Source organism: Legionella sp. PATHC039, assembly GCF_026191275.1.
In the GTDB taxonomy this organism is placed as follows: Bacteria; Pseudomonadota; Gammaproteobacteria; order Legionellales; family Legionellaceae; genus Legionella; species Legionella pneumophila.
The window spans coordinates 344725-402395 of record NZ_JAPHOP010000001.1; the positions used below are offsets into that span (position 1 = coordinate 344725).

A 57671-nucleotide genomic window follows, 5' to 3' on the forward strand; every position below is an offset into this window, starting at 1 on the left:
ATAGGCTACACGGCCGGCCAGCGCATTTAAAACATTCCCCGTCGCAAAATAAATATTCAAATCTTCTAAGGTAACGCCTTGATAAGCTAAAACTCGGGGATATTCATTAGTCCCTACTCCGACAAAAACTCCTGTATTAGTGTCTTTGACTGCATCAAGAGAAAGATTAGCATCTTCAAGTGCGTGATAACTGGTTTCCATAAAAACACGCAATTGAGGTGACATGAGCTTAGCCTCACGCGGGCTGATATTGAAAAACTCCGCGTCAAAATGGTTGACATGATCAATGAAGCCCAGTTGCTTGATGTACAGTTTTCCTAATGCATCAACATCCGAGTCATAGAATTTTTCGTTATCCCAGCGCTCTAAGGGGATATCGATCATGCCGCTTTCGCCTTTTTCCAGCAAAGACAGGAATTCATCCACATTGGCTGCTTTGGGGAAACGACAACTCATACCGATAATGGCGATAGGTTCAACATTGAGTACATTAATAGATGGTTGTCGGTAAACGACAGGCGGCATGATCATTTTTTGTAAATGTCTTGCCAGCTTATCTACGGTTAGGTAGCGTAAAGACAAGAGAGAAGGCACTTGATATTGAGGGGAAAGCATATCCTGAAGAATTTGATCCAGGGATTCCAATAAGGGTGTAGTTAGACCAAGGGTTTCCAAATCCTGATGTGGATCTATATTGTCTTTCTTTAAAAGATCTTTGATTTGAGAGGTGAGCTCTGCTTTGATGGTTTCAACTTGTTGTTCTATTGGTTGTTGATATAAAGAATCCAACCAATGATAATTCTTGACCTGTTTTCTGACTTCATGCCAGTAGGGTTTTCTGTCAAAACAGTAGAGCGGTAAATCCACTTTATTATAAACGGTATTTTTGTTATCAGTGCTGATATTAATGCCGGATAAATAAGCTTCGTAAATGGCTTTGGCATCATTCAATACCGTTCTAGGGTTGTTTTGTAGAACTACCTTTCTTATTTCATAGTCTTTCGATTCCATTTTTTTAATGAGTTCTTTTTTATCGTTTACAATGATGGCGCAGCGAAATTTGTAATGGTCTCGACAATTGATCAAGGTATGGCATATGTCGCTCAAGTTGGAAGAGGAGTTTTTCAAATAATGCTCGTAACGTGACATCAATCGTTTCAATGAGAGTTCACTATTGGCAGAAGCAACAAAACATTTTGGTTCATTGTCGTCTTGTTTTGACTCGCGTGATTCCAGCTCAGGCGCTTCTTCCAAAATGACACTTACATTCGTGCCTGTAAAGCTGAAATTAGATACCTGGATATATCTTTTTTTATTTTTGAGTTTGGGAAAAGGAATTGCTTCAACGGGTAGAAGCGCAGGGATACTTTCAGGATCAATCAAGTTGTTCGGGTTTGAATAATGTAAATTGGGGGGAATCGCTTCATTTTGCAAAGAGCAAAGTACTTTAATTAAAGAAGCAAGGCCTGATGATGAAATAGTATGGCCTATATTACTTTTCAGTGCTCCTACTATCAGGGGTTTTTCAAGTGAGTGGTAACCCTGGTGAATGCTTTGGATCGCATTAAATTCGACGGGATCACCTACTGTTGTGCCTGTTCCGTGGGTTTCAATGTAATCAATGTCACCTGCAGTTAAATGGGCATGTTCCAAAGCAGCTTGGTGCATGGCAATTTGGGCATTAGTACTAGGGGCTGCGAGGCCTGTTCCATCGCCATTTTGATTAATAACCATGCTTTTGATGAGTGCATAGATTTTGTTATTGTCTCGTATGGCGTCACTTAAGCGTTTAACAATAACTGCTGCGCAACCTTCGCTACGGACAAAGCCGTCTGCTTTACTGTCAAAGCTGCTGCATTGACCTGTTGCTGACAGCATGTTGGCTTTGGTTAATCCAATAAAACTTTCAGGGCAGAGACTCAAATGGACGCCTCCGACAATTGCTATATCGCATTGCTGGTTTCTCAATGCAGTGGCCGCTAGATAGAGTGCAGTGAAGGAAGAAGAGCATGCTGTATCAACAGCCATGCTCGGTCCTTTTAAATTCAAAAAATGGCAGAGCCTGCCAGCGGCAGCACTGTTCGCTATTCCAATGGGCGTATAGGCATTAAATTTGATATGGTCTTTATAGTTCAGTTGGCTGTATTCGTGTGTGGAAATGCCACAATAAACTCCTGTGTTAGAGTCTTTTAAAGAGTCTAGTGGGATATTGGCATCGTTCAAAGCTCGAATAGCCACTTCGAGAAAAAGGCGTTGTTGAGGATCTATTTGCTTTGCTTCGGCTGAAGATATTTTAAAATAAGCAGCATCAAATAAATGGGTATTGTCTAAAAAACCGCCTTTTTTGCTAATAATTTTATCTGCTTTTTTTCTATCAGCACTATAGTATTCTTCAATATTCCAGCGATTTTCAGGCACATCTTTGATGGGAGTTTGACCTTTAATCAGCATGTCATAAAAGACAGCAACATCTTCTATATCAGAATCAATCCCAGGAAATTGACAGTTCATCCCAATGATGGCTATGGGTTCATTCAAAAGGTCTTTGGATGTGTTTTTCATAGTTACGTTTACCACTTACAATGCTCCTGAAAGTGCCTGGCTACGCACAAAAATTATTTGTCTGGCAAAGAGTTATAATAAAAACAACCATAACAGAGAGAGAATTTGAGTATAAACAAATTAACCTGGAAGGTCTATTTACCTTAAGTATAGCCAGATTTCGCCAAGATTTTGTATGGGGATACCATATCCTCTCCCTGAAAGTCGCGGCTCGAATTATGGTTCAAACACTGAACAGCGACTGTCAGGGAGCGGATAAAAATAATCCAGCATTAATAAGCCGTCATGCATGAATACAATAATCTCTCTCCAACATGAGCTTGTTTGCCATGCATGAAAGTAAAATTATCCACAATCATGAAATCTCCTTTTTGCCAATGAAAAACACGAGTATGACGCTGAATAACCTGGTTAATTTCAGATATTTCTTTTGCAGAAAACGCCTGGCCATTACCATAATGACAGATCATGGGAAGCATATCTTTCAGGATAAGATACCGGCTTGCCCAATATTTGAATGAACGCAGTTTTTTTAATTCACCATAATTCAAATTGGAATAATAATTCAAATAAGCTGATGAATTGAACCAGGCTATTTTATCAGTTAGAGGATGCTTTAATGCTCCGGGCAAATAATTTAGTATTATCAAATCATTCCCATGATTTATCCAATCCCATACTACCTGCTTTTGAGTTAAATTTTGTTCTATTTGAGTTTTGTCTTCTGTGCCAAAATAATCAACCCAACTTCGAGCACAATGGTTTCCCAGGATTTTTCTTAATACACCATATTTTACAGATTGCCCATGAAAAAATTGCTTGTATTGGACACCGTATTCAAGAATCTTGTTCTGAATGTCTTGGGGCATATCTATCCATATTTCTTCAGCATTGGCAAAGATTGTTCCACCGCCTTCCTGAGGCGCAATGATGCAGCAAAAATAGATGTGATTAGGTGGCTTTGGTGATCGGGGTTTTTCGTGATGCAGCGGTAATGGAATATGAGCCGGCAGGTCACTTGATGTGTAAATTTCATTTGCCAGTACAGTTCTTGGCAAGTCATAATCGCTTGTCGAACATCTCGTGCCTAAGGCACATAATTTGATTGCTTTCGAAAAGCAGTTCTCTTCTTGACAGGAAAATCCTCTTAATACTATTGCTCCATACTGATTGAGCTTTTGGATTATCTCATCATGATACTCAGAAATAAAATGTAACAAAGGGGTAGGGCTTGCTTTCAAATTATCCTGGCTTGCAATGACCATAGGTATGTTCATGCCGGGAGCCATATTAAATTTTAAACGCACAGTCTTGCCTCCTGACGCTTTGGGTTATTTGATAGCCTCTAAAAATATGGGGCGAGTTTCATAATATAATTGACCATCGTATTTCCTGTCACAGATAGTTTGAAATGCTTTTAACATGTCCTCAACCAGTGTATCTGTTATTTCAGAAGGAACTCTTTTTATGAAAGGCATGGTTAGAAGTAAATTCTTATAATAATCAATGTGCGGCAAATGCACACGGCAAGTTTTTAAATCAAGTTTAATTCGTTTAAAAGGCAATCTGTTGAGAAGATTAATCACACCATAAAAATACTGTTCATTGATTGGAGAGATATATAGTTTTGTTAAATCCCTATAAAGGTTTTGTTTGGCCAATTCTTTCCAAGTTTGCAAAATGCTGTGGTCGGAAAAAGAAGACATGACAGCATACAATTTGCCTTCTCTTTTTAGAAGATGAAAAATATTTGGAAAAGAAATATGGATATTAGTCCAATGTAAACACCAAAATGAGAGCGCCAAATCAAAAGATTGCGGTTGGTGAAATTCCTCAATGTTATGAACTTCAAATGAAAGTCCTTTTCGTTCCCATTGTTGATTGGCATGTCTTATCATTTGCGCAGAGCTGTCAATTCCCAGAATTTGTCCATGTTTTATCTTGCTTGCCAACAAGCTGGTATAGTGCCCATCTCCACAACCAATATCTAAAATATTTCCAGACAGATCGATGTGAATTGTTTTTAGAAATTCTTCGTTGATTTCATTTTGAATATAGTTTCCAAGCACATAACGTTCAGGATCCCATATCACTTTATTCTCCAGTATCAATAATCATTGTAAGGGAAGATATACCCAAGAAACCAGCGATTACAAATATCTTTGGCGTGGCTGAAATCTATTCTCACATATTATGCGGGATGTGTCTTGTTTTTATGAGGATACAGCCCTCGCTGACGAGGTTGTACTTTAATCCTGCAGTGCACCGGTGTGCCAATTTAACACTTTGTCTATTTACCAGGCGTTGGCAATGTTTCATTTTGTTTCATGCGAACAAACTAAAAATCAGATATTGTCAGCTAAGCAAGTTGATCTTAATTTTCTCTTGCTGATTTTAAGCCTGAAACCATAATGTCTTCTTTATGAATAAAGTGTTTGATTAGCTGGTCTGCTTGTTCGCTTGTTAAAGGTTTAGTTAACACTCCATCCATAAAATAATCCTCAACATCGTATTTCACCACATCGGCCTGGTATGAAGTTAAGGCAATAATTGGTACATGATAATTGGTGTTTTGTTCCTTTTGGCGAATTTTTTTTGCTACTAAATAACCAGAAGTGCCTTCAAGTCCAATATCCATAAAGACCATATCGTATTTCCCTGGGTCGAAAAGGTTTAACGCCTTATCTCCTGTGTCTGCGATATCAACCTGGCATCGCAGTTCCTTAAGCAATGCCTCTTCAACTTTTTGAGCAACGAAATTGTCTTCCACCATTAATATTTTGGGTTCAGTCACTCGTTTCTTTTGAGTGCGTTTGGTATTCCTTGGGGAATGAACTTGTTGTAAATGCGCCTCTAATTTTTTTAGTCTGGTGATATCAGTTAACACAACTACTAAACCACATACTTTATTTTCCTTGTCAAATAATGGTACTCTGCGGGACTTATAGTAAATGGCTTCCTTATCTTTATTGTATACGGGTTCTTCTTCTATATCGTACTGAGATTCACCTGAAAAGAGCACTTTCATATCATCCAGTTTAAACGTTTCAATCCGTTTTTCTGACCATTTCATATGTTTTGCCATTTGGTCATAGGGAGTTCCTTTTAAATCGCCAATTTTTTGTAAGCCCAGTAACTTGATAAAATTTTGATTACAACCTTTCAGGTGACAATCTTTATCTACCCAGTAAACAATATCCGGTAAGCAATTTAGGATATCAAGGTAATGTTGGTGCATGTCCATATCTGCATCAAAAAATTCATTTCCAATTTGTTGTGACATTTACTTCCTCCTGAAGATTATACAGAAACTTCTTTGGAGCTACATTGTAATAATTATAGCAAAAATTAGACCTAAATGTAATTTAATTATCCATGAGCGGTGGTGTAAATTGCAATTGTGATTTGCCTGTTGTCTCTTTAGTTAATGCGTTATTAGAAGGGTTCACCAGGTAGGTTGATTATTATTATATGAATCAAGTTAATTTTAAATTAACCAGGTTTTTATTTTTCTCCTAATACATATTGATTGATTATATTGTGAATTAGCTCTGGAGTCACAGGTTTGGTGAACACATTGTTCATACCAGATTCCAGACATCCTTTTTCAGAGGAATCTTTAGTGTGTCCAGTCAATCCAATAATAGGAAGAAGTTTTTTAGAATGTTTTTTTTCCCATTCACGAATTTTAACAGAAAGTTCGCAACCAGATATTCCAGGCAGGCCGAGATCTGTAATGACAAGATCAAAAGACTCGGATTGAATTAATGCCAATGCTTCTTCTCCATTAGAGGCTGATTTAAAGCGATAACTCTCGTTTGATAAAATAAGCTCCAGTACTTTCAACGCAATGCTGTTGTCTTCCACTAATAATACGTATGGAGAATTTTCTTCAGCTTCTGATGACATCTTAGGAGTTAATCGGGAGTTAGATGAGGTGGAGAGCGAGGAGTCAGTTTTTTTTGAACTGTTCGTTGATTTATTGGTTTTTATTTTTTTCTGAGCGCCTGTTTGACATGGAATATCGAAATAAAAAGTGGTGCCTGTTCCTTCTTCGCTTATTAAAGCAATATGGCCCCCTAATAAGTTGACATACGATTGTGCGATATGCAAGCCAAGCCCATGTCCTTTATAAATCCCTTTATAAGATGGGCTGATTCGGAAAAAACGCTCAAATACTTTTTCTTGAAGATTGGTTGGAATACCTATCCCTGTATCGCTGACTTTAAATTGTAAATGAATGTTTTTTCCGGAAGCTTCAAGGCATGCTACTTGAATCGTAATCTGACCCTTAGGGGTGAATTTAATCGCATTGCCCAATAAATTTAAAAGAACCCTATGAATTTTTTTACGATCACTCTGGATATAACGAGGTACAGATTTGCCAATATGCACAATTAATTCCAAATGCTTCATCACTGTGGTAGGGCGTTCGAGTTTCAACAGATCTTCAATGCATTGATACAAATCAAAAGTCTCTATGCGGATGTCTTCCTTATCCATAAAGCCAGCATGAACATCATCTAGAATGTCGTTTAACATATTTAATAGTTCTTCACCGCTATCGTGAAGCATGTGCGCTTCTTCCTTTTGCTCTGGGTCTTTCACTGTGTTTTCTAACAATTCAGACATTCCAATAACCCCGGTAAGTGGTGTGCGAATATCATGACTCATATTGGCAATAAATGCTGTTTTGGCCTGGTTAGCTGCCTCAGCGGCTTCTTTGGCTTTTGTCAATTCAGTCACATCAACAGTAATTCCAACAAGCCCTACTATGTTTCCCGATAAGTTAGTTATGGGTACTTTGCTGACTAAGGTATTAGTAACCGTTCCATTACGGTCTTTGAGATCGGATGGCATTTTTAAAATAGGTTCACCAGTTGAAAATACTTGCTTATCCTGATCTTGATAATTTTTAGCGAAATCATGATCTTGAAAAAGATCAAAATCATTTTTTCCAATAATGTCTGATGTTGATTTAAAGCCAAAAAACTGTGCTGCCATTTCATTGCAACCTAAGTATTCAAAACGGGTGTTTTTCCAGTAAACATAACAAGGAATTTTATCGATAACGGAGGTGTAATAGTTGGTTATTTCTTGAATATATTCTTTTACAGAAATTTTGTTTTTAGGTGCGTATCCAATTTCACCATAGATAGCCGTCCCGATTTCTTCGAAAAGATGCGAGGTTGTTGCTGCATCTTTGTCCATTAACAAAATGTAATGTTTTTCGTTGACTATTGCGACTGTTTTTTGCCATTGGAAAGAATAATTCCCCACTTGCAACACTTTGTTAGGAATAAGATTGCCTTTTTTATTCAGGATTGGAGTTAGATTGGCTAATTCCCATAATTGGAAAAAAGATTGTCTATCGGTTGAGCTCCAATTAATTTTAAGCTTTTTCTTTGCGGTATCATTGAGATATTCCAATTCCATATTCTCGTTGATTACGAGAAATGAAATGTTAACTAATGAAAATGCTTTTCCAAAAATGGGAAAATCATTTTGAGTCAAACGAATGGTTTGTGATCTCATTCAATATCCCTGTACTCGATTAACTTTTGTGCAATAAATTGATATCCTTCACGAATGATTGTATCGTGATTTGCCTTAATAGTATGGCATATAATTTGCCCTGAGTTATATTGTCCCCATCCATTCATCGGATCATTGATGTCTAAATAGTCTTGGTTTAAATCGGTTGCTTTAAATAGCACCATGTCCTGCTTGATTTTAGTTGGCTTATGATTGAGTAGTAATTCCATTCTTTCCCATGCCAAATTGGCTAAATTCCTGTTAGCTTGCAATTCTTTTGATAGATAGGCCTCGATGAAATGATTTTTGGATTTTTGCTTGCTTGAAAAAGTACACCAGCTTTCAATCATGGCAAGCAATCCGATGTGCTCATTTTGTTGAGTGAGTAGATGAGCTACCTCATGCATTAAGCTTCCTCCAAAGGAATATCCTACTAAATAGTAGGGACCATGTGGTTGTATTTTCTTTATGGCCTGGGTATAAGCCTTTGCCATGGAAGAAATACTTTCAAAAATTAATTTTCCTGAAGAAATGCTTGGATCTTGAAGACCATATAAAGGGATCTGGTAGTCCCATGAGGATGTAAAATGGTCAAAACAATAAATCATGCCACTTGCAGGATGACAGAAGAAAAAAGGGCGTTGCTTTGAACTCGTCTTTTTTAGGGGTATTACAATATCAATTTGATTCTTAGAGTTGTTTGAACTGATTATTTCAGCAAGCTTGGCAATAGTTGGTGTTTGATATAAATGTTGAATAGATAAATTGGCTCCTAGAATAGAATTAATGTTCTCGATGAGATTTAATGCTTTTAGCGAATGACCTCCTAAAGCAAAAAAATCATCGTTTCTACCAATTTCGACAATATGAAGATTGTCTTGCCATAATTTTGCAAGACGCTTTTCAATGCTTCCCTGTGGAGCACAAAATTCGTGATTCATGCTAAACGTGTCGCGAGAGACTTTATGTTCTTCAGTATCAACAGGATTATTATCCAGTATCAATCTGGAATAGTCTTCAATACTATAGTTCGAGACAATGAGATTGGAGCAAGGGTTAGAGAGTGCTTTTAAAAATAATTCTTGTCCTTGTAATGGATTGATAGTATTTCCCCGAGCAAAAAAATCGATATCTTCCGGCCTTTGGGTTTCTACACTCATTCCTATATCACACCAGGTGTTCCAGTTTATACTAAGCAAACATTGTGTATGAAATAGATTGCTGTTTGCAAAAGCATCCAGGCAGGCATTTGCCGCACAATAATCAATTTGTCCTCTCTCTCCTGTAATCGATGCGATTGAGGACATGAAAACAATGAAATCAAGATGGAATTGATGTAATGCTTTTGCCAGGTAATAGGTACCATGAATTTTCGGTAACAAAATATTATCGGCACTTTCTTTTGTTTTCAGTTGTAACAAACCGCCACCGGCAACTCCTGCAGCATGAATGAGACCGTTAATTGTTTTAAATCTGGATTTACAAAATGTAATTAAACGGTCGACATCTTTATCATTTCCAATATTGGCTTGATAACAAACAACAGTTGCTCCATTTTTTTTTAATTTTTGTAGTTGTAATGCCTTATGGTGATAGGGATGAGTAGTATCTGTTGCTATTTTTTCCCAGTCTGATTCATCGATTACAGGCTTTCTGGAGCAAAGAATGAATGTTGGGTGTTTCGTATTTTTCAAGATGCTATGGCACAGTGATAACCCAATCCCCCCCAAGCCTCCTGTAACTAAATAGATACCATTATCTGTTAAACGTTGTAAAACAGTTTTGCTGTGATTTGAGGAATAAGAGAGCTCCCAGCGATAACTATTTCTATAGGCAGTTAATTGGCAGGGGAGATCTTTTACTACTTGTGTCGAAGAATTGATAATGTCGATAACAGCATTGGTAATATTTTGGGTTGTTTCATATAAATGAATGTCGAACAAAGCACATGAAATATTATGATGTTCCAGTGGGATGACGCGCGAAGCCCCAACCAGGCTGGCATTAATTGGAGATATTTTCTCAGCACCAATAACATTTTGTGTGCATGTAGTAATGATTGCCAAGTGAATTGGCATATTGGTTCCCAAATCATTTAAAAATGCCTGAGTCAGATAGAGGAGACTATAAAACCCGAGATTTAACCCATGTTCAATTTGCTGTGCATCAAGAAAGTCTTCCTCAGAACCATCACATGAAAAGCAATGAAAAATAATTGGGTTGCGCAGAGTATTTTTTAGCACTGAAACTAATTGATTGTAATCTGATTTTTCTCCTGGATTGATATTGATATGAGTTTTCGATAATCGCCTGAATTCCTGACTTGGTTCAATAATAATGGGCTCGATGTCATGATTTTTTAGTATATTGATTATATTCTGACCTATTCCTGATTTATCTTTGAAAATGACATAGTCAAAATTTTTAAGATGAGCAGGAATGACAAGAGCTATTTTTTCATGAGACCATACAGGTTTATAAAAAGAGCAGGTTTCATTAACAGCAATGGTTTTTTTATCCGGCTCGATCCAATATCGTTGTCTTTGAAAAGGGTAAGTAGGTAAGGGAATAAGTCTTCGATTGTCCGTTTCTACCAGAGGCTCTAAACGAATGTTTACTCCTTTTGCCCATAGTTCACCGCATGCTGTGAGCAACTGAAACCTGTCAGATGTATTCTTTTGATAACCAGGGAGTGTAAAAAGAGCATTTGCCTTTTTATGCGATATTTCTTTCACAAATCCATATAAGCTTTGTCCAGGGCCTACTTCGACAAATATGGGGTGTTTGTCTTGAAGTATGCGATTGATTCCTTGGCAAAATCGCACAGTTTCACGCAGGTGTTTATACCAATAATCCGGATTAATCGCTTCACTTGCCGAGAGCCAGTCTCCAGTTACATTGGAAATAACCGGTATTTGGGGTGCCGATAGTTTTATGTTAGTAAACATCTCTTTAAAAGGTATTTCAATGGATTCCATAAAACGGCTATGGAAGGCGTGGTTTACTTTCAATTTTTGAAATGGTTTTTTATGAGTAGCCAGATAATTTTCTAATTTCTCAATCTCAGGCTCGCTGCCTGATAAAACAAAATGATTGCTGGCATTATGTAAAGCAATATCAACATCAACCATTTTCAGGTAGCCATCCAGCTGCTCTCGTGTTGCTTCGAGAGACAACATGGCACCTTTTGGTGCCTTTGACATTAATAGCCCTCGTTCACACACCAAAGCGATCCCGTCTTCAAAAGAAAAAACATCAGCAAGGCAGGCTGCAACATATTCCCCAATGCTATGACCGATTAGCATCTCTGGTATTACACCGCACTCTATAAGGACCTTTGCCAAAGCATATTCCACTATAAATAGCGCAGGTTGAGCGTATTGAGTTTCTTTGAGTTTCTTTGAGCTGGATTCAAAGAGAATAGAAAGCAAATCATGATGTAAATAAGTTTGTACAATCTTTGATCCTAAGGTCATGTATTTTGTAAAAAGTGGCATTGTTTCAAATAACTCCATAGCCATTTGAGGATATTGCATTCCCTGTCCACTAAACATAAATGTAATGCTGTGATGAGTCTCTTCATTAAAAAATAAAGGGTTTTTCTTTTTTAATTCGATGCTTATCTCTTCTACTGTTTTACCAACAGCAAATTGACGCCATTGAAAATCTTCTCTGCCTCTTTGCAGCGTATAGGCTATATTCTCAAGATGAGAGTCATCACATTTTTTTAAATAGTTCTTGAGATTGTAAGTACTTTGCTGTAATGCCTTTTCTGTTTTTGCTGAAAGAAGTATTAATTCCTCTTTTAAGGGAGAAACCGAGGTCACTTTTTCCTCATGTTCATGTTCTGATAAAATCATATGAGTGTTGGTGCCACCTATTCCAAAAGAGCTTACTGCGGCATAGCGTTTTGAAGACGTGTTCCAATCCAAGGTTTCCGTATTAACAAAAAAGGGACTTTCGGGCAGTGCCAAATCGGGATTTGGTTTTTTATAATGAATAAGAGGTGGTATTTTCTTATGATAAAGGCAGAGAGCTGTTTTAATAATACCAGCAATACCTGCTGTTACATCAGTATGCCCAATATTTGCTTTAACCGAGCCTAAAGCACAAAACTCGGTTTTATCAGTTTGTTCTCGATAGACAGAGGTTAATGCCTTTATTTCAATCACATCACCCAATGCGGTTGCTGTTCCGTGTGCTTCAAGAAAATTGATTTCCTCTGCACTAATCTGGGCTTGTTGAAGAGCATCCCGAATGCATGAGATCTGGCCGCTCATACTCGGTGCAGTGAAACCCAACTTGTCTATTCCATCGTTATTTACTCCTCTCCCCTTGATGATGGCATAGATTGTATCGTGATTCTTTATCGCATCTTCTAACCGTTTTAGAACAATGACGCCAACGCCATTGGAAAAAACAGTACCGTTTGCTTCAGATGAAAAAGGTCTGCAGTATCCGTCGGATGAGACAATACTGCCATTTTGAAAAAAGTATCCCTGTGTTTCGGGAATGACTATAGAGCTTGCACCAGCCAGTGCAATGTCACTTTGTCCCAGTATTAAGTCTTGACAGGCATGATCTACTGTAGCTAAACCTGTAGAGCAAGCGGTATTAATATTAACACTACGCCCTTTGAAATTGAGCCGATAGGAAGTTTGGGTGCTGAGCATTCCCATACTTGTAGATATTCTTTGCTGAAATTGATCAAACTCATTACAAAACCATTGGCTTTTAAGTAAATTTTCATTGAGGTATGTGCTATCGGTCATCCCCGAGAAGACACTGATGATTTTAGAGTCCAGTTTGCTTGGGGCAATACCGGCATGTTCAAGAGCTTCCCATGCACACTCAAGAAACACCCGATGTTGCGGGTCAGTAATTTTGGCATCAATGGGACTGAAACCAAAAAAATGCGCGTCAAAATGATCGTTATTTTCCAAGACCCCTTTTACAGGTACATAGTCTTCTTGGGCCAAAAGATAGTGGGGGATAGTATTTTCGTTAAAACGAGTCAGGCAGTCTTTCCCCTGACACAAATTATGCCAGAATTCATCTATATTTCGAGCCTTGGGAAAGCGGCAACTCATACCAACAATTGCAATGTTCTGTGAAGGCGTTTTTTTTATTTTTCGCGCGAGATGTTTATCCAAATCACCTTCAAGAAAGCGGCTCAATTTGTGGATAGTCGGGTGGGTCAGCATCTCAACTATCTGTAAATCACACTGTAGCTCCTTGTTAATTTGAGCGCATGCTTCTGTAATGAGTAATGAATTTGCTCCTAATTCGAAGAGATTTTTGTGAGACTCAATACTTGAGCGGTTTAAAAGATGTCGCCAGATATTTTTTATTGTTTCTTCAATAGGGTTCGATGAAGATGTGTCGATATGAAATGATAAATCGGTATGAGCTATTTTATCTAATTTGGCTTTATCAATTTTACCCACCGCAGTTAGAGGTAACTTTTCTACCATGACGTATTTGGCGGGTAACATATAAGGCGGTAGTTTTCGGCTCAGAAAACTTCTAATTTCATCGGCATCAACAATGATGTCCTTTGATTTAAAGACCAGGTATGCAGTAAGAAATTTGTGTGCTCCACCACCGATCTCTACGTTTACAGCAGCAAGGCTTATGGCCTCATGATTCATGAGTTCTTGTTCGACTTCAGTTAAATGGATCCTGAAGCCGCCAATTTTTACCTGATCATCAACGCGACCCAAGTATAATAATTCACCAGAAGGTAGCTGACGGACTTTATCACCGGTTCTATACATTCTTGAATAGAGTTCGTTGCGTGAAAAAGGGTTCTTAACAAATTTTTCTTCTGTTTGTTCTGGGCTATTATGGTAATGCAGAGCCAAGTGTACTCCACTGACCCAAAGTTCTCCTTCCTCTGTGCGACGGCGGTTATTATCAAGAATATAGGTTTTTGTGTTGGCCGTTTTAAATCCTATACTTGCAAGTTGTTCGTCTGTATATTCTTTTTCGCTATGGATAATATTGCAGCTTGAGAAAACGGTAGCCTCTGTTGGGCCATATACGTTAACCAGTTTTATGGGGATATCTGCTTTTTTTCTACAATCAATAAAATTTTTCAATAGGTGAGCATTCACTTGCTCACCGCCAAAGGAAATAGTATGTAAAAGATCTAAGGTTTCTGGAAATGATTTCATCAGCTGATGGAAATAGCCGGTTGGAATCAGTAAGTACTTGATTTGGAATTCTTTAATAATCTTTTTTAATTGATTATGGTTTCTCCTGGCTTCATTAGGGATAATGTGCAATGCTGCGCCGTTTAAAAGGGCAACCCATGTTTCGAATACACTACCATCGAAAGCCAGGTTACAGAATTGACCTGCTTTTTCTCCTTTCTGTATCGAGATAATATTATCAATTACGGCAAGATTTACCACCGCTCTGTTAGGAACAACCACCCCTTTGGGTTTGCCGGTGGATCCTGAAGTATAAATCATATACAAAGGAGATGTTGGTATGACCGTGTTTTTAATATTTTTCTTGGATTGACTTAATGATTCTAAATGGAGTTGTTTGATCAGATAGATTTCAGTATCAACTCCTTCGAGGAGAGGTTGGTATTCATCATGGGTAATCACAACTCCAGGATTGGCGTCTATAACGATTTCATGCAAACGTGTTGATGGTGCAAGGGTGTCGAGTGGTACATAAATGGCACCAAGTTTTATGATAGCAAGGATACAAATAAAAAATTCAACGCCTGGATCTAACAAAATGCCAACAAAATCGCCTTCTTTAACCGATTTTTTTTTCAAACTTCGAGCAAATTGATTTGCTTTTTCATTTAATGCGAGGTAGCTATATGCAGTTGTCTTGTCTTTAAGCGCAAGAAAGTCTGGATTTTTTTTGACTTGTGTTTCAAAAAGGTCAATTACCGTATAATTAAAATCTTGCTTTTTTAATTCCATACTTTCGAGGCCTTAATTAAAATAAAACACATAATTTGGTGAAATTATATAGCAATTTTTCAAAAAAGGTTTCTTTAGTTCAAAAAGTATACAAAATTTAGGTAAACAGAGGAAGGATTGAGTCGTTCAAAAGGAGAGTTACATGCATTCTTTTGTCTCATAAGGATTATTAAAACAATGAGTTTGGATTGATTATTAGGTAATAGATAAGAATGCATAATGTATTATCCTTTATAGAAGAAAATTGAATCATAGTCTTTTTGATTTTAGCCTTCTATTGTGTCGATAGATTTCATTTTATTTTCGATTGTCCAGCCAGTTTTTTATATAATGGACATTTCCTTCAATTGTATTGAGGATTTGTTGATATAATGCTTCTAACAAGTCAGTATCTCCTGATTTCCAATAGCGTTCAAAATATTGACAAGCCATTTTAATTTGTACTGTACCGACATAAACGCATCCGCCTTTAATTTTATGGGCTATGTCTTGGGTTTTTCCCCAATCCCCAAAGTCATGAAACTTTTTCATTTCAGCTACTTCGTCTGGTAATGAGTGATTGAGCATCGTATGAAGCATCTCGGCAAGATTTTCTTCGGTTAATGTAAATTTAATGGCTTCCTCGATATCAAGAACTGGGTAAGATGAAAGATTGAACAAATCTTCACGCCGGGCGGGTGAATCAGAAGAATAAGTTCGTAAAGGATACTTTTGTTGATTATTTTTTCCAGAAGTTGAAGAAGTCATATATCCTCATAAGAATAATTTCTAAAGAATACAGTCTCTATTTTTAAACTATAGTCTATTTATAAAAAACTTATTGATTTTTAAAAGACAGATTTCTAAAAGACTATTTTAGTTTTAAGGCTTGGTCGATTTTCTTTTATACTTGCTCAAGCGACTAATCAAAACATAAAATAATGGTGTAAACACCAAACCAAAAAAAGTGACTCCTAACATCCCGCTGAATACAGCGACACCGAGTGCACGCCGCATTTCAGCACCTGCCCCTGTTGCGATAATCAAGGGAAAAACACCAAGAATAAATGCAAATGAGGTCATCAAAATCGGGCGCAGACGAAGTTTTGCTGCCTGAATGGCGGCTTTCCAGAGATTATAGCCCCGATTTTCAAGTTGTCTTGCAAATTCCACAATGAGGATGGCATTTTTCGATGCAAGTCCAATCAAAACCAGAAAACCAATTTGAGTCATAATATTATTTTCCATCCCGAGAATTTTAACTCCCAGCATGGAAGAAAAGAGACACATCGGTACAATTAATATGACCGCTAAGGGTAAAGACCAGCTTTCATATTGGGCGGCAAGGACAAGGAAAATGAAAATAACACCCAGAGTAAAGGCGATTGTTGCAGTATTACCTACCATTTTCTGTTGATAGGCTATTTCTGTCCACTCATAACCAATACCATCTGGAAGATTGTTCTGAGCCAGTTTTTCCATTGTGACTAATGCTTCATCAGAACTGTATCCTGGGGAAACGTCACCTTGCAAATCAATAGCAGGATACAGATTGAAACGAGGCATACGCGAAGGAGCAACGGTATTTTCTATTTGTGCAACTGAGCCTATAGGCACCATGTCTCCGTTGTTACTTTTGACTTTAATTCGTAAAATATCGTCTTCGGTATGGCGATATTCTGAATCAGCTTGCGCAATAACACGAAAAGTACGTCCCAGATAGTTGAATTCGTTAATAAAAACAGAACCCAGGTAAACCTCCAATGCTTCAACAACATTCGCATAAGGCACGTTAAGCCGCTCCACCTTTTCTCTGTCCAGTTTCAAGTGAAGTCTTGGCGTTGAATTTTCAAAAAAAGTGAATACTGATGTGGTGGCTTTTTCCTGATTGGCCGCATTAACCATTGTTGCCGCTGCTTCCATTAATACATCAAGTCCTCGGCCGCCTCTGTCTTGAAGCATCATTTTAAAACCACCCGCATTTCCAATACCGCGGACTGGTGGAGGAGGAATAACCACGATAAGGGATTCTTTTATTGTACTTAATTCCTGTCTTAAACGCTTAAGAATGTCATTATAATTTATCCCCATGCGTTGTCTCTCTTCAAATGACAGTAGAGGAGTAAAAATTGCTCCGGCATTGGAGGAGTTAGTAAATGTGGCACCAGAAAAGCCTGTAAAACTAACGGTATGAGCAATACCGGGAATCGCCAATATTTTGTTGACCGCTTTGTTGATCACGGCATCAGTCCGGCTCAGAGAGGCTCCGGCTGGCAATTGAACTGCAACGATAAAATAGCCCTGATCTTGTCTTGGGATAAATCCGCGCGGCACGTAGACAAAAAGAAGTAATGTGATGGAAATAAAAATACTGTAAGCAATAATCATTAAGGCGGTTTTACGGGTGAGGGTAGCAACCAATTTCCCATATTGATGGGAAAATCCTTCCATTAGTCGATTAAATCCATGTAAAAACCCATAAATTGGTTTTTTCCACCAGGTTAACCCTTCTTGTTTCAATGTTTCGTGATGAGCGCGAAGCAATAATACCGCCATGGTTGGGGTCAGAGTTAAAGAGACAAAAACAGAAATGGCAGTCGCGACAGCAAGCGTTGTACCGAATTGTTGATAAAAACGTCCGGAAATTCCTTCCAGAAAAATGGTAGGTAAAAATACGGCAATTAATACCAAGCCCATGGCAACCAATGCAGAGCCTACTTCTGTCATCGTTTTTCTGGCTGCATCACGGGGATTCATGCCTGCCTGGAGATTGCGTTCCATATTTTCAACAACGACAATGGCATCATCAACAACAATACCGATGGCAAGAACCAGGCCAAACAAGGTTAGGTAATTCAATGAAAATCCAATAGCCTGTATCACGGCAAAAGTTCCTATCAATGATACAGGAATAGCAACTATTGGAATGACTGATGCTCTCCAGGTTTGTAGAAAAATCAAAATCACGAGCACAACCAGGGCAATCGCTTCATAAATAGTATGAAATACAGCATTAATTGATTGTTGAACAAATAGAGTAGGATTATAGGCAATTTCATAGGTAATCCCAGGTGGGAAATCCTTGGCAATCGTTTTCATGGTTGTAATGATTTCTTGCGCGGTGGCTAATGCATTGGTTCCTGGTCGTTGATAAATAGGTAATGCAACAGCAGGGTATTTGTCTAAATAACCTTTCGTCAGGTAATTTTGTGTACCTAACTCGACGCGGCCAATGTCTTTCAGGCGAACGATACGCCCGCCTTCACCTGATTTGACAATAATATTCTCAAATTCTTCTTTTTTAACCAGGCGTCCTTTGGTTTCAATATGGTACTCGAAACCGTATTGTTTTTTCTGGGGTTGCAAATTAAGCGTACCGCTTGCGACTTGCACGTTTTGAGCTCGAACAGCCGCTAAAACATCATTCGCGGTTAAATTAAAAGTATTCATTAAATCGGGATTCAGCCAAATGCGCATAGCATATTCACTGGCTCCAAATACAAGGACATTGCCCACACCTTCAATTCGTCTGATTTTATCGCGTATATGCAAAATAGCGTAATTGCCAATATAGGTTTGATCATATTGGCCATTAGGGGAGTAGAGATTCACTACCAACATCAAATCAGGTGAATTTTTGTTAGTAGTGATTCCTAAGCGGCGGACTTCTTCAGGTAATTTGGGTTCAACAACTGCCACCCTGTTTTGCACCAGTACCTGCGCCTGATCCAGATCTGTTCCAAGCTTAAAAGTAATAGTCAGACGCATTTGGCCATCATCAGTGGATTGGGAATCCATATACAACATGTTTTCTACGCCGTTAACTTCCTGTTCAATCGGTGTTGCAACAGTTTCAGCTACTGTTTTTGCATTGGCTCCAGGATAAGAAGCTTGTACCTGAATCGTAGGCGGAACTACTTGCGGGTATTGTTCTATTGGTAAATTGAAATAGGACAATACCCCCACCATAACGATGATGATTGAGATTACTGTTGCAAATACTGGTCTATCAATAAAGAAAAGAGCTATTTTCATCCAGCAAATCCTTTTTGCATTGGCTACACTATAAAACCTTGTATGCTTTATGTGGTATTAAAATTCTATCGAATGAACAGGATTCCAATACACAATCGGTTTAATTTTCAGTTACCTCAATCATCACAGGCTTAACTTCCTGGTTTGCGCCATGAATACGTTGAATTCCATGAATGACGACTTTTTCATTCCCTTTCAATCCACTTCGAATAATGTAAAACCCACTTTCGCGCAGTGGTCCTAATTCAACATATACTCGCTTCACTTTATTTTCATTATCAACTACATATACAAATTTGCGAGCTTGATCCGTATTGATTGCTTTATCAGGGAGTAAAATTGCTTCATATTCCCCACTGCCAACTAATTTTACACGTGCAAACAAGCCAGGATAAATGACATTATCAGGATTAGGCACAAGTGCTCTGGCAAGAATAGTTCCCGTGCCTGAGTCGATCACATTATCCAAAAAATCTACTACACCTTGATGAAGATAATCCTTTTCATCAGGTAATTTAATTAAGACGGGAGTGGGTTCTTTCTCAGAACTAAGTCTTTTTCCTGAGTGTTCAAGACGTATGTATTTGAGCAAATCATTTTGACTGGTTTCAAAATAAAAATAAATGGGATCAATAGAAACTACTTTAGTCAAGACCGTGTCGTTCATGCGGATTAAATTACCCACACTCACAAAATCGCGACTTATTTTGCCACTGATGGGAGCTTTGATTTCAGTAAACTCCAGATTCAATTTTGCTTCCTGTACTCTGGTTTCAGCAACTTGTACGTCTTGAAATCGTTGATCTATCACTTCAGCTGAAATAAATTTCTCTTTTTGAAGCTTTATGGCACGTTCATATTGCGCTTTGGCTAATGCGTATTGAGCTTCTGCTCTTGCCAGAGCATATTTGAAGGGGCGTTGATCGATAACGAATAAAACATCTCCTTTTTTTACCGTTTGACCATCCTTGAACTTGATCGCCTCAAGATAACCGGTGACCCGAGCGCGAACATCGACTTCCTCTACTGCTTGAAATCGTCCAGTGTATTCATCCCATTCTACAATTTTCTTTTTGACTGGAAGCGCGACATCAACTTCCGCCAAAATTTGCCCTGCTGGCTTATTGGATTCTGAACTACAGGAAATGAGAGCAGGAATAAGAATAATTGCCAGTAATTGTAGGATCAATGCCAACATTTTGTTCATTGTTATCTATCCCTGATATTCAATATAGTAGTAAGTTATGATCCAGTGGATAAGCTTAGTTTAGCTTATAAAGACGTATTATGCGTAATGCTGGGAATATTATATCTTGCATTAGAGATCATCCGGCCCAAGCAAAATACCAGGGTGTTTTTGTTATATGGACACGTATTGACTGATCTTTATTTTTTTATGCAAAGTGACTATTATCCATCATTTTGCTCGTAAGGATATGTTCAATGTTCGGTTTTGTTTCAGATTTATTAACAGCAGCAGTCAGTTCTTTAGATGAATTATTACAAGATACTCCAGCGCATCAAATCATATTAGGTACAGCTGCTCTTTATTTTCTTTATAATCAATATCATGACCCATGGATTTCCAGATGGTATCGTAGCCGTAATAACGCCAGTATGAAGCAGCGCATTATTGATAGTGTTTACGCCTTGGCAAAAAATTTACCTGGTGTGAACCAGATCATTGAGAAAGAGCTCAATAAAGAACTTGCTTCAACAAGAGAAAAATTGAGAATTCAGCGTTCCGGTATGACTCTCAGAGATGAAATACCGGAGGAAGGGCTTTCTCCCCAAGACATTTTGAGCGCATTTGATGTGGATGTAAAAAAATGTCATTTTGATTTCTTATCCATAACCAATGACGGTCCTGAGAGGGAATTTCTTGTTGGAAGAGGTGATGGTAAAGACTCAGGAGCTTTATACGCTATTCACCCCAAGGAACTTACTGAACTTCTTAAAGAAGTTTATGGGGCAACCGCTCTCACTAATCCTTTGCACGATAAATGGCCTCGAATTAACGCAATGCAAGCAGAGGTGATTCGTTGGTGTCAAAATCTGTTTCATGGCTCAAAAGAAGGTTATGGTTTATTAACTCATGGGGGTACGACCAGCATTATTGAGGCGATGGCCGCTTATGTCATTCGCGCAAGAGCAAAAGGCATTGATTATCCTGAAATTGTCGTACCTGAAACCGCACATGCTGCATTTAAAAAAGCAGCCGAATTAACGGGAGCAATATTAATTACAGTGCCTGTCGATAAAAAAACAGGTGCGGTGAATCCCAAGGTCATGAGCTCCTATATTACCAGAAACACTGCCGTAATGGTTGGATCTGCCCCATCGTTCATGAATGGAATTCATGATCCTGTCTCAGAGCTAGGTCAATTAGCAAAGAAAAAAAATGTTCCTTTTCATGTAGATGCCTGTTTGGGTGGATTTTTAACGGCTTTTTTAGATACCTCATCCGAGCCTATGGATTTTAGAGTGCTTGGAGTGACTTCCATTTCAGCCGACTTGCATAAATATGGCTGTTGTCCTAAAGGTACCTCTGTTTGTCTTTTTAGTGAGGATTCGCCTGCTTTGTCGGTTTATGCCGCATTAAACTGGTCAGGTGGATTGTATGCTACGCCAGGAATTCTCGATGGTTCAACCAGTGGGGCTCGGGTTGCGGAAGTCTACGCTACTTTGTCTTACTATGGGAAAAATAAATATCAGGAAATTGCCAAAAGCATTATCACATTACGCAATGCTATTCAAAAAGAATTGACGGAATTACTGGAGAAAGGTAAGGGATTGACCAGTGAAGACATTTATATTTATGGTAACTCTCAATGGTCCATTCTGGGTTTTAGAAGTAACACTTGCAATGCTCATTTCATTGCCGATGAATTGGAGAAGAGGGGGTGGAAACTTAATTTGCTACAAAATCCGGATGGTTTTCACTTATGCCTGACTCATGTGCATACATTGGTGAAAGGTTTCGAAAAGCAATTTATCAAGGATTTAAGAGAGGCGGTGATTGATGTTAAAAATTATCCTCCTGGAAAGAAACCAAGCGGTAATGTCAAAGTGTATGGTGCTGTTGGTATGATGCCGATTGAGCTTCAGCGAGAAATTTGTAAACAATATCAAAAAGCCCGTCTTGATTACACTTCTGCCAGTCAAGGGAGTTTGAGGATATTTACAAATGTGCCTTCAGAAGAAGATGAAGGACTTAGAAATAGAAAAACAGGGGAATATAAAGTGTAAACCTTACTCTGAATTATTTTTACTGTAAAAATTACACGCGTTCCTGTACAGAATTTTTTCTGTCAGCTCCTCATCAAATAGATCCTGGATTATTTGAATGTCACTATCCAGAAAAGGGCGGGGAGCCCGCGTGGAGGGTAAATCAGTACCAAATAACAAGGCGTCTGGATTAATTTGCGCGATGGTTCGTAATGCGTTTTTAACATCAAAATCGACTCTCCCAAAACCTGAAGCTTTTATTTTGATGCCATGTTTCACCAGATGGAGTAATTCAGAAAACCCTGATTGCGATAATCCTAAATGATCAATACTGACAGCAGGTAATTCCAATAACAGATTAGTCAAATCGCCAAGCTCCTTTGAGTCAACATAAATCTCTATATGCCATCCTGCTATCTCATAAATACGGTGAGCAAAATATTTTAACCGATGGATGTTTTCTGAGCCGCCACGCTTGATATTGAATCGGACTGCACGAATACCTTTTTGATTTAATTGAATAATTTCTTCATCACTTACAGTTGCAGGTAATTGAGTAACTCCTACAAAATCGGGGCCTAAAATAGACAGAGTAGCTAGAAGATAACTTTGGTCAAAGGCTTGGAATGAGCCCGAAACAATGGCTCCTCCGCAAATATTCAGGGGCTTTGCACGGTGGAGATAATCTTCAACAGTAAATTTGGGAGGAAGATAGGATTGATTAGTTATTAGAGGAAAACGATAATCGATAATATGAAAATGAGCATCAAATAGTTTCAACATTTTTGAGTTAACTTATTTTGGGATTAAAATCATACTACCATATAAAGATTCCATTCTGGTATGGATGATTAGTTCATTAAAAAACAGGCAAAAAATATAAAAATGTTCTCTGATAAAGTTTCTGATTGCAAAGACTTGATATCCTGACTTTTGGGCTAGTTGACAGATAGAATACTTGTTGCTATTAAATTGTATGTTTGAGTTGTTTTTTATTATGGGCCGTTAGCTCAGTTGGTAGAGCAGGAGACTCTTAATCTCAGGGTCATAGGTTCGAATCCTATACGGCCCAATCAATTTTTAATCGCCTAATCCTCACAAATTAAAATATGTTTTATTAATTCGTGTTATTGCTAATGAGTTCGATTATAGTAATGTCATTCTTTCTCATATGACGTAAACAATGCACCAAGAGTTATTAAAGTATTTAGAAATGTATCACCCGCAAATTGCGCCATTTATGCATCTTCAGATTAATGAATGGGGCAAAGACAGACCTTTGCAAGGGGTGAAAATACTGCATCATGTGCCTTTGGTTCCCAATACACTGCTAAAAATTGCAGCTCTTGTTGCTGCAAAAGCTGAAGTGACCGTAACCAATCCAGTCTCTTTTTGTAAGGCACACCCTGATGCGATTACTTGTCTTCATAATTCTGGAATTGCTTATGTTGAAAATCTTGACCGTTTAAGAGATGAAACGTTCGATGTTTATATGGATTGTGGCGGGCAGCTTCATCAGCGTCTCGGAAGACCTTTGACGGGAGCTATTGAACTAACGGGCTCAGGGGATCAGTATTATCGTAGTCTGAAAACACTTGATTTTCCGGTTATAAGCATTGATCACACAATGACGAAACAATTGGAGACAGTATTTGGTTGTGCTGAAAGTTCTCACCAAGCGATTCAAAAACTCACTGGCGTCGATCCCATAAATAAGAATTGGTTAATCTTTGGATTTGGTAAAATAGGGCGAGGGCTCGCTTATTTTTGTGTAGAACATCGAGTACCGGTTACTGTAGTGGACAGTTCCGCCCACCAATGTGATTTAGCTTCCAGGCTTGGTATAGACGCTATTCTAACCGAGGATCGCGATAAGCTTGAAAAAGCAGTGGCTAAAGCAGATATTATATTAACTGCAACTGGTGGTAAAAATATTATGAGCAAATATCCCAGAGCCTGGTTTGATGGCAAAATCCTGGGGAATTTAGGGCTTCATGATGAGTTTGGCCCCAATTTCAACGCTCAGGATGTATTATACGATAAAAAACCTATTAATTTTTGCTTATATGATCCTACTTCAATGATTTTTATAGACCCTGAGTTTTATTTGCATAATCTGGGATGTTTATTGCTTTTACAGGGAAATTTTTCTCGGGGCATGCATGATATCCCGGAAGATATAGATTCCTCTATTATTAGAGATTGGTGCCAGTATCATAAATACTCCGAAAAAAATATTCGACGTTGGTTTCTGACTTCTCAGGATTTTTCTCTTAAAACAAACTAATGTAATCAGTTGGAATAAGACGGTTTATAGGCACTTTAATTAGTCAGGACTTATGAAAAGCCCCAATCTCTTTGTTAAAAAATGTTTTTAATTCGGTCATTTAGTTTATCTAAATTCCCTCATTAAAAACATTTTTTGCCTCGACCTTGGGGCTTTTCGTAAGTCCTGTTAGTCTCTTTAATTGAAAATTACTTTTTCAGGACCTCTGAATATCAATAAGATGTGGGGAGTTATTTAGAAGTTCTGTTTTTCAAAATAGTCCTTGTGTTTGATTTTCTTCATCAAAAAATTTCACAAAGAAGGTTTTGGAAAGCTTGGGATTGGCTTGATTGATTCGTGTAAATTCAGCCGTATATCCGCATTTTCTGTAAAATTCCGGTGCTTGAAAGGCGCTGGTACATAAATTGATATTATTAAATCCTTGCCCTTTAAAATGATTCTCAAGAGTTTGCAGTAATTTTTTGCCATATCCTTTACCACGATATGCTTTATCTACCCATAGGTCATCGATGTATATTTCCGCAAAAGCAGTAAAGGCATTAATAACGCCACAAGTTACCCCTTCTTCCGATAGTACTATCGAAAAACGCTTGTAGTTCACATCAATACCATGAGTTCTTTCATAGGCTATCAGATCTTCTGTCATCTTTTTTTCCAGAGATTTGGGGATATTATCCACGAAATCTATTGTAATAGGTTTTTTTGGAATGGAATGACAAGATTTGTTCTGCTGTTGTGTATTAAAACTTAAAATAATGCGTTGGGTTTGGTGGATATCATAATTCACTGTCTTTATCTGTTCTTTGTACCGTTCAAGAGTATAGGTCATTACTGCCTGGCACCAAAACGATAAAGCCGGTATGTTTTCCGGAATGACCGATATTTCCCATTCACCTGGATGAGTGCGCCATAGTTGATGAGCTACTGATTGGCCAATGCCTTTCCCTTGGAATTTAGCCAGGATGAAAAACTCCCCCATACTCCAATCAACAGCCTGGATTCCGAATTTATTTAATAAAGCAAAACCGGCCAGTTCATTGTTGATTTGAATAAGGAAGGCTTTTCGTTCGGGGTCGGTAAAATAAATTTTGAAATCATAACTTTCATAAAGTCCATCTGGTGGGCATGCCCATTCTTCCGAAATAAAACCGCAATAACGTGACATATCATAAACATAAAATCGCGCCATATTTTGAATAACTGGATAGTCACCAAGTGTTGCCTCAATTAACTTGGGCTGTAATAAATTATCAGTGCTCATGAATATTTATTCTCGAGATATTTTCTTAATTATTTGGATAAGGTATCAAAGTGTTCTGTGGTTTTATAGAGTGATTGTTGTTAATCTCATAATTAATCAGCTATTTTGGTAGGCTATCTAGAATAACTAAAAGAGTTTCATGAATGTATGAATTCATGCTCAAGAAATGTTTCATTTCAAAGTGATTAAATTATTCACTCATATCTTGACATTGCTTTTGATAATTATAGGTTTCTCAATGATATTTTTAACGAGGATGTTTCCATTGTCCCTCAGCAATACCCCTATAGATTACATAAGTCGATAGAATTAAAAAGATATGATAGACATCATTATCATAGCGATATTCCACAGGAATTTCATGGCCAGCAATGTAATTTTGAATATGCCTTGTGACTATCCATATCACGTTTGATATAACCACCATGACAAAGCCAATCCTGACTTTTGCTTGCGAATAATAAGCCGCAATCAAATATACAAGGATGACAGGAAAGGCAATGTAGGTGTAATTTCCATCGTGGGTCAGGAAAAGATAAGTAAATACGATGGATAGAAATACTACTATAACTCTGCACATATCGGGCATTTGCATTGATTGGACAAGCAAATAATTAAGCATGATAACAAGCAAACTAATCGCAATCCAGGCCGGCGGTAAATGCGAATGAGAAGGGTAGTAATGGACATAAACTCCCAATACCTTCAGAACAAGGATATTTAAGAAAAAAAACACAATCAAAAGTGAAAAAGTATGATCTTTTTTTAAGTAGTGGATGCAGGCACCAATTAAGTACAATAACAGGAAAAGCGCATGGGCGGCATTAGAGATGGCGTTTGTTGTCGTTGCGTCCCATACCATTCTGTATCTCCTTTTTAAAAAATACAGCTATCAGGGGTCGATGTCTCGATGTTTGTTCATTTGCTAATAGTAATTGTAGCTTGTAGCAGGTTGGGTTGTGTGATATCACTCACTTAAAAGCCATACTACAAGCTATGATTGGTCATTACTCCAATTGCCTACGTTCGTTTTAGACAAAAAACACGAAGACGATGCTCATCGGGATCAACACCAACAAATGTGTATCCAAAATCCATTTGTGTGGGAGGTTGAATAATAGAAATTTCTTTATCAGACCATTGCTTGTGTATCTCATCGACCATTTCATTACTGTTAACCTGAAAGGACAGCTACATACCTCCTCCTGTTTGGTAGGCTTGAGGCTCAATATCTTCTTTAGCCCATAATCCAAGACCAAGCCCTGTTTTCAGGACAAACATAGCGAATGTTGGTGAAGATTCGGCAGGTTGAGTGTCTAACAGATTCTTATAAAATTCTTCACTTTTTGCCGGGTTTTTCACGTAAAATAAAACCAGATTAGGATCACTGAACATATTATTTTCCTTATTTTTTATTAATCATTGCAAGTATAAACAGGGCTTATGACAGATTGTGTCAGTAGTGTTTTAAGTACCCAATATTGACCTTCTTGAGAGTAAAAACACACTAAACCGAGTTTTGGTGTTATTATGAGAACAAAATTTAGTTTATCCGGGCTCAGAAATTTTGATGAGTTTATTTTATGAACAGCCGTATTGAATCTTTCCATAAAATAGAGCGGCATTTTTTTTCACTGATTAGTACGACGCTTTTATCATTGGAGGGCTTGCTAGCTTGTAGCAGTGGAGTGCCAACTTCTGCTTTAAATCCTGTGTTTTATTCAGGTAAATCGCATTTACTTGGGACAGAGATTTATCAATGCAAACGCTTTTATGAGTCTCATTCAGTACCTTGGGCGCTGATGGTTCCTGACTATTTATCTGATACAAAAACAGATAATGTACTCGCTCAATCAGGATTTTTATCTATTGATCAAGGAGTTGCCATGTGCTTGTCAATTCGTGATCTTGGAATGCCCGGGCTTGAATCTGACTTGTTAATAAAGCGCATGGATAATGAGATGCAGACTTGGATTTTACCTACTGTCCCTGCATTTGAATCAACTGAAGAGATTGCACAGATTTACAGAGTAAGACATCAGGAGGCTATTGAGAAGTCTTCTGATATTTATCATTTTTCCGGGTTTGTTCAAGAGCAAATTGTCTGCTCATTAACGCTGACTGTTATGGGAGACAGTGCACGGATTGATGATGTGGCTACTTTTCCCAAACATCAGAGAAAAGGGTATGCAACACAATTGATTTTATCAGTACTTCAGATTTTGAAAGACACCAATATTTCCTGGTGCTTTTTAGAGGCATCTGCTGATGGTTTGAATATTTATAAAAAGATTGGTTTTCGTGAACTGTTTAAAAATCTTTATTATGAAGAGCAATGCCAATATGAGCAAAACTGAGAGACTCTTTCATCTGTTGCAAATTTTGCGGCGTTACCGTTATCCTCTTAGCGGACAATTTCTTGCCAATGAGCTTGGAGTAAGTACTCGTACCATCTATCGAGATATTGCTGCTTTACAGGCTCAAGGTGCTGACATTGAGGGGGAACCAGGATTAGGTTATGTATTAAAGCCAGGTTTTATGTTACCGCCTTTGATGTTTAGTGAAGAGGAAATTGAGGCTCTTGTTTTAGGCTCCAGATGGGTGGCTAAAAAAACGGATACTCACTTGCAACAGGCCGCACATAATGCCTTGGCTAAAATCGCTTCTGTACTTCCTGCCGATTTGCGGCAGCAATTGGAGCTATCCAGTTTATTAATAGGGCCTGGTGAAGTGATTTCAGGAGAAGATGAATCCCTGGCCTTAGTCAGGAAGGCAATACGAAAAGAACTGAAATTGTTTATTCAATACCATGACTTAAAAGGAAATGTTTCAACGCGTGCGATTTGGCCAATTGGACTTGGGTATTTTGATCAAGTAAGAGTTTTGATTGCCTGGTGTGAATTAAAAAAGGATTTTCGTCATTTTAGAGCCGATAGAATTGTAGATGTTGAAAACTTGGGGGTCTCTTATGCAAAGCGACGCTCAGTGTTGCTTCATGATTGGCGAAAGCAAAATAATATCCCAGGTTGATGACAACACGATGTTATTGGCGCGTTAACTTGAACAGGTAAAATTTAATGCCGGGAATCAAATATTACTTTCTTCCCGGATTAAGATTGCTTCTTATGCGAAAGACGAGCTGAACTCCCATTATTCCTGAGTGAGAGAACCTCGTATTTCAAACGGTTTTACATCAAATTTTGAATGGCAATGGCTGCGACCCCAACAGCAATTGCTCCCAATGTTTCTCGATTTGGCAAGTGCTCTTTAAAGAAACCATAATAATGATTTAAATTTGAAGAGAAATCACTGCCATTGGTTTCGTGTTTGATTTCTGATAGTACTTTTGTAACCGAAGGCTCTTTTTGTTCAACAGCAGTGTCCTTTTGTAGTTTTTCTTGCAGTTTTTGTTCTAACCTTTGTTCAAGTTTGTGTTCTAACTGTTTCAATTGATATTCGTTGATTTGCTTTTGATTCTTATCGCATTCAATGTGAGTTTCTTCCAGTTGTTTTTTTAATTCAGCTCGATAGGCATCCGCGGTGTCGAAGGGGTGAAATTCTTGCTTCAGCTCATGTTCAACATTAATGACTTGCTCATAGCTGGTTTTTAAATTTTTGATAAATGAATCATTAGAAAACCAGGACATGATCCAGTCGAAAAATTTTGTAAAAAACCATTTGTTATTCCATTCATTGTTTAATTTATGGTGGTTTTGCGAAAGGAGATGATAGTCTGCCAATTTCTTTGCAAGAGCATCTATTTTGACAATCAATTGATTTCTTTTATTTCTTGAATCTTCAAGGGATTTTTCAAGCTTGGCTAGCTCATCGGACAGGTTGGATTCTTTTGATTCTTTAAGCTGTTTTAACTCGATTGGTTCACTTTTTGCAGTTTTATCGGCATGAAAATTTTTGAACAATCTTGTTGTATATTCTTTTGCTGACTCGTCATTTTTCTTTATGAATTCAGATTCATTAAAGGCAATATTTTGACTTTGACAATATCGTCTAATTTCTCCCAACATCGTTTCGGCTTGAGCACGGGTCGAAATTTTCTTTTCATTAACACCATGGATTACCTTTGATCTAAACCAATTGATAGAACCTTGGTATTCGACATTTTCATAGTTCTTAAGGTGCTGATAGTAAACGATTGCAAAAATGAGGGTTTCATCGTTAGTTATTTTGGGTAAACAAAATTCATATTTTTTTTCAGGAGTAACAAATGGGACTCGATATCCGAATAATTTGGCTTTTTCGTGCAGTCGATCTCCAACCTGTTGGATTTGAGTAATCCCCAGTTGTTCTATTGTCAAGCCAATCTCAATCATAAGGTCCGCGATGTCTATTTGATTGGAGTATTCTTTGTTGTCTACAGATGAACGAAGTTGATCAATGCAATCTTTAAATTGTTGCCAATAAGTTGTTATTGAAATCATATCAGTCATTATTTAAGAAAAAAGAGTTATAAATTTACACTGGTCTTTTAAAAAAAGCTATTATTTAGTCGCGATTATCAATTACAAAAATTTTAAAGAAAGAAATTGGAAGAGATAGCTGATATTTAGGAAAAGAACTATTTAAAATTGTTTACCAAATGTAACACCAAAAACGAGTTCCTTTTCACCACCTTCAATAAAATCAAGGTCAATATTCGGGGTGATTTCTATATCTGGGGGAAAATGGATGATATATCCAATCCCCAATCGACCAACCATGCGGTTGGGTTCATCTTTTTCATATCTAATTCCAGGGCCTATGCCAAAAGTCAGGTTCCTGAATACGTTTAATGTTCCAAGGCCTATCAATTCCACTTGATTATTATATTCCACATTGACAGGTGTATGCTCAACAACCGCACTAAACCCAAAAGGCATGGAAAGGACTCGGTGGTACTCAAATCCATAGGTAAACGCTTCATCGTTTTGAGCATGATTTCCACCTACAAAAACACCAAGGAGATTTTTGTTTTTTTCCCTCACGTGCGGTTTGTTTGAGAAATCTGGAGCCGAATTTACCGGGTGTATTGAACAAAAAAGGCATGCAATCCCCAGAGTGATAGTTATTATTTTCTTACCATTTATTACCGACATGAGTTCTCAATACAGGGTTATCTATTTCTTTATTAAATCGCAAAATGGCTAATATTTAAAGAACATTTGAATCGATATGTTATATAAAAGTCTTTATTAACAATAAGATGTTGATGATGTAGTTGGCAAAAAATTTTTTAAGACATTGCCATTAATTTTTCTACCTTAATTGTTGATTATTAAGTAAACTGATGATTTTGACAGGACTTACGAAAAACTCCAAGGTCAAGGCAAAAAATGTTTTTAATGAGGGAGTTTAGATAAACTAAATGACCGAATTAAAAACATTTTTTAACATAGAGATTGCGGTTTTTCGTAAGTCCTGTTTGAATGGTAAACTGGGATCTATTTAATAAGGAGATTGGCATGTATCTTTCAAGATGTATTTCGCATGGCGCTATTGCAGGAATTATAGCAGGGATTGTTTTTACCTTTTTTTTAGTTATGGGGGGCATGCTTGAAACATTGGGAAGTATGATTAATATGCCAACAAAAGGAGGGGGGCTTTTGGTGCATGCTGCAATGAGCATTGGCAGTGGGATCGCATTTGCCCTGGTTCTGGATTGGTTGATGCACTCCTGGCTCTCAGTCATTCTCCTTGGATTATTGTTCGGTTTTGCAATGTGGGTCGGCGGCCCAATGACCGTGTTACCCTATTTCGCTTCAGGGGTGCCTTTGTTTGCAAAATGGACTATGGAAGGAATTAGAGAAAACATACCCTCTTTGGTTGGGCATCTTGTGTATGGGTTGATATTGGGTGTTACTTATTATGCTTTCAAGCGCAGGAATAAGTGACTGCATTTTTCATGCGTAACAAATTGATTTTATTTAAAGATACAGTGACATCAAAAGGTGGTGATTGCTTTTTACGGCAATCGCCACTTCAATGTAGCAAAAACAATTGTATGCCTCACAATCAAGCCCATGGACTCTTCAAAAAAATCTTGGTTTTTCAGGGGATTGTATATGACCCGTTGACTGATTGGAGTTCACTTGATCCAGAGCTTGCGCCGCCCGAAAAAATCTCTGGATGGCAGTTGCTGCCAGGTGTTTACTTTCCATCAAAACAGCATTTAATCCCTCTCCCCATGAACCATCTTGTATAATTTGAAACGCAGTAGGGTTTCCAAACTCATTTTGGCAATCTTCTATCATTTTTTGATAATCCTGTTCATTTGTATAAAGTCGTTTAACAGAACGGGATAACATAAGGGAGGCTGAATAATAGGAGCGAAGGTATTCTGCTTCCTCCGGGTTTTCTTTAATGGCATCTTGCAATGATTTCACCTGGTAAGTTTCATGCATGACTGTCAATGCTTCATTGAATACAGGCGAGTGCTTGCTTCCATAAAGTGCGGAAACAACAAAACGGTGCTTGGCAAATTCTTCGCCATAACTTGCTTTAGGTTGTGATAAGAAAGGAGTGTTTTCAGTGACTGTAGGTAATTTTTCCATAGGAACGATATCAGTATCAAAATAATACCCGCCATCATTAAAAATTTTAACTTTGCGAACGATATTCGATAAAGTGGCATAGGCTTTTTCCTGGAGAGCACGCTCCGCTTCTTTCAGCAAAAATTTTTGTCGTACATCCGTCAGGTCAAAACATTGTTTCCAGTGAATAGTATTTATTCCTGAAAGCTGGATAGAAGAAGAATGTTCATCAGTGATGAAATTGATTTGATAATCTGGGTTTAAATTATGCCATTTTTTTAAATGCTTTAAATATTTGTAGGGAAGGCGTTGTGGTCCTACCCAAATAATATTAATTTCTTTAGACATATTGTATTTACCTACAATTAGAAAAATGCCTTTTATAATAATATATTCAGAATGTCAACAAAATAAACAATTGATATGGCGCGGGAGATTCAGGTAAAGATCAAGATTTATCTTAATTTTTTCTATTTGTAACCAATGATCAGGCAAAAAGATAGGAGCATTTTATTGAAAAATAAAGAGTTAATTTTTCAATAGGATATCTTTAGGTTTGCGCTTTATTCAGAACAATATGGCCCAATTCGGAATACATATCAAACCTGGCTTTGTAAAAGTTCCTTAATTTTTTGAAATTTCTCTTTATATTTTTCTGAAGGGGATACTTTTAAAGATTTTAATATATCCTCAATGAATTGAATCACCATAGAGCGTTCTTCTTGTGATTTTAATAAGTGAGGTATTGTATTAAATGCAAGCTCAGGATCATGCTCTATCATTATGGTTTGTGAATGTACAATTTGTTTGAATCCATTTTTATCCAAATGTTTAAGTGCATTGCATTCACGTAGTTTTTGAATGATGTCAGGTAAATTGGCGCCAATGATATAACCCTGAACTTTCACTAATAATAGTAATATGCGCAAAATGGCCTCTGGTACGCCTCCATCACTAATATGTGCAATAATCGACTGAGTTATTTTTTCTTGATTATCTTTTTCAGGAGAATGCACAATCATATCTCTTCTGGGATCAAATGGAGCTAATAATTGAATGTAGCCATAGACAGCATAAAACATTATCTCCACAAAACTGTCGCGAGAGACGCTCAAGAAATCCCACAGAGAGTTTATGAACTTTGAAAAATTTAATTGCTGTGTTAAAAAAGGATTGTTTTTAGAAATTTCAATACGATTTTGACGAATAAAAGGTGATATCCATGATACAGGGTGCACTAACGGATTCATATCACTGAGTAAATACTGGTTCTGCCTTAGCGGGTGTAATTTTCGAATCAATTCTGCTGTGTACTCATTACTCATATTACGGATTATCGGAGCCATAAACAAGTCATAACTCATTGCGTTGTATTCAGATACCATACGAACAAGGTTGAAGATTGCTACATTATTCTCTTGTCCTTTCCTGATATCGTTAATAGAACGCTCTTCGATATAAGCGATGTAATGTGGAGGGGATTTGGGATTTTCTTTTATTTCTTGCAATTTTAATTCATATAAACCCGGAGCCAAATGTTCTATGTAATTTAACAAATCAATAATCTGATTATGTTCCTTTTTAGCCACCTCACTTGAGACGAAAATACCTAAATGGCCAACACTTTTGTGAATAAGATAAACAATGACTTGCCCATCTAATTTGATTTCCAGAGTATTTGAATAAAGATCAGAAATCCAGTTTAGGGCTTGTTGGGGGGGTGTAATGTTGTCACCTTCCGAGCAGAAAATAATAACAGGCACGCTAATGTCTCTTAAATCCAGGTTATTACCTGACTGCCCTATAGGGATTTTGCCATGAACCAGTTTGTTGCCAATAAACAAATTATCAACTATCCCTCTCATCTCGTTCACATTCAAAAGAGAAAATCCTCCCCACCATCGTTCAAAATTTAAAAATCGAATTTCTTCCTTATCAATATTGGCAAAGAGATTGTAATATTTGCTCCAGTAAGTCACTTTAGGATTAGCTGTTTCGAAGTTCATCACTAAATTGGCCCCGTCAAATTTACCGTTACCTAAATCACCAGCCATCTGCGCGATCCAGCTTCCTCCCAAAATTCCTCCAATATAACGCATGGGATTTTTTCCATTTTCTCCACCCCAATAGGAAAGAGGGGCGCCGTTGACTACAGCGACACCTGCTACATCTTGGTTAGCGGCCATAAGCGTTAAAATAGCCCATCCTCCCTGACAATTACCAATTAAGCAGGGTTTAGGACTTTGAGGATGACGCGAGGCTACTTCGTTTAAAAATTTTTCGTGGGCTGCCGTGACATCAACTAGAGTTTGATTGGGTTCAGGAGTGGGAAAAAAGATAATAACGTAAACGGGATGTCCTGCTCTTAAAGCAAGTCCTACTTGCGATTCATCTTTAAAACCGCTAATTCCTGCGCCATGACCAGCTCGAGGATCAACAATCACATAAGGTCTTTTTGCGGGATCAATCTGAATACCTTCAGGGGGAATTATTTCCACCAATGCATAATTGACTGGTCTCTCAAAATGTCTACCATCCATGAGCATATTATAAGAAAAAATGAGAACAGGAGGTTGTCCCTCTTGTTCATGCTTGAGATATTGATTGCCACGTTTACGCATGATGTCCCAAAACAGAATGCTTCTCTGCATGAAGTCGACGGTATATTCAATAGCATCATTTAATATATTGGGATAAGGATAAACCTGTTGCGAATTTAAGTTGATTAAAGATTGTGTTACCTTGTTTGTTTGTTCAAGGCTTTTATCAATTGATTGTAACCAAAGAGAATTCATGGATTGGGAATATTCAAAAACGTTATGAAATTGTTCTTGAATTTTGGGTATTTCAGCAAACATCTTTTTCTCCTGTGACTTCTCAATTCGGGGTCTTTACTTCCATCTGCGCTTGTTTTTAGCCTTTTTAACGCTTTCTGGCTTGTTGGTCAGGGTCAAGGGGGGGCATTGAGCATCGATCATTTAAATCCATTTGTTAATCACTTTTAAATCATTATAGACAGTTATTGTCAAAACAGTAAATGTACTTTGTTCGTTGAAGGTCGATTGTGGCGTTTCATATTTTTATCAATTTTGTCCTTAGGTTGAACGGCCAAACATTTGTTTCTGCTAACTCTTATGTTGGGTGGTTAGATATGATTTTATTCGAAAATTTCCAGGGATTATTTCATTATCCGTTTAGCCGTTGACGCCATTGTGGGGATCTGTAATAGTTTCATAGGATTGATTATGTGAGACAGTTTCAACCACTTTGCTGTTCTCAGCTAATCAATCTCTAGATTTTGCCTGGTTATCCATGCAGATGTTTTTAATCAATCTTCTTAAGGATAAAATAATGAGATATGCAGTTACCTATTGTGCAATGGATCATGAGTTTAGTGGTAATCCTTTTTGGCATAGTTGCATTTTATTATCTCAATGGGATAACAATGGAAAGATTGAGGTAGTCGATAATTGGGGTTTTTATGGGGTGCCATCTACTGTTCGTGATACGTGGTTAAGTAAACTGAAAATCAAGTTGGGTTTGGATGTTGATTTGAAGGGTAATCATGGCATGTTAAGACACGAAGAACTGCGTTATTTGGATGTTGGCTATGGTTTACATGGAGTTACTTTTGAGTTAACCAGGGAAAAATTTGATTTATTGCAGTTGAAATGCCAAACAATGTTGGAGGATCAAAAACAAGCCGTTAAGGAAGTTGTTGAATCACAGGGGATTGCTGGCAAACAAAAATACCGTATTTATGAGCATGAAGAGTATTCCCCGTTAATTTTTGCTTTGGAAAAAATCAAGGCAAAACAAAAAGGCCATAAGCCAAGGCTTAAACCATTTGAGTTAAATTTGTCATTTACACTGTGGGGGCCCGCTTTAAATCAATCCTATACTTGTAAATCACTGATGGTTGATCTGTTAAAAGGCATACTAACTCAAGAGCAAATTGCCCGAATTACTGAAGAGGGTAAACACCCTACCGTACCAAGATACAGTGGTAAATTGGAAAAAATTTATTTGCATAGCAGTGGACCATTACGTGAACATAAAAAATCTTCCGGTGCGATTGTTCATTATCGTGATTTACAAGACGAGGGAGTCAAATTACATTGGACATTGCCTCCACAAGAAATTGAAGCGTTATCCGGAGATACTGTCCAATTACTTGAAATAAGCGAGGAGTATTGTGATGAGGTAAAACAAGCGATAAGCAAACTGCAAAAATTGGAGTGGTTATTTATTGATGCCAAATTACCAGAGAAATATAAGCCTTATCAAGACGATTTGGTTGCTCGTATTCGGCAATGTTATGAGGCTTTCGCTCAGGTTGAACCTAAAAAGGCTAAGTCAACAGACATAGGCTTGATGGGATTCGCCTTTTCATTGCTCTCTTTGCCAAGAGATCTTGATGAAAAGTGTCTTTTGCAGAAATTAAATAATGCTAAATATCTGATTAACAGCCTTTACATGGCTATTGTTGATCATTGGAAAATTTATGATGATTGGCCATCTGAAAATAAAGAAGACTCTACTGACTATAATCCTCTTGAAGCTTTGGCTGCTTATTTATGTGAAGAGGATAAGAAGAAACTTTGTAAAATTATTGGACGAAATTATCTGGAACCTTCGTCAGAAGAGGAGCTTGATGATATTGAAGAGAGCGAATGGACGAGTTCAGAGTTAGGGAGCACTTCTGCCAGAACTATGTAAAAAAACTTGACTGACAGTCATCTTTTTAAACTAGCGAGTGTGGATTATGATACTGGATCATATCTGCATTTGCATCTTTATCGTTCCCATTGTGTTATTTGAGGAAACGAGCTGAAAGACTTTTTTTCTACAGGCCCCCAATCTCTTTGTTAAAAAAGAGTTTAATTTGGTCATTTAGTTTATCTAAACTCCCTCATTAAAACATTTTTTGCCTTGACCCTGGTTTTTTTTGTAAGTCCTGTTCTATTCTCATATTAATAGTACTCTTAAAAGAATATTGTGGGATGAACGCTTTAACATCATGGATAAAGGCATGGTCACAGAAATTTTTCCCCAATCAGAAAAAAAATGAGAATAAAGAGGAAGAGGCTGATTTAACCCAAGAAAAAAAGGTGAGGCCTAATTCCGATTTTTATGAAAATTATTTTTCTCTTGTAGCCGCTGGTACCAGACTTAAACTGATTGAAGCCATGTTTGGTGTCAATTTATTTTCTTTATTTGAAAATAAGGCGTGGGTTTTCGAAAAGGATATTATAGAAAAATTGCAATTAATGCCAATCAGGTCCAGGAAGTGGCTACATCTTCTTAGTTCGGAGCATTTTTTAATACAAATTAAGGTTAATGGGCAGCAAGCTTATCAATTACCCGAGGAATTCATTGAGTTAATCCACAGTGAAGAATTCCCTGCCATGGAAATGTTTTTTAAGACCTGGCTTGTTAGTGCAGAAGAAAACTTGACTGATGTATTGCGCTTTGGAAAAGTCAAGACGAGTGTTTCCTGGCCTCCGAAAACTCAGCAAGAAGCAGAGTGGCTTGAGGATTGGATGACTAGAACTGCTGATCAGCCTACCTATTGTTTATTACAATCTATCAATTTTAAAAAGGTCAAGAATTTTTTGGATGTGGGTGGTGGTGATGGAACTATGGCGTGTACTTTTGTTAAAAAATATCCACATTTAAAAGCGGCAGTCTACAATTTGCCAATGTCTGCGCAGATGGCAAGAAAAAATACTGAATCGAGGAAACTAAACCATAGAGTTCGTGTGATTGAGGGGGATTTTATTGAGGAAGATGCCTTTCCGGTAGGGTACGATCTGATTTTATTTACAAGAGTTCTGTTTGATTGGGATGATCAGGTGTGTAGAAAATTATTAAGAATGGCTTATCAGGCCTTGCCAAAAAATGGATTAGTCGGTATTTGCGAATTTTATAAAGAAGATAACAACGACATCTGCCTTGCCTCGGAATATCGTTACATTTTTCACGATGATTTTGGAGTGAATGTGATGAAAAGGGCCTCAGAATATCAGAACATGTTAGAAAAAATTGGTTTCACTATCGTTCAACCGCATAAAGTAAAGGGGATGCATTTTTATTATTGTTCTTTGATATTGGCTCGAAAGTAAAAATTCTTATCTTTATTTTTGTAAAGCTTCAATTTATTTTACAGTGTAATAATTTCCAATAGCCAAAAAGATTGACTTTTTGAGTTTCCAGCAATTTAAATTCTTTATAATTTAAAATGGAATGGATAGAAAAATTCGAGTTAAATCCTACAAAATTATCAATATGCGACAGTTGTTTTTCAAAGAAGCGCAGGATAGGTTTTTCAGAAGCAAAATGATTCACAAATATTATTTCGCCTGATGGTTTACAAACACGTGAGATTTCTTTTAGAAAAGTATCAATATCAGGGACAACAGACGCAACATACATAGCAACAACAAAATCAAAATGGCTATCTGGAAACTCCAAATTAGCGGCATCCATAATTTTTAAATCAATATGGGTTGTTAATTTTTTCTTGACGATACGTTTTTCAGCCTTTTCTAACATTTTTTCTGAAATATCGATCCCAGTTATGTTCAAATCTGTACGGTAAAAGGGTAAAGATAACCCTGTGCCAACCCCAAGCTCTAGAACAGAAGCATTCAGGCCAGCATTTTTATTAACCTTATTAGCACATAGAGAGCGGCCTTGATGAAAGATAGATCCAAAAAGGACATCATAAAAAGAAGAATAAATATTATAAATTTTTTTTACTGAAGAGAGCGACATAACCAATACTCCATTTAGAAAGACAAAACGAAAAATAAAAATCATTTACTTTTAGTGATTATAAATTCGTATATTTTAATGAAAAAGTTCACTCCTGTTGAAACTGAGGTAATTTCATCTCAAAGTTATCTTTAGTAATATCTGCGCCAACAATGCGAAATGATCTAAAGGATGAAGATATGTCTTAAATAAGTCAATGATCTAATGTAAAGATTTTGAGTTTACAAGGTCAAATTGACTCTTTTGTAAGCGATGTAGCTACCCGGGAGAATAATCAAGATCTAAACTAAATTACTGTGTCGATGGTATTGACCACATCGACTACCTTACCGCTGGATAAACTACAATTGTTTGGAATTTTGGGCATAACATTTCCTTCAAACTTTAAAATTTGTTCTACTTCATATGGCGAAGTGCTCTCAATTCATTTGCAAAAATCGATAACCAACATCGTTATCTCAATAGTATTTATTCTTTAATTCCAAGTGGATTTGTTCGATTAAGGTGGAATTTTATTGTTTTTTACATCTTGCAAATAATCTACCACACTATCGAATTCTTTCTGATTAAATGAGTAACCAAAATAACTTGAAATTTTTATCGCTAGCTCATTGAATATTTCACACATTTTGAATAATGAAGCCCACATATTCTTATAATCAGCATCAACGTAGGTTTTGAGGAATTCTTGCTGGAGCTCAAGCTCAAGGTGGTTTTCAATATATTTTCCATAAGTTCCCATCGGCCGACTAAAATTGGTTTGAATTCCTGCATACCACATGAGCATTTTAATTAACTCTTCTTTAACTATCTGCTCTGAAACGTACTTGGCGTAGATGAGTTGTTTTCTCCAGAGTCCTTTGGCAACGTAAGTGCTTACCCATAAGAATTCATTACAACAGTTAACAAAGTCTTTTTCTGTAGGGGGGCTTGGTAAGTAATCTTCATCAGTAGGTTCGCCAAAAGGTGCAATTAAATTGTCTTTATCAAGCAATAAGAGACTTTGGCTGTCTCTAGGCATAGTTTCCAGTTGATCGATGTGTAACAAGGTTAAATCAATCCTGTTCCAATCTTTAAATTGCATCAGATAAGTATATTTACCCTTAAATTTTGGCCATTGCCCATCCATTTCATCAGGTGTTTGCATGATAAGTAATTCACCAAACTGATTAATCCAGTTTTTATCATGAACAAATGATTCTATTTCAGTTACCAGATACACAATATCATAATCCTGAAAAATATCCTTTTTCGCTGAAGGGCTTGCTCGAGAGCCATTCATAATAACAATTTTAATCCTCTCATCGTCATTAGCTATTTTGATGATGAGTGCAAGCATTGTTTTTTCATCACGTCGTTTTTTCATACTTCTGGTTTATGGCCTTTTTAAATTTAAATTCTAGAATAGCTATTAGGGTTTGCTGTTAAAGTTTCAGTTCATCATGTTCTTGCTAATGGTATTTTGCATAGCTTCATTCAATTCCAGCCTCAATACAACTTTATCATGAGCTACTCTTGCTTGTCCTGTGGTAATAGAAACTCGGTCTTGTCCAGTAGAATCGCGTTTCTTAAAAAAAAGTTGGGAATTTGCCGAGGTATTTAGGCCTGAAAGAGATTTTGCTTGTGAAGATTGTTGATATGAGTCGACCAGTTTGGCATACCTTTGATAATTTAATATTTGAAAATTAAAAGCAACTTTAGCATTTATCTTTGTTATTTCCAGAAATTTTTCATGGCTATCAATTAAATCCAGACCCAATTGAGTTTGTGTCATATTATCAGCAACAGCACAGTTAATTTTAGAGAGTTCTAATAGTTTTTCATAGGAATCAACCATCATAACCCCGGATGAAGTGCCTGTGATATACTCTGCAATCGCGGGATTAATTTTTGATTTTTCCAATAACTCTCCATAAGACTTGACGCTGTCAAATCTTGTAGGGGTATTTTTTTTTACAAAATCATTTTTTAATGTTTCGATTAAATCCAAAATATAGCATGACATTATCTTTTAACCCCTTATATTTAAAGTAATTTGTGGTGGAAAAGAACGAACCTCTGGAGGCCTGGTTCCATAGACTTAATTTAACATAACAAATTAATTAGAAGGGTTTTTAGATATGAGTCAATTTTCGAATCGTTTTTCTGTGCATGCTTTTATCCAACAAGACATTATTTGGCCAATGATATGGCCAAAATGAATGAAGAATTAATATACCAGCACCATCCTCGTTTCAATTAAGAGTAGTCGGGTGCTTTTTGATGAGTAAAGACAAGTTCTATTTCCCTCGCTGTTTCTTTAATCAGCTTTCTGATTTCGTTTTTTGAAATGTTTTTGTCCATGGCATCAAGCGCTTTATGTGGATCCAGCCAGAGACGCGTAACAAAATCAGGAAGTGGTGAGGGTTCAGCAAATGAGTTAGCATTAATATCCATCTCTGAAAGTTCTTGAAGACTTTTCAGTTTGGTATGGCTTTCATCATCAGTTTTCAGCCATTCGTTGATAATTTTTTCGAGAGAGTCTTGTAACAATCTCATTACATTTTTTTTCTGGTAATCTTTAAAAAAAGTTCCAGCTGCTTTTTCGCGACTCATCATAAATCAAACTCCTTCGTTATTTTCAAACACCCATTAATACAATTTTAGAACAATTTATAATTTAATTGATTTTTATTGTTTCATTGACTAGCTTGGTCCCTTTTTATATCTGCTACTGTCCGTCATTTCTTGTTCTTTCTTATCGACATTTTTCCAAAATAAAGAGGGGCTCGATTCTGGCTTTATCTCTAATAGGCTCTCCAGGTGTTCAGTCATTGCCAATTTCGCTCTATTTCTATAATTTTCTACTTTATCTGATGGATTTTTTCCTGGATGGGTATCAATAAATTCTTGTGTTTCCTGTAAATTCTTTAATGCCAATTCAGGGTTAATTTCAGTTATTTTGAACTTTACTCGTAATGGTTGTCTTTTTTCATTAAGATGGGCGCAAAAAAATGCTTCCCGGCCTCGCTTTGAAAAAAATTCTGCATAAATATCCGAGCGTTCTTTTGTGTTTGTTGTTTTTCCCAGTAGAGCTAATTTTTCAATATACTTGTCGATGCCAATTCGCGACAGATATTCATCTTTATCGCTGACAAACCAATCCTGTAAAGTGTGTGAACCAAAGTAAGCTTGATAAGGATAGAATTGGCGTGGTGATTCACCCAGCGTTTGAGGGATATATATTATAAAAGAATGCGACCCAATCCAAAAATCGAATCTCTCTTTTTGTTCGTTAAAGATATCGACGATCTCACTTATTGCAAAATCTTCAGGTTTTTCAGGTTCTTCAAGAACAAAAGGATCACAAAGACTATATTCTGCTGAGTCTCCAATTGCGTTGAATAACTGCGTACATTTTTTTTTACCTGGTCCAAGGTTAAAAAGATTACCTATCTTGTCAAGAAAATATAATTTATTTTCTAATAGGTAAATTTTATTCCTCACAGCGGTTTCCGGATTGAAATTCTCTTTTTTTGTTTTAACCAATATAATGGGAGGGTCTTCTCTGTCAATTTCAAATCGTATTAATAGGTTAGTGCTCGATGGAGCTGTATTTTCCAAAACATTTTTTAGATTGTCTCCATCTGCTGATAATGCTTCATATTTGGTGAAATGGAATTTTTCCGCTTCAGTTTTTCCTAAAAGCAATTCACACACATCATTACTGGCTTGGCCACAACTCTGAGTGGGTTCAGTCATCATATGACATACCTTTGAAACCTCCTTTGCAATTTGTTGCTTAAGGTTCCCTGTTTTATTAATGCTGGGGATAGATCGCTCTGCCTGCATTTGTCCTAACACCTCAGCAGGGACACCAGTCATCATGACTCCATAGATTTGGGACATGCTTTTCAACTTCTTGTGTACCATGAAACCTGGCGATTCCAGTTTTATTTTTGTCATATTAATGCCACTTACAATCAATGTGATATATTATAGATCAATATCATTTGATTATAAACAGTTCAAGTGACCAATACACAAAGCCGATTCGATTTATCACTTATCACGAAGAACTAATCCGTATTGTTCATCCCAGGCTTTTTGAGCTGTTTCTGATTCAGGCTTGATTTCTGCCAGCTGCTCTGATGGTAATGTTTTAAAATACTCCACTAACTTTTCACGATCCTTTCCAGAAAGGGTATCTGCTTCTTTTGCAAGAATCTTGAGGTTTTCCATCGTAATGACTGATGAGATCATTTTATCTATTCTGCTGGTTGTATCTAAGTTTTTGCTAAAGAAAGATTGTGTGTTTTTTTCTTTATAGGAGGTTACTGATTCTTTTCGATGAGTCGGCTCTATTAGAAGTCCCATCTCAAGTTGTTTAGTCATCGCTTCTTGCGCTTTTGTTTTATAAAGTTCGCATTGAGCTTTCGCGTTTTCGCCAGGATAATTTATATCAATAAACTCTTGAACTTCTTCTAAATTTTGCAATGCTATTTCTGGATTGACTTCAGTGATTTTAAATTTGACTCGTAATGGCGAAAATTTTTCATTGATCCCAGTACAAAAAACATGTTCCTTTCCTGGAGGAGAAAATAATTCTCCATAAATATTGGAGCGCACTTTGCTGTCAGTTGTTGTGCTTAATAATGCCAATTTTTCGATATAACCATCTATGCCTAAACGGGATAATTTTTCATCTTTATCACCTGAAAACCACTGTTGCATAGTATGGCTGCTCCAATAAGCCTGGTAAGGATACAATGTGCGTGTATCCTCACTCTCTGCTTCTGGAACAAATAGGGTAAAAGAATGAGTTGTTGTCCAACAATCCATGTTTTTTATTTTAGACGAAACTATTTCACCTATCTCGCAAACAGCTGCTTCCTCTTCACCATCTTCTGGCTCAATAAACTCATCATTAAGGATATAATGTTGAAAACCAGAACTGGTAATGGCATCAAATAGTTTTTGACATGTTTCTGATGTTTGCCCTAGATCAATGATTTTTCCAAATATATCGAGATATAAAAGCTGATCTTCCAGTAGATAAATTTTATTTTTTTCAGCAGTCTTGGGATTAAACTCCTCTCTTTTTATTTTTTGGTATTTACGGGGAGCATTAAACCGATCCATTTCAACTCTAACTAGCAAATTTTTATTAGGCAGGGAATTTTTCAAATTTTTGCCATCTTTTGATAAGATTTCGTACCTTGAATTTTCGAAATCACTCGCCCCATCTTTTCCTAAAAGCAAAGCGCATATTTCATTGCTGGCTTGTCCGCAGCTGTTTGTTGGTTGGGTCATTTCAGATTTTCGAACTACTTCAGCAATATTTTCTTTCACATTCCCCATTTTTTTTACAGATTCAACTGATCTTTCTGCCTCATTTTGCCCTAATATTTCTGCAGGAATACCCGTTATCATCGTTCCATAACTCTTAACCATATGTTTGATTTTTTCATGAACATGCAAACCCGTCTTTTCAAGCTTGGAAGTTGTCATATTAACCTCACTGATAGATACCCTATAATTTAATTGTAGATTAAATTAAACTTTGTACACTTTGATTTATTTTATAGTTCATTGTATTTTTTTTATATTTTGGTTAACGATAAGATCTGAAATAGGTAGAGCGACTATTAAAGAAAAATTGCTGAGAGGGGGAATTAAACCACTAAAGCAAGTGCTGTGTTTGCTGAAAGATATTCATCTTTTTGTTGGTGATTGCAAGCAATTATCGAAACCTGGCTTTTCTAATTAGTTTAGTAAGGTCTCAAATCCTTAATGGTAGGGTTAATTGGCTATTCATATCCTGTGTTGAAAATTGCACATTGGATTGATGGCTAGCCTCGCGAAGACTGGCGTATGTTTTATAGTCAATCAGCCTTACATAGAGGAAGGAGGATGCTCTGTATGAAGGGAAAATACTAATTATTGGACAGGGATTTTAATATCGTCGGAGTCAGTCATGAACTTCGTACCCCATTAATGCTGATACTAGGTCCTCTGGGAATGTTGCTTGCAGAAAAAAAGCTTCCCTCATTTGTTCAGAATACATTAAGGTGCATACAAAATAATGCTCAAACTTTACTGAAACATGTCAATGATTTGCTGAATATATCAAAGCTGGATGCCAGGGCAAAATCATACTTTGCCCTGAATTTGCCCAATCAAGAGTTCACTTCTAAATTTATCAGACCACATAGCCTTTTTTAATTTTCCCTTCATGCTATTTTTCTGAGGATGAAGTCGAGCCAGATTGAGTGCAAACCTACGAAGCAAGGCTAGATTTTCTGCTGCATTGTCTCTGCGTATTCTTGAGTCATCTTCTTTGTAGGTCACATCCAACACCCAGTGAGCTTTGTTTTCGACTGCCCAATGCTCTCTGATAGCATCTGCAATTTGTTTAGGCTCTAAGGGCAAGGAACTGATATAGTATTGTACTTCAGTGCCGGTTTTTTCTTTTATTTCACGTGTTCGCGTTACTTCAATTACGGTTTGTAATCCTTGCCAGTCGGCGTAACCTTCAATCCATGGACTAATTACGATTTGCCGGCATGTTCTTGTTTCTATGCGTCCATGGCCTGCGTCCACTTCTTCGAAGTAATTTTGTGACCAGATTTCTCGATGGTCTCTTTCCATGATATGAAAATAATCCTTAATTTCATTCAATAGTTTTTTATGGTTGTTTTTAACACAAAGCACATAGTCTCCGCCTTTATCATGTATTTTTTTAGCTATCTTCTTTTCTGTATTCATAGCATCGGCAGTAACAATTGCTCCCTTAAGCTCCAAGAGGTCTAGCATTTCTAACACACTGGCTTTTTCGTTTGCTTTTCCATTAGAGCGCATTTGAGCTAATATCAACCCATTTCGTTTACTCCATGCAGTAATGCTATGTAAGGCTGTGGTGCGGTCACCTGTATATGAGCGGCGTAGAGTTTTTCCATCTATTGCTATTTGTTCTCGACCATCTTTCGAACGAAGTTCATTCACCCAATTTACAAAACACAACGTGAACTGCTCTGAATCAAGAGCACTAATTACACGAGCTATGGTATCATCGGCTGGTATCCCATGCTTAAAATCCCGATATTGTCTTAGCCAATCAAGCTTTTCTTCTCCAAAATCCTTTATGTCTTTCCATCCCTCAGCTCCAGACATCACCGCAGTACCTGCTAAAAATAAGATATCTAGCAGATTATGGCGCTGATTTATTTCGCTACGAGGATCTTTAAGTATGGAAAAATTTTCTACAAAACTCATTTCTTGTCATCCAAAAAATGAGTATTTGATCACAAATCACTGAAAAATCATACTAAATGATAATTACTGGTCAAAAAGGTATGATCTTGCCCTGAGCTGGATGCTGGCAAAATGATTCTTCATTATGCCAATATTGATTTGGTAAAATTAATTCAACAGACAATTGCATTGTTTGAGGCTCAGATTCCCGAACGCAAGCTTGTTTTTTCAATGGATTTGCCTGATGAATTGCAAGCACAAATAGATCTCGACAAAATCCAGCATATTTTAATCAATATTTTGTCAAATGCCATAAAATTCACACCGCAAAATGCGAAAGTAAGCATTAGATTAGTGCAAATCAATCCTGAAACATGCAGGCTTCAGATAGGAGATAATGGGACGGGTATTCCTTCTGATCTTTGTGAAACTATATTCGAGCGTTTTTTTCAGATTGAGGCACCTACAACTTGTACGGTAGGGGGAACTAGGTTGGGTTTATCGATTGCAAAAGATTTCGTTGAATTACATGGGGATTCAATTTTGGCAGGGAATGCTCATGACATCATCAATGCATTTGCCAAACCAAACTGCTGCAATTTCCGAAAAATCCGCGCTGCTTTAACGGCCAACCCGGCAATGGGCGAAATAATGAATCCTATTAGAGTAGGAAGGCAGCTAAAACTGTAAAACTTCATAATAGTTCAGGAGTGATGAGCAAAGATCAAAGATTTGTGACTGAAAAAATGAGCAGTTAAAATCTAAGAAAAGTGAGAGATCATATCCGTCCAGTTTTATGGTAAAAAGAGTAGTCAGCTGCTTCGCATTACTTTAGCATTTTAGAAGGTGGCGGGAAATTGTTATCCAAATTCTGCTCTCTCAATTCAAGTGAATTGGCTTTACATTCAATACATTTTTGACACATACATTTTGTTGTTCGCGATACGGTCAAGGGGATTGGGGTTGTTGATATTCCTCCTATAAGTGCAGATAAACCCCAATTTACCGGAAAACAGCAAGCGAATAATGAACCACCAACAGTTCCTAATATACAACACACAACCGTAAACGTTTTTTCTTCTCTGGAAATACAACTGGTTCTGTTTGCTGGATTATCTTTTAGGTCTTTTCTTTGTTGATTTATTGACTCTCTAACTTCTTTAATTGATTGTAATTCCTTCTGACGTTTTTGAGAAGCAACTAGGAATTTTGTGTATTTTTGATGTAATTGACTATAAGTTCCCTCGCAGGGTATATCCACTAAAGTAATATTAAACGTTTTACCTAGCTGATGTACTTGATAATTAATATCCTTATTAGTCCTTGCAAAACAACTTAGTGATTGAAGATCAAGGAAATACATAACATGAGCGAGGATCTCATTAGGAACGTCTGTAAAACTGCCAAGATTGGTGCTGAGATTATTGCCGACTACAGTAGAGCTATTTTTTTTAAACATGAACATAAATCAACCTTAACTCCAGTGATAGATTTTATTGATCAAACAATATTTTTTCCAAATAAATTTTTTTTTGGTATGTACAAAAACAACGAAAGGAAATTAACATATCTCAGCTTCCAATTGAAGGATAATATGATATTGAAATGGAAAAAAAACACTAAAAATCACCTGATTTAAGGCTCTGAACAAAATAACGATTATCCCAACCTGATTTACTGAGCTTGATATTGATTACTACCTTAAAGGTTTTTTCCCTTTTTAGCGCAGCTATCCCCCTGATTGAATTGATTGCCAAACCCAATCCGACTCAATTTGTAAAACCTCAAAACTCTGTCTTGTTGTTTTATACTTAGCACAAAAACACAAATGTTAGCTTTCCGCTTAGCTATTTATTTTCCAGAAATAATGCCATCCTATCAAGTGCTGGAAATACCTGTGGAACATCACTCCTTTACCTGGTAAGTGTGAACAGCTACTTAACCCATGTAGCTCGACAATGCAGTAATCCAATTTTCCTGATTGGAATAATTACACTGTGTACTTAAATCTGGTTTGCCCTCAAAGGACCGGACAAGGGCGTTCCTGCCTGAAAACCATCGCTGTTGGTATAAACATCTGATGGTCCATTAAATTGACCGCCGCTATAATAACGATAACCCGCATTGATACTCAGAGGGCTTCCTGCCGGACGAAAATTCAGTCCGGCAGACGCTTGCCACGCAAAACTGTTTTTGTTAACAGGCTCACCAATAGTTGAAAATGATTCTTTATCTTTATTATCTTTGAACTCTACACTTGTAATTATTTTTTGAGAAAAATATCGTGAGAGCTCTCTACTTATATGTTCTGCTTCTATTGAGTGTGTCAGTCTTGTTCTAGGAAAATCAACATAAGGATTTAAAAAAACCTGGGTTTTATTAGATAGTCGCCTAAATTGTGACCTGTATATTATGGAGCCGTAATCTTTTAAAAATGGGGTTCTATTACAATTATCGATAGTACATTGTGTAATCCCTTGATAAGTACACTCATCCATTTTCATCCATGATTATGATTATTAATTGAATATTAAGTCATTGCTTCACTTTTTTGCTAACTAGGATTTAATGAAAGGAGAACAGAATCAGAATAGGCAAATACAAGATACAATTGCATTTTTATATATCACAAAGAATTATTTGTATGCAAAATAACCTATAATCAAGTTAGTGTAAGTTTTGGGATGTGAAGACAGGTTATTATGATTTTGAATATTACAGCAGCGCAATTCCCTGATTTAACGCTTAATGCTATTGAATCCTGTCAAAATATCTATAGCAAAAGATTGATTTTTAATGCCCTGTTTCAGATTTATCTGATGTGGGCTCTGGATAGGGATTATATAAGAAGCAGTCAATATCCGGAGTCCGTTTGGGCTGAGGAGATGCGCAAGCATCGTCTCGAAGCCTTGGCACGAAACATTAAATTCCATACAAGGCTTTGAGACGGCATAAATGCCTCCTCAGCCCGAACGATTCAAAATAATGGCTGTCTTATCCATAACTCACGTTATCCATAAAAATCAATCTTTTTCTATTGATGCTCCCAGGCATAAATCTGGATAAGGTTTGCTGATTAATTCCTTCCTGCCATCACGCCTCCATCGACATTCATAATTTCTCCCGTGATCCAGCTTGCTTTATCAGACAAAAGAAATTCGATTGCATCAGCGATATCTGTTGCCTTACCGATTCTGCCGATAGGATGAAATTTATTAAAATCCTGTAACGACTCCTCGATTCTCTCTTCATCAATAAATGATTTATAGATAGGAGTGGCTACCACTGCTGGTGCCACGGCGTTTACTCTAATATTGTGCTCAGCAAGCTCCATAGCTAAATGTTGGGTTAGTGAATGAAGTCCGGCTTTTTGCATGGAATAAGCAGAGGAGGGAGTTGCTTTAACCGCCTGATTCGCCCACATCGAACCGATATTGACGATACTACCCCCTCCATTTTTTTTCATGTTTTTTACTACGGCCTGGGTGATAAAAAAGAACGCCTTATTAAGATTAACCTGACGATCGTAATCTTCTTCCTCATGTTCTAAAAAAGTGATGGGTTTGAAATAACCAGCGGCATTTACAAGATATTTTACTCTTCGAGTTTCATCATTCATACTACTTATAAATTGGAATACCTGCTCTTTGTCATAAAGATCAAGAACTAAAATGTCTACTTTTGCTTCCAGTTTTTGTATTTCTGCTGCAGCATTTTCAAGTTTTTGTTTATCTTTTCCGGTAATTAACAGCTCCATATTGTTACTTGAAAGTTTTTTTGCAGTTTCAAGGCCCATACCACTAGAGCCGCCAATAATAATAGCTAAATTTTGATTGAACATGTATTCTCCTGATTCATTAAAACACTGTCCAATCCAGTATGAAAGATCTACAATATTAAAAAAAGTAAGCACTTTTCAGTTCACTAAGTACTTTATGGTACAAATTATTGAAATGGATGAAAAAAAATTAATACAAAAAAAAGCTCCCATTAAGACAGCGTCAATGGTAGAGGCTATCTATGGTTGTAAGTGGTCCTTGACCATCTATTCTCTTTTACGAAATGGAATCAATCGACCAGGGGAAATGGTACGAAGCGTTGAAGGACTATCAACAAAAGTTTTAAACCAATGCCTGCGGAAGAATATTGAATTTGGGATTCTCGGCAGAAATACCTTTCATGAGATACCCCCCAGAGTTGAGTACTTTGTGACTTCTTTTGGAGAAAAGTTTTTAAAAATTCTGGATCAAATAGAAGAGTTGAACGAGCAAATCAGGGATTATCAACAAATCGAATTCGACAATAATGGTAGTTAAGATTTGTTATAAAAGACCTATTGCTAATCGACTGCAAGTGAATTATGGCTCACAATATTCACCAACGTAATGAGACATCGCTAGTCCATATCATTATTAACGCCAGAAAATATTTACAATAGGTATTCAAGTTATGGCCAGAAACGACCCCATTACCTTTCTAACAACATGGATTTCTGAGGAATTGGAAAGAGGAGCACCTAATCCACAACATGCTACATTATCTACGACAGGCAAAGATTCTATTCCCCATGGGCGTGTTATCGCTATTCGCGAAATCAATGAGCAAGGTTTATTATTTTTTACCCAACGAGGAACCAGAAAGGTTGTCGAAATGACCTATAATCCTATGGTATCTCTGACTTTTTGGTTTGAGTTATTTGAAAGAGAAGTCATGATAGACGGTTCAGCCAGGCCATTATCGGAAAGCGAAAATCAAGCATACTGGGATACCTATCCGCCTTTCGCGCAAATCAGATTTCATAGTTATGCGCCTACTTCATCACAAGTTATACCAAGCAAACAACTAATTGAAAATAAAAGAAAAATATTGAATTCCCAGTTTCACGATAAGTCATTGCCTATGAGTGAGTATTATTGTGGTTTCAGAATCATTCCCACACGCATGGTTTTTTATACTTATAGAACGGATGAATTGTCCGATGTCGTAGAATATTGTTTTATAAAAAACAATTGGGAGAAGAATCTGCTTTCTCCTTAATATCAATTTGTTTAAGCTTAATGATTGACGCAACAATGTTTTTTTATTACATCCAACACCCATTGCAGCGGTTTATGATTTGATAATCGTTTATGATAGTAAAAGTTAACTAAAAATGTCTTTTTAGGGAAAGGGAAAGGATGTAGTTCAATTTGATATCTGTCTTTGAAAGTAACAGCTAGAGTTCTCGGTACAGTTGTAATCAAATTCGTATGATAAACCACTTCCAATGCACTAATGATATTGGGCACTATCACTTTGATATTTCTTTGATGATATCCTTGTAACGCTTTATATAGTATATTTTCATTTCCCATGTAACTAAATTGTATGTCAACATGTTCAGCTTGCAAGTACATATCTTGAGTTAATTCCTGATTTGCGAGTGGATGAGATTTATGCATGACGCACAAGGCTTCCTCTTCAAACAATAATTCTCTGATGATGTTATTCCCCGTTTCAACAAAGCCTGGTCCTATTGCAAAGTCTAATTCGGACATTAATAAATACTCGAGACTCAAGTACTCTGACAGTGAAGAAATCTTTAATACAAATTTCGGAGCATTTTTAGCCAAATGAGCACATAACCTGGGTAAAATAAAATATTCTCCAGTACCTACTGATGCAGTCTTTAAAAATAAATTGTCATTTCCTGGATTGAAAGTATCTTCTTCAAAAATATCATTGGAGTAATTTAAAAATTTTTTAATTTTTGGGGCCAGATCAAGCACCTTTTGTGTTGGTTGAAGCCCGTGAGGTTTCCTAATAAACAAAGGATCATCGAATATATCACGTAATTGTTTTAATATATGACTCATTGCAGTCTGGCTCATGAAAGATTTCTCAGCCGCTTTTGATACTGAGAGCTCATTTAGCAATGTATCAAGATGCAATAACAAATTGAGATTAATTTTTCTAAGATCCATTTTTCATTAAATCCAAATTAACTTTTTATATTCCTATCCAGGGTGACTGAATAAGCCCAAAACTACAATTTGGAATTTACCGACTATATCTTTTTCTTTATCAATAGAATTATAGTTAAGGAAACAGTTTGTTTCTAACAAACAGTATTATGAATAGGAATTGTTAATAATATTTTTTGATATTTATCAAAATAAATAACTGCTCATAAAAAGACGTCAAATCATCAGTAATTCATTGAAAAATAATAGATATAACTAAATTTAATAAAACATATCAAAACAATTAATTATATTAATATTTATCAATATGCTCAAATATAAGCAGCTAATTGGCTTATAGGAGAGCGTTATGGTTTATTACATAAATTTGAAGGAACAACCTTTACCTCAAGATAAAGAAATTTTAACGCAGTTAATTAAGCAATATTTATTGTCCGGTTCCAGTCAGTCCGCATTGTTTGCTAAACATCATTACACGCTAAACGATGAAAATGGAAATGAAATAGAGTTCCTCTTGAGTCATGATATATACAAGAATCAACGTCATGATGGTATTACTGAGTTTTTAATTTTAAATGGTCCAAAGATAGGGAGCGGAACCAAAGGCGAAGTGAGACAGAGTAATCATGCTATGTATTTAATGTATGATGAATTGGTAATTTTCCCTAAAGAGAATGTACTGAAGGTTTTATATCGAAATTTTAGCAATGCCGAGGGGCTAATAAAACAGGAATCTGTCAATTATTCGATTTTATCAGGTAATTCAGCTGCAGAATTAGTCAATTTGCAAGGAGGAAGCCAAGGTTTTTTCATGCAAAAAGAAGAAGGGTGTACTTTGGAAGAGCTTCTTGAGGACATAGACTCACTTCAAAAATTGACATTTTCAGACAAAATGGAGTTAGCCATTTCATTTTTAACTGAGTTAGAAAATCTGCATAACAAAGACTTTGTCCATGGCGATTTAACTTTCAAAAATATTTTATATAACGAAGAGAGTAAGCGATTAAAAATCATTGATGCAGGAGAGATGAAAGTAGCAGATGAACGCTTTTTAGCGCAGGATATTTTAATTGCTAGGGACATGGTATCTCTTTTGTTTACAACTAATGAAACAAATCAATTTAATGCATCAAGTTATTGGTCTGATGAACCGACAGCCAGACGAATACTTTACCCAAATCTGGTCGAAGCAAAGTTAAATACAATTTTGAACAGTGAATACACTTGTATTTCAGCTTTAAAGTTGGCCATTGAAATGAATTACAATGAATATCTAAAGCACTTGAATCCTGTTTTGAAAAGAAATGAGTTTTCCAAAACAGAAAGCGAGGCTTCGAATTTACAGGCCTACAAGGATCAAATGAATAAGCAACAACTCTTGGGGGAAATTCGAGAATCTAAAGAAGTTTTTTTAAATATGAAAGAAAGCTTGCCTCTTGCAGACCAATACCGTCTTAAAGTATTTTTTGATTATCTGGATAATATCTGCTCCGCATTAAATCATGATAAAACCAATCAAAAGTTGGCCAGAGCGGCTTATGATTTTCTAACAGCACAAATCAATAAATTGTTTGAGGATAATGAGAAAAACTCACAATTAAGCTTCAAAAGCTTCTCAAAAGATGTGCAGCAATTTTTAAATCAAATTAACTTTTATGTAATGAATAATCCTTCTGCCCGCTCTAATTCTATAGCCTCCACCATTAACCTATTAAAGCAGTTGAATAATAAAAGTGATTTTAACCCAGAGCAATCTCTTAAGACTTTCTCTGGATATAAAGAAATCATGATTCAATTGTTATTAAAACCATTTGAAATATCAGTGGCTGAAATATCTAATGCACCAGTTACAGGATCTGATTTGATTGAAAAGCAATCTGGCATCAAAACAAGACTTAGGGAAATGACATCCTCTGCAAATCAAGACAAGCAACCTGTAATTAGCCCTTCATTGATGAGAGGTCCCAGCTAAAAACTGCATCAGGAAAACGTAACTGTATTATTTTACTGCTCTTGTGTAATTACATTTGCTGGGAGATACTAACAGGACTTACGAAAAACCCCAATCTCTGTGTTAAAAAATGTTTTTAATTCGGTCATTTAGTTTATCTAAATCCACTCATTAAAAACATTTCCTGCCTAAACCTTGGGTTTTTTCGTAAGTCCTAAATAAATCATACAACAATAACAAGAAGGTATTAATTGATGACTTACTTTCGAATAAAACACAGTCCATTACTCTTGATGCTTGCATCTGCCACAGATTATTTTTTCGATTCCATGTTGACTGAAGATAGATAGATTTTTTGAGCTATCGTTTATGGAATATCATCGTGTTTGGCAGTTTTCTTATGGATTAGTCCTGCTACTGCTGTATGCCTCTCTGGCAACGGCGGCGAACGCTTTGACTCTTAAAGAAGTAACCCAAATTGCTTTAGCAAACAACAAGGATTTAAAAGCCGCGCGTTACAATGTATCTATCGCAAAAGCCCGGTTGTTACAAGCAGGCTTTTGGTCTAATCCAAGCTTGAATCTTTCAAATAATGACGATCGTTTATTCACTGATGAAGGAGAGTATTCGCGCAGTGCTGGCTTTAGCCAGGCATTTCCCATATCAGGACGTATTGCAAAACAAAAGACAGTGGCACGTCTGGATGTGTTGAAAGCCATTACAGAAATCAGAGAAGCTGAGCGCCAACTCAGTGCCAAAGTGGCTAGTGCCTTTTATACGGCAGTGATTACAGAACATCGCATACAGCAAGTCAATTACTTATTACGGATTAACCAGGAGTTGGTTGACGTTATCCATAATCGATATCATGCCGCAGAAATTTCAAAATTGGATGAAAATGCGGCACGCATTGAGTATTTGCGTATTGTGCAAGAAAAACATCTTTTGCATAGCCTTAGTATTAGTCAATATGCGACACTAAATCAATTAATGGGACGTGAAGCCAACTCTTCTTTATCACTTAAAATGGATTTTGCCGCTGCAAAAAAACTCCCGGTATTAGATGCTCTAAAAACACAGGCGCTTAAAAATCGCCCTGATCGGCAATCTATTGCGTTATCGATTGAGCGTGCCAATGCTGATCGCCGTTTGGCAAAAGCCGAGCGCTTTGCAGATTGGACAGTAGGCCTTGGTATTCAGCAGGATAAAATTGTGGTGGAAGAAGGTCCTCCTCAACCAGCCGATCGTACTTTGGGTGTTACACTGTCTGTTCCTCTCCCTCTTTTAAATCGAAATCAAGGGAGAATTTTAGAAGCAAGTTATACAGGTACTCAGGCGATTATGTCATTACGCGCCCTCGATTTAAGTATTGCAACGGAGATAGCCAGTAATTATGAGCAATTCAAAGCATTACGTAAGAGTCTTGAGGAAACACAACGTGTTTCTCTTCAATTAACTATTGAAAATGTAAAATTGGCCCGTGATTCTTATGAAAATGGGCAAATTTCTTTTTTAAATGTGCTACAAGTGCAAAAACAGCAAAACGATTTGCAAACCACTTATCTCAATACGTTAGAAAAATTTTTACAAGTCTATGTGGCCTTGTGTACAGCTGTTGGTCCTGGAAAAACAGATGGGTTTTGCTCTTATTTAGAGTATCAAAGCAACGGTGATAGCAAATGAGATTGCAGCTTAAAATTAGAATGATGATCATGACTGTTTTTTTTCTTGGCTTACTTTCCCCCATGCAAGTGAGTTTTGCACACGGAGGAAACATAGAAGTAAGCGAAGGAGGCACCAAAGGGCCGGTTCATTTGACTCCGGAACAAGCCAGGATGCTTGATATCAAAGTTGTCCAGGCAACCCATCGTCCTATGGCACAATTGCTTGGTTTAAATGGTCAAATTCAATTATTACCTGATGCTCAAGCTGATGTCAGCATTCGTATTAGTGGCAGTGTGACAGCGATTGATGTGAATTTGGGAGATAGTGTCAAGGCAGGACAGCGCTTGGCTACAGTGCAATCACGATTGGTGGGAAATCCTCCACCGAGCGTTGCTGTCAATGCCCCAATTGCTGGTATCATTGATGCCAGGAACATCAATTTAGGTCAGGCTGTCGAGCCAAACACCGTTCTTTTTCATATCAGTAATCGCGATAAATTATTAGTCGTAGCTCAAGTGTATGAAGAAGATTTAGGTAAAGTGAATGTAGGGCAAGAAGTGAATGTTCATGTCTTAAGTTATCCCAAGCAGACATTCCGGGGTCAAGTCACTTTAATTGAACCCAATCTTGATCCATTGACCCGTACAGTTAATGTACGAATTACTTTGGATAACAAGGAGGGGCTACTGAAACCCGGAATGTTTGTGCGGGCCAATGTGATTTTAACTCACAATAAGGCAGCACTCACTGTGCCGAATGTTGCTCTTTTACAAGCAGATAACCAGCAATTTGTCTTTGTGCAAAATGGAAGCACTTACAAACGAGTCGATGTTAAAGTAGGCTCTGTGGAGGATGACTACTCAGAAATTATTGGTGGTCTAGTTCCTGGCGATCTCGTTGTTACTCAAGGAAATCGCGAGCTTTATACACTTTGGTTGAGTGGAGGTCGCAAACTGCAATCAGGGCAAGAGGAGCATCATTAAATGTTTACTCGCCTTATAGCCTGGTCTTTGCATAATCGTCTCTTGATTTTGGCATTAACGATTATTCTCTGTTTGCTGGGTGGTTATACTCTAAAGCAAATGCCGGTAGATGTTTTTCCTGAATTTGCCCCTCCTCAAGTTGTAGTCCAAACCCAAGCGCCAGGCATGGCAACCCAAGATGTGGAAACATTAATCACTTATCCTTTGGAAAGTGCCATCAATGGGACTCCAGGGGTAGCCAGTGTTCGCTCAAAAACCTCAGTCGGATTATCAACAATTACCGTGGTATTTGATGATAAAACGGATATCTATCTCAATCGTCAACTGGTTAATGAGCGCATTCAACAGGTAGTCAACCGTCTCCCCCCAGGCGTTTCCTCACCTGTGATGCTGCCAGTCACATCGGCAGTAGGGTGGTTGCTGAAATATGCTTTGGTGAGTCAAACAGCAAGCCCTGAAACCTTGCGCACTATTTCTGATTGGACTATTCGTCCACGTCTATTAGCTTTAGGCGGAGTTGCTTCAGTAGTTTCACTGGGTGGGGAAGTAAAGCAATATCAAGTACAGCTTGATCCCTCGCGTATGCTGGCTTATGGCATCACAGTCGAAGAAGTTCGTCAAGCGTTGGCAACAGGAAATCAAAATGTACCTGGCGCTTTCGTACATCAGGGGGGTACGGAATTTGTCGTGAGTACCATTGGTCGTATTAAGACGTTGGACGATATAAAAAAAACACTG

General features: G+C 37.1%; 42 protein-coding genes, 1 tRNA gene and 3 pseudogenes (2 of these 46 only partly in view). 18 read left to right on the plus strand and 28 right to left on the minus strand.

From position 1 onward, the window contains the following. Positions 1 to 2577 carry the beginning of an SDR family NAD(P)-dependent oxidoreductase gene (locus OQI99_RS01560; RefSeq protein ID WP_265731180.1) on the minus strand. 8766 nt of this gene lie to the left of the window's left edge, so 2577 of the gene's 11343 nt are visible here — the first part of the coding sequence; its start codon is at positions 2575 to 2577; its stop codon lies off the left edge, out of view. A gap of 5 nt (positions 2578 to 2582) precedes the next feature. Between OQI99_RS01560 and OQI99_RS01565 the strand changes: the two genes are divergently transcribed. Further along, on the plus strand, positions 2583 to 2855 hold the full coding sequence (locus OQI99_RS01565) for a hypothetical protein (protein ID WP_061512769.1): 273 nt from the start codon (positions 2583 to 2585) through the stop codon (positions 2853 to 2855). On the opposite strand, the gene OQI99_RS01570 is transcribed toward OQI99_RS01565, so the two are convergent. The 8 genes from OQI99_RS01570 to OQI99_RS01605 all read right to left on the minus strand — a co-directional run bounded on the left by OQI99_RS01570 (position 2835) and on the right by OQI99_RS01605 (position 20265). Further along, positions 2835 to 3869, minus strand: coding sequence for a TauD/TfdA family dioxygenase (locus OQI99_RS01570; RefSeq protein ID WP_061512770.1), 1035 nt, complete (start codon positions 3867 to 3869; stop codon positions 2835 to 2837). The genes OQI99_RS01565 and OQI99_RS01570 overlap by 21 nt on opposite strands. 24 nt (positions 3870 to 3893) lie before the next feature. Next, positions 3894 to 4655, minus strand: coding sequence for a class I SAM-dependent methyltransferase (locus OQI99_RS01575; RefSeq protein ID WP_061512771.1), 762 nt, complete (start codon positions 4653 to 4655; stop codon positions 3894 to 3896). Positions 4656 to 4936: 281 nt separating this feature from the next. Continuing rightward, positions 4937 to 5845 carry a response regulator gene (locus OQI99_RS01580; RefSeq protein ID WP_265731181.1) on the minus strand — a complete coding sequence of 303 codons (909 nt, stop codon included), beginning with the start codon at positions 5843 to 5845 and terminating at the stop codon, positions 4937 to 4939. Positions 5846 to 6066: 221 nt separating this feature from the next. Further along, a complete protein-coding gene (locus tag OQI99_RS01585) occupies positions 6067 to 8097 on the minus strand; it encodes a PAS domain-containing hybrid sensor histidine kinase/response regulator (RefSeq protein WP_265731182.1) in 2031 nt (676 codons plus the stop codon). Then, a complete protein-coding gene (locus OQI99_RS01590; protein ID WP_265731183.1) occupies positions 8094 to 15044 on the minus strand; it encodes a polyketide synthase in 6951 nt (2316 codons plus the stop codon). Before OQI99_RS01590 ends, OQI99_RS01585 begins: the two co-directional genes overlap by 4 nt. A 297-nt stretch (positions 15045 to 15341) precedes the next feature. Then, positions 15342 to 15791, minus strand: coding sequence for an Hpt domain-containing protein (locus OQI99_RS01595; protein WP_265731184.1), 450 nt, complete (start codon positions 15789 to 15791; stop codon positions 15342 to 15344). Positions 15792 to 15905: 114 nt separating this feature from the next. Further along, positions 15906 to 19058 carry an efflux RND transporter permease subunit gene (locus tag OQI99_RS01600; RefSeq protein ID WP_265731185.1) on the minus strand — a complete coding sequence of 1051 codons (3153 nt, stop codon included), beginning with the start codon at positions 19056 to 19058 and terminating at the stop codon, positions 15906 to 15908. Positions 19059 to 19158: 100 nt separating this feature from the next. Then, the gene (locus OQI99_RS01605; RefSeq protein WP_265731186.1) at positions 19159 to 20265 is read right to left on the minus strand and encodes an efflux RND transporter periplasmic adaptor subunit; all 1107 of its coding nucleotides are present in this window, start codon (positions 20263 to 20265) and stop codon (positions 19159 to 19161) included. A gap of 215 nt (positions 20266 to 20480) precedes the next feature. Between OQI99_RS01605 and legS2 the strand changes: the two genes are divergently transcribed. Further along, on the plus strand, positions 20481 to 22307 hold the full coding sequence (legS2, locus tag OQI99_RS01610; RefSeq protein WP_265731187.1) for a Dot/Icm T4SS effector sphingosine 1-phosphate lyase LegS2: 1827 nt from the start codon (positions 20481 to 20483) through the stop codon (positions 22305 to 22307). 3 nt (positions 22308 to 22310) lie between these two features. On the opposite strand, the gene OQI99_RS01615 is transcribed toward legS2, so the two are convergent. Continuing rightward, complete coding sequence (locus tag OQI99_RS01615) at positions 22311 to 23069, minus strand: amidohydrolase family protein (RefSeq protein WP_265731188.1); 759 nt, start codon at positions 23067 to 23069, stop codon at positions 22311 to 22313. Positions 23070 to 23285: 216 nt separating this feature from the next. On the opposite strand from OQI99_RS01615, the gene OQI99_RS01620 reads away from it, so the two are divergent. Further along, positions 23286 to 23358 (plus strand) — tRNA-Lys (locus OQI99_RS01620). A gap of 111 nt (positions 23359 to 23469) precedes the next feature. Then, positions 23470 to 24573 (plus strand): NAD-binding protein, encoded by a 1104-nt coding sequence (locus OQI99_RS01625; protein WP_265731189.1) that lies wholly within the window; start codon positions 23470 to 23472, stop codon positions 24571 to 24573. Positions 24574 to 24823: 250 nt separating this feature from the next. On the opposite strand, the gene OQI99_RS01630 is transcribed toward OQI99_RS01625, so the two are convergent. The 3 genes and pseudogenes from OQI99_RS01630 to OQI99_RS16150 form a co-directional block, all read right to left on the minus strand. Next, on the minus strand, positions 24824 to 25834 hold the full coding sequence (locus OQI99_RS01630) for a GNAT family N-acetyltransferase (RefSeq protein ID WP_265731190.1): 1011 nt from the start codon (positions 25832 to 25834) through the stop codon (positions 24824 to 24826). A gap of 247 nt (positions 25835 to 26081) precedes the next feature. Further along, the gene (locus tag OQI99_RS01635; protein ID WP_265731191.1) at positions 26082 to 26696 is read right to left on the minus strand and encodes a hypothetical protein; all 615 of its coding nucleotides are present in this window, start codon (positions 26694 to 26696) and stop codon (positions 26082 to 26084) included. A 158-nt stretch (positions 26697 to 26854) separates the two neighbouring features. Then, a pseudogene (locus OQI99_RS16150) lies at positions 26855 to 27229 on the minus strand (VOC family protein). A gap of 188 nt (positions 27230 to 27417) precedes the next feature. Here OQI99_RS16150 and OQI99_RS01650 point away from each other — a divergent pair. After that, positions 27418 to 28191, plus strand: coding sequence for a GNAT family N-acetyltransferase (locus OQI99_RS01650; protein ID WP_265731194.1), 774 nt, complete (start codon positions 27418 to 27420; stop codon positions 28189 to 28191). Beyond that, positions 28178 to 28864: a helix-turn-helix transcriptional regulator gene (locus OQI99_RS01655; protein WP_265731195.1), complete on the plus strand. Its 687-nt coding sequence runs from the start codon at positions 28178 to 28180 to the stop codon at positions 28862 to 28864. Before OQI99_RS01650 ends, OQI99_RS01655 begins: the two co-directional genes overlap by 14 nt. 158 nt (positions 28865 to 29022) lie before the next feature. Here the strand turns inward: OQI99_RS01655 and lem19 are convergent, their stop codons facing one another. Both lem19 and OQI99_RS01665 read right to left on the minus strand, forming a co-directional pair. Next, positions 29023 to 30282, minus strand: a complete 1260-nt coding sequence (lem19, locus tag OQI99_RS01660; protein ID WP_265731196.1) for a Dot/Icm T4SS effector Lem19 — start codon at positions 30280 to 30282, stop codon at positions 29023 to 29025. Between the two features lie 132 nt (positions 30283 to 30414). Beyond that, the gene (locus OQI99_RS01665) at positions 30415 to 30927 is read right to left on the minus strand and encodes a hypothetical protein (protein ID WP_265731197.1); all 513 of its coding nucleotides are present in this window, start codon (positions 30925 to 30927) and stop codon (positions 30415 to 30417) included. Positions 30928 to 31293: 366 nt separating this feature from the next. On the opposite strand from OQI99_RS01665, the gene OQI99_RS01670 reads away from it, so the two are divergent. Beyond that, on the plus strand, positions 31294 to 31722 hold the full coding sequence (locus tag OQI99_RS01670; RefSeq protein ID WP_265731198.1) for a hypothetical protein: 429 nt from the start codon (positions 31294 to 31296) through the stop codon (positions 31720 to 31722). Positions 31723 to 31860: 138 nt separating this feature from the next. Here the strand turns inward: OQI99_RS01670 and OQI99_RS01675 are convergent, their stop codons facing one another. Both OQI99_RS01675 and OQI99_RS01680 read right to left on the minus strand, forming a co-directional pair. Then, positions 31861 to 32709, minus strand: coding sequence for a glycosyltransferase (locus tag OQI99_RS01675; protein ID WP_265731199.1), 849 nt, complete (start codon positions 32707 to 32709; stop codon positions 31861 to 31863). 251 nt (positions 32710 to 32960) lie between these two features. Continuing rightward, positions 32961 to 35219, minus strand: coding sequence for a DUF3141 domain-containing protein (locus OQI99_RS01680; protein ID WP_265731200.1), 2259 nt, complete (start codon positions 35217 to 35219; stop codon positions 32961 to 32963). 412 nt (positions 35220 to 35631) lie between these two features. Between OQI99_RS01680 and OQI99_RS01685 the strand changes: the two genes are divergently transcribed. Next, entirely contained in the window at positions 35632 to 37080 is a 1449-nt protein-coding gene (locus OQI99_RS01685; protein WP_265732339.1) for a lpg2160 family Dot/Icm T4SS effector, read from the plus strand. 284 nt (positions 37081 to 37364) lie between these two features. Continuing rightward, positions 37365 to 38486, plus strand: coding sequence for a methyltransferase (locus tag OQI99_RS01690; protein ID WP_265731201.1), 1122 nt, complete (start codon positions 37365 to 37367; stop codon positions 38484 to 38486). Positions 38487 to 38514: 28 nt separating this feature from the next. On the opposite strand, the gene pmtA is transcribed toward OQI99_RS01690, so the two are convergent. From pmtA to OQI99_RS01720, 6 genes are all read right to left on the minus strand, one after another. Further along, positions 38515 to 39138, minus strand: a complete 624-nt coding sequence (gene pmtA, locus OQI99_RS01695; RefSeq protein WP_265731202.1) for a phospholipid N-methyltransferase PmtA — start codon at positions 39136 to 39138, stop codon at positions 38515 to 38517. Positions 39139 to 39637: 499 nt separating this feature from the next. Beyond that, complete coding sequence (locus tag OQI99_RS01700; RefSeq protein WP_265731203.1) at positions 39638 to 40504, minus strand: aminoglycoside 6-adenylyltransferase; 867 nt, start codon at positions 40502 to 40504, stop codon at positions 39638 to 39640. 66 nt (positions 40505 to 40570) lie between these two features. Next, positions 40571 to 41143, minus strand: a complete 573-nt coding sequence (locus OQI99_RS01705; protein WP_265731204.1) for a hypothetical protein — start codon at positions 41141 to 41143, stop codon at positions 40571 to 40573. 233 nt (positions 41144 to 41376) lie between these two features. Beyond that, positions 41377 to 41736: a lpg2149 family Dot/Icm T4SS effector gene (locus OQI99_RS01710; RefSeq protein WP_265731205.1), complete on the minus strand. Its 360-nt coding sequence runs from the start codon at positions 41734 to 41736 to the stop codon at positions 41377 to 41379. Between the two features lie 87 nt (positions 41737 to 41823). Further along, positions 41824 to 43104 carry a lpg2148 family Dot/Icm T4SS effector gene (locus OQI99_RS01715; RefSeq protein ID WP_265731206.1) on the minus strand — a complete coding sequence of 427 codons (1281 nt, stop codon included), beginning with the start codon at positions 43102 to 43104 and terminating at the stop codon, positions 41824 to 41826. 75 nt (positions 43105 to 43179) lie between these two features. Beyond that, entirely contained in the window at positions 43180 to 44628 is a 1449-nt protein-coding gene (locus OQI99_RS01720) for a hypothetical protein (protein ID WP_265731207.1), read from the minus strand. Between the two features lie 459 nt (positions 44629 to 45087). Here OQI99_RS01720 and OQI99_RS16155 point away from each other — a divergent pair. After that, a pseudogene (locus OQI99_RS16155) lies at positions 45088 to 45261 on the plus strand (histidine kinase dimerization/phospho-acceptor domain-containing protein); the annotation flags it as partial. Positions 45262 to 45270: 9 nt separating this feature from the next. Here OQI99_RS16155 and OQI99_RS01730 read toward each other — a convergent pair. Beyond that, the gene (locus OQI99_RS01730; RefSeq protein WP_061514717.1) at positions 45271 to 46392 is read right to left on the minus strand and encodes an ISAs1 family transposase; all 1122 of its coding nucleotides are present in this window, start codon (positions 46390 to 46392) and stop codon (positions 45271 to 45273) included. Between the two features lie 93 nt (positions 46393 to 46485). Between OQI99_RS01730 and OQI99_RS01735 the strand changes: the two are divergent. Continuing rightward, positions 46486 to 47061, plus strand: a pseudogene (locus OQI99_RS01735) (sensor histidine kinase); the annotation flags it as partial. A gap of 136 nt (positions 47062 to 47197) precedes the next feature. Here the strand turns inward: OQI99_RS01735 and OQI99_RS01740 are convergent. Continuing rightward, the gene (locus tag OQI99_RS01740) at positions 47198 to 47830 is read right to left on the minus strand and encodes an F-box protein (protein WP_265731210.1); all 633 of its coding nucleotides are present in this window, start codon (positions 47828 to 47830) and stop codon (positions 47198 to 47200) included. 544 nt (positions 47831 to 48374) lie between these two features. Beyond that, on the minus strand, positions 48375 to 48869 hold the full coding sequence (locus OQI99_RS01745) for an outer membrane protein (RefSeq protein WP_265731211.1): 495 nt from the start codon (positions 48867 to 48869) through the stop codon (positions 48375 to 48377). Between the two features lie 204 nt (positions 48870 to 49073). Between OQI99_RS01745 and OQI99_RS01750 the strand changes: the two genes are divergently transcribed. After that, positions 49074 to 49316 carry a hypothetical protein gene (locus OQI99_RS01750; RefSeq protein ID WP_265731212.1) on the plus strand — a complete coding sequence of 81 codons (243 nt, stop codon included), beginning with the start codon at positions 49074 to 49076 and terminating at the stop codon, positions 49314 to 49316. A 131-nt stretch (positions 49317 to 49447) separates the two neighbouring features. Here the strand turns inward: OQI99_RS01750 and OQI99_RS01755 are convergent, their stop codons facing one another. Then, the gene (locus tag OQI99_RS01755) at positions 49448 to 50212 is read right to left on the minus strand and encodes an SDR family NAD(P)-dependent oxidoreductase (protein WP_265731213.1); all 765 of its coding nucleotides are present in this window, start codon (positions 50210 to 50212) and stop codon (positions 49448 to 49450) included. Positions 50213 to 50306: 94 nt separating this feature from the next. On the opposite strand from OQI99_RS01755, the gene OQI99_RS01760 reads away from it, so the two are divergent. Both OQI99_RS01760 and OQI99_RS01765 read left to right on the plus strand, forming a co-directional pair. Next, positions 50307 to 50687, plus strand: a complete 381-nt coding sequence (locus OQI99_RS01760) for a winged helix-turn-helix transcriptional regulator (protein WP_061512803.1) — start codon at positions 50307 to 50309, stop codon at positions 50685 to 50687. A 133-nt stretch (positions 50688 to 50820) separates the two neighbouring features. After that, positions 50821 to 51408 carry a pyridoxine/pyridoxamine 5'-phosphate oxidase gene (locus OQI99_RS01765; protein WP_265731214.1) on the plus strand — a complete coding sequence of 196 codons (588 nt, stop codon included), beginning with the start codon at positions 50821 to 50823 and terminating at the stop codon, positions 51406 to 51408. Positions 51409 to 51425: 17 nt separating this feature from the next. Here OQI99_RS01765 and OQI99_RS01770 read toward each other — a convergent pair whose 3' ends face one another. Further along, positions 51426 to 52334 carry a LysR family transcriptional regulator gene (locus tag OQI99_RS01770; RefSeq protein WP_265731215.1) on the minus strand — a complete coding sequence of 303 codons (909 nt, stop codon included), beginning with the start codon at positions 52332 to 52334 and terminating at the stop codon, positions 51426 to 51428. A gap of 349 nt (positions 52335 to 52683) precedes the next feature. Here OQI99_RS01770 and OQI99_RS01775 point away from each other — a divergent pair, with 349 nt between their 5' ends. From OQI99_RS01775 to OQI99_RS01790, 4 genes are all read left to right on the plus strand, one after another. Continuing rightward, positions 52684 to 54306 (plus strand): serine/threonine protein kinase, encoded by a 1623-nt coding sequence (locus OQI99_RS01775; RefSeq protein ID WP_265731216.1) that lies wholly within the window; start codon positions 52684 to 52686, stop codon positions 54304 to 54306. Positions 54307 to 54654: 348 nt separating this feature from the next. Continuing rightward, on the plus strand, positions 54655 to 55968 hold the full coding sequence (locus tag OQI99_RS01780) for a TolC family protein (RefSeq protein WP_265731217.1): 1314 nt from the start codon (positions 54655 to 54657) through the stop codon (positions 55966 to 55968). Next, entirely contained in the window at positions 55965 to 56933 is a 969-nt protein-coding gene (locus OQI99_RS01785) for an efflux RND transporter periplasmic adaptor subunit (RefSeq protein WP_265731218.1), read from the plus strand. Before OQI99_RS01780 ends, OQI99_RS01785 begins: the two co-directional genes overlap by 4 nt. After that, on the plus strand, positions 56934 to 57671 hold the 5' end (the start) of the coding sequence (locus OQI99_RS01790; RefSeq protein ID WP_265731219.1) for an efflux RND transporter permease subunit. Its footprint extends 2463 nt past the window's final position; the window shows 738 of its 3201 coding nt (coding positions 1-738); it begins with the start codon at positions 56934 to 56936; the stop codon falls past the right edge of the window. It abuts the gene before it with no gap.

Bases quoted from the DNA above. Each gene is read 5' to 3' on its own strand.
- OQI99_RS01745 (WP_265731211.1), bottom strand. From the start codon at position 48,869: ATGGATGAGTGTACTTATCAAGGGATTACACAATGTACTATCGATAAT.
- OQI99_RS01755 (WP_265731213.1), bottom strand. From the start codon at position 50,212: ATGTTCAATCAAAATTTAGCTATTATTATTGGCGGCTCTAGTGGTATG.
- OQI99_RS01625 (WP_265731189.1), top strand. From the start codon at position 23,470: ATGCACCAAGAGTTATTAAAGTATTTAGAAATGTATCACCCGCAAATT.
- OQI99_RS01675 (WP_265731199.1), bottom strand. From the start codon at position 32,709: ATGTCTAAAGAAATTAATATTATTTGGGTAGGACCACAACGCCTTCCC.
- OQI99_RS01775 (WP_265731216.1), top strand. From the start codon at position 52,684: ATGGTTTATTACATAAATTTGAAGGAACAACCTTTACCTCAAGATAAA.
- OQI99_RS01595 (WP_265731184.1), bottom strand. From the start codon at position 15,791: ATGACTTCTTCAACTTCTGGAAAAAATAATCAACAAAAGTATCCTTTA.
- OQI99_RS01665 (WP_265731197.1), bottom strand. From the start codon at position 30,927: ATGTCGGTAATAAATGGTAAGAAAATAATAACTATCACTCTGGGGATT.
- OQI99_RS01690 (WP_265731201.1), top strand. From the start codon at position 37,365: ATGAACGCTTTAACATCATGGATAAAGGCATGGTCACAGAAATTTTTC.
- OQI99_RS01730 (WP_061514717.1), bottom strand. From the start codon at position 46,392: ATGAGTTTTGTAGAAAATTTTTCCATACTTAAAGATCCTCGTAGCGAA.
- OQI99_RS01590 (WP_265731183.1), bottom strand. From the start codon at position 15,044: ATGGAATTAAAAAAGCAAGATTTTAATTATACGGTAATTGACCTTTTT.
- OQI99_RS01770 (WP_265731215.1), bottom strand. From the start codon at position 52,334: ATGGATCTTAGAAAAATTAATCTCAATTTGTTATTGCATCTTGATACA.
- OQI99_RS01655 (WP_265731195.1), top strand. From the start codon at position 28,178: ATGAGCAAAACTGAGAGACTCTTTCATCTGTTGCAAATTTTGCGGCGT.
- OQI99_RS01650 (WP_265731194.1), top strand. From the start codon at position 27,418: ATGAACAGCCGTATTGAATCTTTCCATAAAATAGAGCGGCATTTTTTT.
- OQI99_RS01680 (WP_265731200.1), bottom strand. From the start codon at position 35,219: ATGTTTGCTGAAATACCCAAAATTCAAGAACAATTTCATAACGTTTTT.
- pmtA (WP_265731202.1), bottom strand. From the start codon at position 39,138: ATGTCGCTCTCTTCAGTAAAAAAAATTTATAATATTTATTCTTCTTTT.
- OQI99_RS01600 (WP_265731185.1), bottom strand. From the start codon at position 19,058: ATGAAAATAGCTCTTTTCTTTATTGATAGACCAGTATTTGCAACAGTA.
- OQI99_RS01630 (WP_265731190.1), bottom strand. From the start codon at position 25,834: ATGAGCACTGATAATTTATTACAGCCCAAGTTAATTGAGGCAACACTT.
- lem19 (WP_265731196.1), bottom strand. From the start codon at position 30,282: ATGACTGATATGATTTCAATAACAACTTATTGGCAACAATTTAAAGAT.
- OQI99_RS01580 (WP_265731181.1), bottom strand. From the start codon at position 5,845: ATGTCACAACAAATTGGAAATGAATTTTTTGATGCAGATATGGACATG.
- OQI99_RS01635 (WP_265731191.1), bottom strand. From the start codon at position 26,696: ATGGTATGGGACGCAACGACAACAAACGCCATCTCTAATGCCGCCCAT.
- OQI99_RS01700 (WP_265731203.1), bottom strand. From the start codon at position 40,504: ATGAAAAAACGACGTGATGAAAAAACAATGCTTGCACTCATCATCAAA.
- OQI99_RS01565 (WP_061512769.1), top strand. From the start codon at position 2,583: ATGCTCCTGAAAGTGCCTGGCTACGCACAAAAATTATTTGTCTGGCAA.
- OQI99_RS01760 (WP_061512803.1), top strand. From the start codon at position 50,307: ATGGTACAAATTATTGAAATGGATGAAAAAAAATTAATACAAAAAAAA.
- OQI99_RS01750 (WP_265731212.1), top strand. From the start codon at position 49,074: ATGATTTTGAATATTACAGCAGCGCAATTCCCTGATTTAACGCTTAAT.
- OQI99_RS01605 (WP_265731186.1), bottom strand. From the start codon at position 20,265: ATGAACAAAATGTTGGCATTGATCCTACAATTACTGGCAATTATTCTT.
- OQI99_RS01740 (WP_265731210.1), bottom strand. From the start codon at position 47,830: ATGTTTAAAAAAAATAGCTCTACTGTAGTCGGCAATAATCTCAGCACC.
- OQI99_RS01670 (WP_265731198.1), top strand. From the start codon at position 31,294: ATGTATCTTTCAAGATGTATTTCGCATGGCGCTATTGCAGGAATTATA.
- OQI99_RS01585 (WP_265731182.1), bottom strand. From the start codon at position 8,097: ATGAGATCACAAACCATTCGTTTGACTCAAAATGATTTTCCCATTTTT.
- OQI99_RS01720 (WP_265731207.1), bottom strand. From the start codon at position 44,628: ATGACAACTTCCAAGCTTGAAAAGACGGGTTTGCATGTTCATGAAAAA.
- OQI99_RS01710 (WP_265731205.1), bottom strand. From the start codon at position 41,736: ATGATGAGTCGCGAAAAAGCAGCTGGAACTTTTTTTAAAGATTACCAG.
- OQI99_RS01780 (WP_265731217.1), top strand. From the start codon at position 54,655: ATGGAATATCATCGTGTTTGGCAGTTTTCTTATGGATTAGTCCTGCTA.
- OQI99_RS01615 (WP_265731188.1), bottom strand. From the start codon at position 23,069: ATGTTGAAACTATTTGATGCTCATTTTCATATTATCGATTATCGTTTT.
- OQI99_RS01765 (WP_265731214.1), top strand. From the start codon at position 50,821: ATGGCCAGAAACGACCCCATTACCTTTCTAACAACATGGATTTCTGAG.
- OQI99_RS01705 (WP_265731204.1), bottom strand. From the start codon at position 41,143: ATGTCATGCTATATTTTGGATTTAATCGAAACATTAAAAAATGATTTT.
- OQI99_RS01785 (WP_265731218.1), top strand. From the start codon at position 55,965: ATGAGATTGCAGCTTAAAATTAGAATGATGATCATGACTGTTTTTTTT.